Source organism: Variovorax boronicumulans (assembly GCF_009811375.1).
Taxonomy (GTDB): domain Bacteria; phylum Pseudomonadota; class Gammaproteobacteria; order Burkholderiales; family Burkholderiaceae_C; genus Variovorax; species Variovorax boronicumulans.
On sequence record NZ_BKDH01000001.1, the window covers coordinates 3,420,642 to 3,475,156 of the forward strand.

The following is a 54,515-nucleotide window of genomic DNA, read 5'->3' on the forward strand; positions in this document are numbered from 1 at the left end:
TTCATGCGCGAACGGCTCGACGCGTTGCTGTCGCTCGAAGACGTGGCACAGGCCGCGGGCGTCACGCGCCGCGGCCTCGCCCTGCTCTTCCGGCGCCACCGCGACCTGTCGCCCGGCGAGGTGCTGCGCAACATGCGGCTCGACGCCGCGCACGCACTGCTGACGCGGCACGACGGCGCCAGCGTCACCGAGGTGGCGCTGAACTGCGGCTTCTCGCACCTGAGCCGCTTTGCCGCCTGCTACCGCGAGCGCTTCGGGCAGCTGCCGCGCGACACCTCGCGCGACCCCGCGCGGCTGCCTGCCGCGCGGCACTGACAACGCCTCAGGACTTCATCGCGCACTGCGCGGCGGTGCGGTCCTGGTAGCGCTCCAGCACGGTGCCGATCACCTTGTTGGCGATGCGTCCGCTGCCGTCCTTGGCGACCACGCGCAGGTAGTAGTTCTGGATCGGGAAGTTGTTCGGCCCGTAGCGGAAATCGCCGCGCACCGACTTGTAGTTGGCCGCCTTGATCGCCTTGAGCAGCGCGGGCTTGTCGGCCACCTTGCCGCCGACGTCGCGCACGGCCGCATCCATCGCCATCAGCACGTCGTAGGCCTGGCCGGCATAGAACGACGGGTTGCGCCCGTTGTTCTGCTGGCGGAACGCGGCCACGAAGCGCTGGTTGGCCGGGTTGTCGAGGTCGAACGACCAGTGCGCGGTGTTGAAGAGGCCCAGCATCGGCTCGCCGACGGCAGGGATCATGTCCTCGTCGGCCGAGAAGGCGGTGGAGATCAGCGCCACGTCTTTCGACAGCCCCGCGCCGACGAACTGCTTGATGAAGCTCACGCCCATCGCGCCGGGCAAAAAGAAGTACAGCGCATCGGGCTTCGACGCACGAATCTGCGCCAGCTCGGCCGAGTAGTCGAGCTGACCGAGCTTGGTGTACAGCTCGTCGCCCACGGCGCCCTTGAAGGTGTGCTTGAAGCCGTTGATGGCGTCCTTGCCGCCGGGGTAGCTGGGCGCAATCATCGCGACCTTCTTGAAGCCCTTGTCGCTCGCGAACTTGCCGGCCGATTCGTAGTACGCGTCGTTCGGGTACGAGGCACCGAAGAAGTACGGGTTACAGCGCGCGCCCGAATAGTCGCTCGGGCCGGTGTTGCTCGACAGGTAGGGCACCTTGGCGGCAAAGAGCGGCGGGCCGACGGCCAGCGCGACCGACGAGCCGACGGGCCCGGTGAACAAATCGATCTTGTCGCGCAGCAGCATGCGCTCGACCACCTGGCGCGCCATCTCGGGGTTGCCGGCCGTGTCGGCCTCGACGAACTCCACCGGCACGCCGCCGAGCTTGCCGCCCAGCTGTTTCATCGCCACGGCGAAGCCGGCCTTGGCCTCGGCGCCACCGACGGCGAAGGGGCCGGACAGGTCCATCGCCAGGCCAACTTTCACGGTCTGCGCGGTCTGCGCCTGCGCGGGTAAAGCCAGCGCGCCCACCAGGACGGTGAGCGCGCACAAGACGGATCGGGGCGTGGCCTGCGACATGAAAGGTCTCCTCGGGGTGAGTTCGTTGAACGTGGGGGGCTGCAAATGCAGGGCGCAGTCTCTGTGCGGCGGCGGCGCCCCGCTATCCGTTTCGTGCGACCGAAACCGCTGCACGAAATGGACAGACAACAGGCCGGCGCGCTCCCCAGAATCGCCGCCGACCCCACCACTTCAAGAGACGAACCGATGAGCGACACCATCGACATCCCGGCCGGCGACGGCACCCAGACCTTTCGCGGCTACCTGGCCCTGCCGGCCTCGGGGCGCGGCCCCGGCATCGTGCTGTGCCAGGAGATCTTCGGCGTCAATGCCTACGTGCGCGAGGTCGCCGACCTCTACGCCGAAGAGGGCTACGTGGTGCTCGCGCCCGACCTGTTCTGGCGCATGGAGCCCGGCGTCGATCTGGGGTACTCGCCCGAAGACTGGCAGCGCGCCTTCGGCTTCTTCCAGAAGTTCGACATCGAAGCGGGCGTGGCCGACGTCACGGCGAGCGTGAAGGCGCTGCGCGCGCACCCGGCCTGCACCGGCAAGGTCGGCGCGCTGGGCTTCTGCCTCGGCGGCAAGCTGGCCTACCTGGCCGCCGCGCACTCGGGCGTGGACGCGGCCGTGGGCTACTACGGCGTGGGCATCGAGGGCGCACTCGACCTCGTGCCGCAAATCAAATGCCCGATCGCCCTGCACTTTGCGGAGCTCGACCAGTTCTGCCCGCCCGAGGCGCGTGCCCAGGTGCTCGAAGCCTTCGCCGGCCAGCCCGATGCGCAGATGTACGTGTACCCCGGCGTCGACCATGCGTTTGCACGCACCGGCGGCGACCACTTCGACAAGCCCTCCACGCTCATGGCGCACCAGCGCTCGATGGCGCTGTTCAAGGACGCGATCGGCCCTGTGTACGACCTCTCGGCGCTGTGGGACAAGCACTGCGAGTACGAGTTCGCCACGCGCGACGTGGTCGCCACCATGGCCACGATGGTGAGCGAGCCCTACGTGAACCACATCCCGACCATGACCGGCGGCGTGGGTGCAAGGGAGCTGTCGCGCTTCTACAAGCACCACTTCATTCCGAGCACGCCACCCGACACGCGGCTCACGCCCATCTCGCGCACCGTGGGCGCGACGCAGATCGTGGACGAGATGCTGTTCTGCTTCACCCACACGGTCGAGATCGACTGGCTGCTCCCGGGCATCGCGCCCACCGGCAAGCCGGTGGAGATTCCGCTCGTGGCCATCGTGAAGTTCCGCGGCGACAAGCTCTACCACGAACACATCTACTGGGACCAGGCCAGCGTGCTGGTGCAGATCGGCCTGCTCGATCCGAAGGGCCTGCCCGTGGCCGGCGCCGAGACGGCGCGCAAGCTGGTCGACGAAACGCAGCCGTCGAACACGCTGATGCCGCGCTGGGAAAAGTCGACCGGCCTCACCATCGCCGACCCGGCGCTGCCCCTGGGATGAGCCACGCCGCCGACATGCTGGCGCTGGTCGTGGACGCGGTCACGCCGCTCACGCCGGCCATCAAGGCCTTCGTGCTGCGCTCGGCCAGCGGCGAGCCGTTGCCGCCGTTCACGCCGGGCGCGCACCTGGGCGTGCAGGTGGTGCAGGCCAACGGCCACCCGGGCCAGCGCGCCTATTCGCTCGCCAAGCCGCACGACGGCTCGGACCGCTGCGAGATCGCGGTGCTGTGCGAGCCCCAAGGCGCAGGCGGCTCGACCTGGATGCACGCGCTGCAACCCGGCGCCGCGCTGGCCGCGCACGCGCCGCGCAACGACTTCGCCTTGCACGCAGGCAGCGCGCCGCCGCTGCTCATCGCGGGCGGCATCGGCATCACGCCGCTGCTGTGCATGGCACGGTCGCTCGCGGCCGAGGCCCGCCCCTTCGACTTCGTCTACGCCACGCGCAGCGAAGAAGCCACGGCCTACCTGCACGAGGTGCGCGCGCTCGGTGGCACGGTGGTGCACGACGGCGGCGACCCCGCACGCGGCCTCGACCTGCGCGCGCTGCTGGCCGCGCCCATGCCCGGTCGCCACCTGCATGTGTGCGGTCCGCGCGGCATGGTGCAGGCCGTGGTCGACACCGCCCGCGCGCTCGGCTGGCCCGACGACCACGTGCACTTCGAACTCTTCGCCGGCGCCATCGAGCAGGCGGGCGATGCGCCCTTCGAGGTGCGCACGCTGCGCTCGGGCAAGACGCTGACCGTGGCGCCCGACCAGAGCCTGCTCGACGTGCTCATCGCCGCCGGTCTGGACCCGCTGTACGACTGCCGCCAGGGCGACTGCGGCGTGTGCGTGGTGGACGTGGTCGAGGGCGTGCCCGACCACCGCGACCACAACCTCAGTCCGCGCGAGAAGGCGGACGGCAAGACCCTGTGCACCTGCGTGTCGCGCGCCAAGACGCCGCACCTGGTGCTCGATATCTGATGACGTTTCAGGAGACCCACCCGATGAATTCCGTGATCCCCATCATCCCCATCGCGGCGACAAAGCCGATCGACATCCAGTCGCTCGTGCAGCCCGACCGCGTGCACAAGCGCGTCTACACCGACCCCGCCATCTTCGAACTGGAGATGGACCGCGTGTTCGGCCAGGCCTGGATCTACATCGGCCACGAAAGCCAGGTGCCCAAGCCCGGCGACTACTTCACCACCCGCCTGGGCCGCGAGCCCGTGGTGATGGTGCGCCACACCGACGGCCAGGTGCACGTGATGTTCAACCGCTGCCCGCACAAGGGCGCCAAGCTCGTGCCCGACGGCAGCGGCAGCGCCGGCAAGTTCCTGCGCTGCCTGTACCACGGCTGGACCTTCAAGTGCGACGGCAGCCTGCTGTCGGTGCCGCTGCGCAGCGGCTACGAATGCACCGCGCTCGACCTGAAGGACCCGCAGTACGGCGTGCGCAAGGTGGCGCGCGTGGCCTCGCACCGCGGCTTCGTGTTCGCCAGCCTGTCGGAAGACGGGCCGGAATTGAAAGAATTCCTGGGCGGCGTGGCCACGTCGCTGGACAACTTCTGCGACCGCGCGCCCGAGGGCGAAGTGGAAGTGGCCGGTGGCGTGCAGCGCGTGATCCAGCGCAACAACTGGAAGATCTTCTTCGAGAACCTGCACGACACCATCCACGCCGTGGCCACGCACGAGTCGTCGTGGCGCGCGGCCAAGGAAGAGCACGAGGCCATGCCGGCCGGCACGCCCAAGCCCTTCGAGGTGGTGATCGTCGACGGCAACGGCGAGCCGCTGGAGTTCTGGGAGAAGCTGGAGCTCAAGGGCTACGACCACGGCCACGGCTTCATGGAAGGCATCTTCGTGCCGCCCACCGACCCGGTGAGCCTGGCCTACGTGGCCTCGCTCGAAGCCGCGAAGGGCGCCGAAGAGGCCGACGCGATCCTGCGCGTGAACCGGCACAACACCATCGTCTACCCGAGCTGCTCGCCGCACACCTCGTTCCAGCAGATCCGCGTGATCCGGCCGCTGTCGGTGGACCGCACGCTGGTCGAGATCTTCAGCTTCCGGCTCAAGGGCGCGCCGGAGGCCACCTTCCAGCGCACGCTCAAGTACACCAACATCGTCAACTCGCCCTCGTCGAACGTGATGCCCGACGACCTGGAGGCCTACAACCGCGTGCAGGAAGGCCTGGGCTCGGACGGCGGCGACTGGGTCAGCATGCACCGCGCCGCCGGGCGCGACCAGCCGCTGCCGGGCGGGCGCGCGTCCAACGGCAACAGCGAGATGCCCTCGCGCAACATGTTCGCGGCGTGGGCCGGGTACATGGGCGTCGACACGGGCGCACAGACCGGGAGCGCCGAATGAACTTCCGCGACTGGAACGAACAGCAGGACCTCACGCAGTTCCTGCACCACGAGGCACGCCTGCTCGACGAGCATCGCTGGGACGAATGGCAGAAGCTCTTCACGCCCGACGGCCTGTACTGGGTGCCGCTGGTGCACGGCCAGGCCGACCACCTCAACCACGCCTCGCTGTTCTGCGAGGACGCGCTGCTGCGCTCGATGCGCGCGCGGCGGCTCGAGCAGGCCCGCGCCTATTCGCAGCAGCCGCCCACGCGCACCGTGCACGTGCTGGGCAACATCGCGCTCGAAGCACGCGACGACGCGGGCTGCACCGTGCGCTCGACCTTCCTGCTGCTGGAGTGGCGCAAGACCGAGCAGCGCACCTTTGGCGGCAGCGTGCTGCACACGCTGCGCCGCGCCGACGACGGCTGGCGCATCCAGACCAAGCGCGTCGACCTCGTCAACTGCGACGCGCCGCACGAAGCCCTGCAGGTGTTCCTGTGAAGGCCGCGCTGTTGGCCATGCACTACCAGAACGACGTGCTGCACGTCGACGGCAAGGTGCGCGTGGGCGTGGCCGCCGACGACCCGGCGCGCCCGCGCCTCATCGCCTCGGCCGCGCGGCTCATCGCCGGGGCACGCGCGAACGGCGTGCCGGTGATCTTCGTGCGCATCGCCTTCGCACCGGATTACTCGGACTGCCTGCGCAACTGCACGCTGTTCCGCCGCGTGGCCGAGAGCGGCGCGGTGCAGGAAGGCAGCTGGGGCGCCGGCTTCTACGACGAACTCGCGCCGCGGCCGGGCGAAGCCGTCGTCACCCACAAGCGCAACAACCCCTTCTGGGCCAGCGGGCTCGAAGAGGCGGTGCGCGCCACCGGTGCCAGCCGCCTGTACGTGGCCGGCATCGCCACCAACCACGTCGTCGAACACGGCGCGCGCCATGCGAGCGACCTGGGCTACGACGTGGCGGTGGTCGCCGACGCCTGCAGCACCGCGCAGGCGCATCTGCAGGCAGCCAGCCTCGAAACACTGGCAATGCTCGCGGACGTGGTGCGCGTGGACGAGGCCGTGGCGCAGATGGGAGGCCGCACATGACCCCGCTGCAAGGCAAGGTCGCGATCGTGACCGGTGCCGCCGCGCTGCTGGGGAGCGCCATCGTGCGCGCCTTCGTGCAGGCCGGTGCGCGCGTGGTGGCGGTCGACATCGACACGGCGCGCGGCGCCGCCTTGGCGGCCGACGTGGGCGCGGGCTGCCGCTTCGTCGCCTGCGACATCGCGTCGGACGACGCGCTCGATGCGCTCGTGGCCGGCACGCTGCGCACCGAAGGCCGCATCGACTTCCTCATCAACAACGCCGTGGTCTACGGCGATGCAGGCTTGGATGCCGCGCGCGCCGACTGGCTGGGCGCGCTGAATGTCAACCTCGTCTCCGGCGCGATGCTGGTGCAGAAGACCGCCGACGCGCTGGCCGCGCACGGCGGCGCCATCGTGAACATGGGCAGCGTCGGCGGCAAGTTCGGCGCGGCGGGCCGGGCGCTGTACCCCGCGGCCAAGGCGGCCATCCTTCAGCTCACGCGCAACCAGGCCGCCACGCTGGCGCCGCGGGGCGTGCGGGTGAACTCGGTGTCGCCGGGCTGGACCTGGTCGGACGCGCTGTCGCGCATGACGAACGGCGACCGCGCACGGGCCGACCGCGTCGGCGCGCCGATGCACCCCCTGGGCCGCGTGGGCGATGGCGACGACGTGGCGCAGGTCGTGCTGTTCCTGTGCTCGGACGCGGCGCGCTTCGTGACCGGTGCGGACATCCCGGTCGACGGCGGCTTCTCGATGCTGGGCCCCGACCAGGGGCGGTCGGCGCGCGACTGGTTCGAGGCGTAGTTCAGCCGCGCGACTGCCGCAGCGCGCCCGGCGTGCCGCCCAGGTGGCGGCGGCACAGGCGCACGAAATGCGAGGCGTCGGCCAGCCCGACGCGCAGGCCGATCTGCGCCACGCTCAGGCGGTCGAAGCGCGCATCGGCCAGCATGCGCTGCGCCACCTGCATGCGACAGGCGGCCAGCGCGTTCGCAAAGGTGGTGGTGCCATCCCCTGCCCCTTCCGCGAGGCAGCGGTGCAGGCTGCGCTCCGAAATGCCGAGCCCCTGCGCCACGGCCGCGGCCGTGAGGCCCGGCTCGGCATGGCGTTGGCGCGTGGCGTCGAGCACGCGCTGGCGCAAGGCGGCGCGGCCACAGGCGTCGGGCGCCGCCACGCCGGGACCGAGCGCCAAGGCCAGCAGCCCGCCGAGCTGGTCGGCCAGCAGCGCCGCCGGCAGCGGCGGCCGCAGGGCCACCTCGGGCGACAGCGCCTGCGCGAAGCCGCTGAGCGCCGCGCCCCATCCGCTGTGGCCGTCGATGCGGCGCGCCACGTGGTCGCCGGCATCGGGCAGCCACGACTCGACCCAAGCGGTCGGCAGCTCGATCGACACCGTGTCGGCCGACTGCTGCAGGTGAAAGGCATAGCAGCGCCGCGAATCGACCAGCACCGCGTCGCCGGGCAGCAGGCGCGCCGAGCGCTCTTCCTGCACCGCGACCCAGGGCGAGTCGGCCTTGCACAGCAGGTAGTAGAAGTTGTGGCGGCTGTGGGCGATGGCGCGGCGCGTGCGGTACACGTCCTGCGCGCTGCCGCGCACCCGGTTCACATGCAGCGGCCCGAGCGGCGCGGATTCGAGCGAGGCGCCGAAGCGGCCGGCCAGCGGGCTGGTCACGTCCATCTCGAGAAAGCCTTCGCAGACCGCGCCGATCCAGTAGTCCAGCCGCTGCGGCGGCGGCACGGTGTCGGTCGACCAGGTGTGGATCGCAGCAGGGGCTGCGGGCATGGCGGCGGAAGTCATCCCGCCAACATAGCCAGCCCGGGCCCGTTTGCCAAGCGGGTATAGACGCCCTCCGACGCCGCACCGCGCGGGTGCCCGGCACAATGGCCCGCTTCATCCACCGCACACGCACGAAGGGCCCGACACACATGAGCAAGCAAAGCGATTTCGGATTGATCGGCCTGGCCGTGATGGGACAGAACCTGGTGCTGAACGTGGAAAGCCGCGGCTTCCAGGTCAGTGTCTACAACCGCACCGAGGCCACCACCGAGGCCTTCATTGCCGCCAACCCCGGCAAGAAGCTCGTGGGCACGAAGACGCTCGAGGAATTCGTCCAGAGCCTGGCCAAGCCCCGCAAGATCCAGATCATGGTGAAGGCCGGCGCGCCGGTCGACCAGGTGATCGAACAACTCATTCCGCTGCTGGACAAGGACGACATCGTCATCGACGGCGGCAACAGCCTGTACACCGACACCGAGCGCCGCGACGCCTACCTGAGCAGCAAGGGCCTGCGCTTCATCGGCGCGGGCGTGTCGGGCGGCGAGGAAGGTGCGCGCAAGGGGCCGTCGATCATGCCGGGCGGGCCGCTCTCCACGTGGGAGGTGATGAAGCCGATCTTCGAGAGCATCGCGGCCAAGGTGGACGGCGAGCCCTGCGTGATCCACATCGGCCCGGGCGGCGCGGGCCACTACGTGAAGATGGTGCACAACGGCATCGAGTACGGCGACATGCAGCTGATCTGCGAGGCCTACAGCCTGTTCAAGGCCGCCGGCTTCACGACCGACGAGATGGCCGCCATCTTCAACGAATGGAACGAGGGCGAGCTGCAGAGCTACCTGATCCAGATCACCGCCAAGGCGCTCGAACAGAAGGACCCGGAAACCGGCCAGCCGGTGGTCGACCTCATCCTCGACAAGGCCGGCCAGAAAGGCACGGGCCAGTGGACGCTGCTGAACGCGGCCGAGAACGCGGTGGTCATCAGCACCATCAACGCCGCGGTCGAGGCGCGCGTGCTGTCGTCGCAGAAGAAGCAGCGCGTGGCGGCGAGCCAGCTGCTGCAGGGGCCGGTGCCCGCGCTGTCGCTCGAGAAGCAGGCGCTGGTGGCCAAGGTGCATGACGCGCTCTATGCCTCGAAGGTCATCAGCTACACGCAGGGCTTCGACCTGATCCAGACGATGGGCGAAAAGAAGGGCTGGAAGCTCGACCTGGGCGGCATCGCGTCGATCTGGCGCGGTGGCTGCATCATCCGCGCGCGCTTCTTGAACCGCATCACCGACGCCTTCCGCCGCGACCCGGCGCTGGGCAACCTGATGCTCGACCCGTTCTTTCAAGACCTGCTGAACCGCACGCAGCAGAACTGGCGCGAGGTGGTGGCGCTGGCGGTGAGCAACGGCATCCCGGTGCCGGCCTTCAGCGCCTCGCTGGCCTACTACGACAGCTACCGCACGGCGCGCCTGAGCGCGAACCTGCTGCAGGCACAGCGCGACTTCTTCGGGGCCCACACATACGAACGCGTGGACAAGCCCGAAGGCCAGTTCTTCCACACGGACTGGCCCGAAGTCATCGAATAAATAAATTGGGCTCGCCCCCAGGCTTCGCGCACTTCGTGTCGCTTCGCCAACCCCCTACCGGGGGCAACACCAGCGGCCCGGCAAAGCCGGTTCCGCGGTGTTTCTGGTGAATGCCCGCTCGCCGCCTCTTCAGGTGATGCGACTCAGCCGGCGTCGGCCAGCCAGTCGCGCACCACGCCGACCGACTGCGCCAGCGGCGCCGTCGCATCCACCGCCAGCACGCCGGCCTCGCCCACCGGCGATTCGAGCGTGGCGAACTGGTTGTCCACGAGGCTGGCCGGGAACATGTGCAAGCCAGCGCCCGCGCGCGCGGCCACGCGGCGCTCGGCTTCGGCGCGGTCGATCTGCATGAACACGAAGCGCAGGCCCGGCGCGGCGGCGCGCAACTGGTCGCGGTAGCTGCGCTTGAGCGCGGAGCAGGTCATGACGGCGCCCTGCGGCGCGTCGGCCAGGGCGCGGCCCAGCGTGGCCAGCCAGCCGGCGCGGTCGGCGTCGGTGAGCGCGATGCCGCGGCTCATCTTGTCGACGTTGGCGGGCGGGTGGTGGTCGTCGCCCTCGATCAGCGGCAGCCCGAACGCGGTGGCCAGCGCCGCGCCCATGCTGGACTTGCCGCAGCCCGAAACCCCCATCACCACGAGCCAGACCCTGTTCATGCGCACCCTTGACCTTTGTTGAAGCTGACAGGCGCGTGCCGGAGCCGGCACGCGCGGTCACGAATCTACCGCGTCGGCGCCCGGGTGGGCGCAAAGCCGGTGCCGGCCACGGCTCAGACCAGGTGCCAGCGCCGGCTGTGCGGCCCCTGCTTCGCGAACACGTGCGCAAGGTGCTTCTTGACCGTGTTGACACTGATGCCGAGCCGCTCGGCGATCTGCTTGTTGGTCATGTCCCGGTGCATGAGCGACAGCACCTCGTCTTCCCGCGCGGTCAGCCGGAGGGCCGGCGTGGCGCCGCCGGACGCCGGCCGCCCGCCGCTGGCCTTCGCTCGCAGCACGCACAGGTACAGCGCCTGCACCACCGGCCCCGGAAAGCCCAGGGTACCCGCCAGCACGGCGTCCAGCGATTGCGCAAGCTGCTCGGCGCTCGCGGCCCACTCGACGCTGCCGCGCGCCTGGCTGCGGAGCGCGGCATCGAGGCCCTGCGGGGACGGCGCCTCCCAGCCGAGGAGCCAGTCGGTGGCGGGAAAGCGGCGGCGCAGACCGTCCAGGCTGGCGACGCTCTCCGGCGCCATCAGCGCGATGTCCACCAGCAGCAGACGAGGCGCCTGCGGCCGGCAGCGGGCTTCCAGCTCGAAGAGGCTGTTCACCTGCACGCACGCGACCTCGTACATGCGCCCTGCCCGCTGCCGCGAGGCCAGCAGGCCCTGCCCGAACCGCGGTGACGCGCGGCCGGTGCCGGTGGCGACAAGCACCGGCACGCGGAGGTCGGCCGCAGGGCCAGGGAGGTCGGGGAACGCCGGCTGAAATAACAGCGCGGGGGGCACGGGCGGTGCGGAGGGCGCGAACGGCGACAGGGGACGCAAGCCCTGCATGAACGGCAGCGGGTCTGCGTTCCACGCAGGTTCCAGCCCAGCAGACGGCAGTGGGACTTGTTCCATGGTTTCCCTCCGAGGTGCCTATTGGGAGGCAGCCGGAGCTTAATGATAAAGACCACAAATTTGCACCGACAGGTCTGCCGACCTCGCAAGGTATCAAAGGGTAAGGGCGCGCGATCGGCGCGGCGCATCACCCAGTGGGTGACAACTTTTATCCTATGGACAGGGCGCAGCCCGGCGGTTCAGCATTCCTCTCTGCTGATATGTGAACGTGGTTGATCGCCAGTGCATGCAGGTCAATCGGGAGCACTGATTCCAGTCGGCGCATCTTTTCAACCAAGGAGTTCCCATGGCTGCGCTCAACCTGACGGTCGGCTCGACCGTCACCCTGGATGAATCCGCCAATTTGCAGAACCTTGCCGCTACTCCCGCTGCCGCCGGCGACAGTAACGACAATGACATCTCCGCAAGTTCGCTGCCCACCGCCTTCAGCACCCGCCTGGCGGCCCAAGGCGTCGGCACCGCCATCAACGCGGCGTTGAGTGGCTACAACGGGAGCAACACCGGCACCAACGCCTTCACGTTCAGTGTGACGGGCACGGTCACCGACATGTCCTTCACGGACGCGAACGGCGCGCCGCTCAACGGCCTGGACAGCGGCCTCAATACGGCCGACGGCGAAGACATCTTTTTGTACACCGACGCGACCAACAACAACGTCGTCTACGGCAAGACCGCCCTCAATGCCGTCGTGTTCGCCGCCTACCTGGAAGAGACGGGCAGCCCGGTGAACGGCGCCAAGATCTGGACTGTCCAGTACGAAGCGATGTCGAACCCCGACGCGGCCAACGCCGACGATCCGATCGACCTGACGGACAAGGTCTTCGTCAGCGTCAGCCAGGACACGGAGTTCAACCTCGCCGACGCGCCCTCCGGCCAGAACCTGTTCCTGATGTTCACGACCGGCAGTCCGACCATCGTCGATGGCCGGATCTCCAACGTGTCGATCATCGCGACCGGCAAGGACCCGGCCAATCAGTCCGGTGCCAACCCCAACAGCACGGCCGACGACATCAACATCTCGACCGGCGACACGATCAACACCAGCAAGGCGGGCGGGCCGACCACGTTCGGCACCAACAGCCAGATGATCACCGAGCAGGAAGGCATCCGCTTCACGTTCGTGACGGGCGCCCGGGCGGACGTCACCATTCCGAACCAGGACCAGAACGAGGCCGACCTGGAGTCGAACATCGACTTCACCGGCATGTTCGGCGCGCGGACCGCCGACTTCGACGTGGTGCAGCTGCAAAGCGGCAAGAGTGCCCAGGTCAAGATCTCGGCCTTCAGCACGGCGGCGGAGTCCGGCAACAGTTTCATCGACGGCTATGCAGGCGACGCGACGGTGGCGATCACCAGCGTGCGCGTGCTCAATTCCGTCACCGGGGCCGTGCTCGAAACCTTCTCGGCCGGCGCCGAAGGCGGACTGAGTTCGAGCCTCGCCATCAGCATCACCGGCGGCGTCGCGACCATCACCGGCGTGGTGGCCGGCCAATCGATCGAATACACGACGTCGGCGGACCACAACCGCGTGCTCATCGAAAACGGGGCGGCCCTCAATGCCTCGGGCAACACGCACGCGGACTTCGACATCGGCGGCTTCCGGCTGCTGAGGTCGTCCACCGCCACGGCGCAGATCGGCTCGCAGATGATCTTCGAGGACGACGGGCCGAGCATCGCGGTGGCCGATACGGCGCCGCCTGACGCATTGACGGTGGACGAGAGCGCCCTGGCCACCAACGCGTCGGCCAGCTTCGCCGACAACTTCTCCAGCACGCCGAGCTACGGCGCGGACGGCGCAGGCACCGTCAGCAGCACCTACGCGCTGAGCCTGAAGACCAGCGGCGCGGACTCCGGGCTGGACGACGTGGCCACCGGCAACAGCGTGTTCCTGTTCCTCAATGCTTCGGGCGTCGTCGAGGGGCGCCAGGGCACGGACGCCGCGGCGGCCGCCACGGGCAACATCGTCTTCACGGTGAGCGTCAACGCCGCCGGCACGGTCACGCTCGACCAGGTGCGTGCGATCGTGCATCCGAACACCGCCAACCCGGATGATTCGAAGACGCTGGCCGCGGCCGACCTGATTGTGCTGACGCGCACCGACACCATCACCGACAGGGATGGCGACCCGAACACAGGTTCGGATTTCCTCAACATCGGCCAGGCCCTGAACTTCAAGGACGACGGCCCGAGCATCGCGGTGGCCGACACGGCACCGCCCGACGCATTGACGGTGGACGAAACCGCCCTGGCCACCAACGCGTCGGCCAGCTTTGCAGACAACTTCTCCGGCACGCCGACCTATGGCGCGGACGGTGCAGGTACGACCAGCAGCGCCTACGCGCTGAGCGTCAAGAGCGCGGGCGTCGCCTCGGGCCTCGTCGACACCCTGACGAACCAGAGCGTGGTGCTGACCGTCAACGCCGGCGTGGTCGAAGGACGTACCGCCATCAGCGGTGCGCTGGTCTTCACCGTCAGCGTGGACGCTGCGGGCCTCGTCACGCTCGACCAGCTGCGTGCCGTCGTGCATCCGGACGCCACCAACCCGGACGACTCGAAGACGCTGGCCACGGCCGATCTGGTCGTGCTGACCCGCACCGACACCATCACCGACAAGGATGGTGACCAGAACACGGGCTCGGACTTCCTCAACATCGGCCAGGCCCTGAACTTCAAGGACGACGGCCCCAGCATCGCGGTCGCCGACACGGCACCGCCCGACGCATTGACGGTGGACGAAACCGCCCTGGCCACCAACGCGTCGGCCAGCTTCGCCGACAACTTCTCCAGCACGCCGACCTATGGCGCGGACGGTGCAGGCACGACCAGCAGCGCCTACGCGCTCAGCGTCAAGAGCGCAGGGATCGCCTCGGGCCTCGTCGACACCCTGACGAATCAGAGCGTGGTGCTGACCGTCAACGCCGGCGTGGTGGAGGGGCGTACCGCCATCAGCGGTGCGCTGGTCTTCACCGTCAGCGTGGACGCTGCGGGCCTCGTCACGCTCGACCAGCAGCGCGCCGTCGTGCATCCGGACGCCACCAACCCGGACGACTCGAAGACGCTGGCCGCGGCCGACCTGATCGTGCTGACGCGCACCGACACCGTCACCGACAAGGACGGCGACCAGAACACGGGCTCGGACCTCCTGAACATCGGCCAGGCCTTGAACTTCGAGGATGACGGGCCGAGCATCACGGTGGCCGACACGGCGGCCGCCGATCCACTGACGGTGGACGAAACCATCCTGGCCACCAACGCATCGGCCAGCTTCGCCGACAACTTCACCAGCACGCCGACCTACGGCGCGGACGGCGCAGGCACGGTCACCAGCGCCTACGCGCTCAGCGTCAAGAGCGCGGGCGTTGCCTCGGGCCTGGTCGACACCCTCAGCAACCAGAGCGTGGTGTTGACCCTCACCGCCGGCGGCGTGGTCGAAGGGCGCACGGCCGGCAGCGGATTGCTGGTCTTCACCGTCAGCGTGAACGCCGCGGGCCTCGTCACGCTCGACCAGCAGCGCGCCATCGTTCACCCGGACGCCACCAACCCGGACGATTCGAAGACGCTTTCTGCGGCCGACCTGATCGTGCTGACGCGCACCGACACCATCACCGACAAGGACGGCGACCAGAACACGGGCTCGGACTTCCTCAACATCGGCCAGGCCCTGAACTTCGAGGACGACGGCCCGACCATCCTGGCCCGCAGCGACCTCATCTACGCGAACACCAGCAACCCGTCGCCTGGCGGCACCGGCACCTTCGACTACGAGATCGGCGCCGACGCGCGGTCGAGCTACAGCGTCTCCAACTCCGACTTTTCAGCGATCACGCTGACCGGCACGGTGGGCAATGCGGCGATCACCAGCCCGACGGTGACCTGGACCTCCGAGACGGCGACGGGCGCCTCGTTCGCCGTGAGCTTCAGCTACAAGCCGGACCCGGGCTCGGCGACCACCACCAACGCCACCGGCACGCTGAGCTTCGACAAGGTGAACGGCACCTACTCGCTCGCGCTGAATGCGCCCGTCGCGGGCTTCAACACCGTCTCGACCGGCCAGGCGCTGGGCTTCACCGGCTACACGGTGGGCACATCGACGGTCGACCAGACGCAGCCCGACGTGTCGGTGGCCCAGTTGAGCAGCAACTTCTTCGTGCAGTTCACCGGCTACAGCGAGCCGGGCGGCGGCACCGGTGCCAACAACATCCAGGCGATCGCTCCGGCAGCCCCGCTGGGCACGGCCAACGGAACCGCCTTCGTGAACGGTGAGCTGTTCAAGCAGGCCGGGACGTGGGTGAGCGTGTCCAACCTGGCCAACGGCGTGGCGGGCGACACCATCCAGCAGGGCGAGGTGCTGGACCTCGACTTCTTCGCCGCGAACCCGTTCGGCTTCACGACCGCGACGCCGACCACGCAGGCCGCCGGCATGTTCCTCAAGTTCGACGGCATCGGCAGCGAGGATCTGGTGCTCGTGCTCAAGCTGGTGGACCCGGACGACGGCAGCCGCACGACGAAGGCCATCATCATCGACAACGCCGACATCATCAAATCCGGCGGCACCATTCCGGCCCCGTACAGCATCTCGCTGGACAACAACGATGGCGCGGTCATCATCGAGTCGAACGACTTCAACACCGGCACCGAGAACTACGTCATCGAAGGTGCGCAGCTGCTGGTGTCGACCGAAGGCGTGACGGGCACGGCCATCAACCTCAATGCACTGACCGGGGCCGGCGGCAACAGCACCACGCTGCAGGAATTCTCGGGAACACCCGGCACCGCCAACCCCGAAGCGGCCACGTCCGACAACGACGTCATCAAGATCTCGGACATCGGCTTCGTCACGCTCAACAGCGGCCAGCTCGACGCCAACCTGCAGTTCTCGCTGGCGGTCAAGGACGCCGACGGCGACGCCACCCCCACACAGGTGCTGGACGTCGGCATCGTCGGCGGCACCGCCTTCACCGGCGGCGCGGACAACGAAGCGATCCAGGGCAGCACGGGCAACGACACGCTCAACGGCGGCGGCGGCAACGACACGCTGACCGGCGGCCTGGGCAAGGACACGCTCATCGGGGGCGATGGCAACGATATCTACGACTTCAATGCCGTGGCCGAGAGTGCGGCCGGTGCGAACAGGGACGTGGTCTCCGGATTCATGAGCGGTGCGGACACGCTCGACCTGTCGGGCATCGACGCCATTTCGGGCAACGCGAACGCGGACGATGCCTTCAGCTACCTCGGCGATGCGGCGTTCACCAACGTGGCCGGACAGCTGAGGTTCGACGTCGCCACCCAGACGCTTCAGGCCGATATCGACGGCAACGGCACCGCCGACTTCGAAGTGCAGCTGGTGGGCGTCGTGGCGCCGCCACCGCTGGACGACTTCTTCATGTAGGCCCGGGCATTGCGTGGAAGCGAGGGCGGCCCTAGCGACCGCCCTCGTCAGCCGCAGCGGCCGGGCCGGGGCGCGTCAGCGTTGATCGCACTCAGAACAGACTGCCCTGCCCTTGCGCGCCGGGCGGGCGGAACGCGCCGGTGTCGAGCGCAATCCGCTCGCGGTTGAAGCCCAGCCGGTGCGTCGCCTTCTGGAAGCGCTGGTGGATGAGGTCAGCCCACAGGCCGCTGCCCTTCATGCGCGTGGCGAAGTCGGCGTCGTAGTCCTTGCCGCCGCGCATCTCGTGGATGCGCGCCATGACGCGCTCGGCGCGCTGCGGGTAGTGCAGCTCGAGCCATTCCTTGAAGAGCGGCGCCACCTCCCACGGCAGCCGCACCACGGTGTAGAAGGCACTGCGCGCGCCGGCCTCCCAGGCGGCTTCGAGCACCTGCTCCATGTCTTCGGTGATGAACGGAATCTGCGGCGCCACGCTCACGCCGACCGGCACGCCGGCCTCGGCCAGGGTGCGGATGGTGCGCAGCCGGCGGTGCGGCGCGGCAGCGCGCGGCTCGAGCTTGCGCGCCAGCTCGCCGTCGAGCGTGGTCACGGTCACGTACACGGCCGCGAGCCGGTCGGCGGCCATGGGCGCGATCAGGTCGAGGTCGCGCTCGACCGCGCTCGACTTGGTGACCAGCGCGAACGGATGCCGCACCTCGCTCAGCAGCTCGATCACGCCGCGCGTGAGCCGCAGCTCGCGCTCGATGGGCTGGTAGCAGTCCGTGGCGGTGCCGATGGCGAGGTTGCTGGGGCGGTAGCCCTTGCGCCCGAGTTCGGCGCGCAACACCTCGACGAGGTTGCGCTTGGCGATGAGCTTGGTCTCGAAGTCGAGGCCGGGCGAGAGGTTGAGGTAGCTGTGCGTGGGCCGCGCAAAGCAGTAGATGCAGCCGTGCTCGCAGCCGCGGTACGGGTTGAGCGAGCGATCGAAGGGGATGTCGGGCGACTCGTTGCTGCTGAGCACCGACTTCACGTCTTCGAAGCGCACCTCGGTGGCCAGCGGCAGCAGCCCGGCGGCCTCGGCTTCGCCGTCTTCCAGCGTGCCCCAGCCGTCGTCGAAGGCGTCGCGCTCGTCTTTGGAGAACCGGTGCGCGAGCCGCGTGGCCGCGCCTCGGCCCTTGATGATGTGGATGGGAACCTGGGCGGCGGGCATGGCGAGTCCTTGGAAGGAAGCAGGAAACAAGTCGAACAACTGTTTATTCATACAGTATTTCACTTTTGATCCCGACATGCAGCGTTTTTTGTTTCTGTCTTGACAGAAATTCAGGAATTCCTAAACTCGGCGCCATGGAACTCACCGACATTCAACGCAAGTTCGTCCTGCACTGGGGCGAGATGGGCTCCATGTGGGGCGTGAACCGCACGGTCTCGCAGATCCACGCCCTGCTCTTCGCGCACGGCAAGCCGATGCACGCCGAAGAGCTGTCGGAAACGCTGGGCGTGGCCCGCTCCAACGTCAGCAACAGCCTGAAGGAACTGCAGGCCTGGAACCTCGTGCGCGTCACCCACACGCTGGGCGACCGGCGCGACTACTTCGAGACCAGCGTCGACGTGTGGGAGCTGTTCCGCACCGTGGTGCGCGAGCGCAAGGAGCGCGAGTTCGACCCCACCATCCGCGTGCTGCGCGAGATCGTTTCCAGCCCCGATTTCCAGAAGGAGCCGCCCGATGCGCAAGACCGCATCCGCTCCACCATGGACCTCATGACCAAGCTCGCCACCTGGGCCGACGAGATGCTGCGGCTGTCGCCCGGCACGCTCGACAAGGTGCTCACGCTCGGCGCCAGCGTGCAGAAGTTCGTGCGCGGCGACAGCCCACCGCCCCCCGCCCCTCCTGGCGCCGGCAAGGGCGACGACCCCGACGCGCACCATGCCAGCCTGCCCATGATTTGAGAAAGGCCGCGTCCTTTTTTTTGCCTTCTTATTTCTGTTTTGACTGAAATATCGAGAACCAAAAGCACCATGACCCGCTTCGCCCCCGCCACTTACCCGCTCACCGTCTACTTCGACGCCACCTGCCCGCTGTGCACGGCCGAGATGGGCGCCATGCAGGCGCGCGACGCTGCGAAGCGGCTGCGCCTGGTCGACTGCTCGCCCATCGGTTTCGCGGACGGCCCGGCGCCGCGCGAGGCGCTGATGCGTTCGCTGCACGCGGTCGATGCCGCAGGCCGGCTGCGCGTGGGCGTGGATGCGATCCGCGCCTGCCGCGCGGCGGTGGGCCTGCCGGCCGGCGGCGCCGTGCTCGACCTGCCGGTGGTCGGCCGGCTGGCCGACCGCGCGTATGCAGTGCTGGCGCGCAACCGCTACCGGCTGCCGCGCTGGCTGGTCCTGCGGCTCGCGGGGCACGGCGCGATCGCGCCGGCCACCTGCGCTGACGACCACTGCAAGCTCTAGAAAACCACTCACGCTGTCACACACCAACCGCCCACGTCCGAAGGAGTTTTCGATGCCCGACGTCTTCCAGCCCGACTTCCGCCTGCCCGGCACCGCGCGGCCTGCGCCGCCCGCCGTCGAAGGCCACGTGAGCCGCGAGGACACGCAGGACTATTTCACCGAGGTCGCCGATGACTACCGCGCCTGGAGCCCCAGCTACAACATGCACTTCGGCTTCTGGCGCCTGGGCCTGAACCCGCTGCGGCGCGAGGGCATGCTGATCGAGATGAACCGCACCGTCGGACGCGCACTGCGGCTCGACACCGCCGCCACCACCGGCCCGCGCTGCGTGCTCGACCTAGGCTGCGGCGCCGGCGCCACCTCGCGCACGCTGGTCGGCGACGACCCGGCGCTGCATGCGGTCACGGTGACCAACGTGCCGGTGCAGAACGGCATCGCCGCGCGGCTCGACGCCCGGGCCGGCGTGGCCGACCGCGTCGCGCACGTCGAGGCCGACTACACCCGCACCGGCCTGCCCGCCGCCCAGGCCGACGGCGCCTGGGCGCTCGAAAGCGCCTGCTACGCCGAGGGCACCGCCAAGGCCGACTTCGTGCGCGAGGCCGCGCGGCTGCTCAAGCCCGGCGCGCGGCTGGTGGTGGTCGACGGCTTCCTGCTGCGCCGCCGGCCGGGCCGGCTCTCGGGCTGGCTGCACCGCCTGTGGGCCGACAGCTGGGCCGTGCCCACCCTCGCTCAGCGCGAAGACTTCACGGCCGCGCTGCGCGCGCACGGCTTCGAGGACATCGCGTTCACCTCGCTGCGCTGGCGCGTGGCACCGAGCGCGCTGCACATCCCCGTGCTGGCCACGCGCTTCACGCTGGCCGAACTGTGGAAGGCGCGCGGCAGGCTCAGTCCCTGGCGCCGCAAGCACATCGTGGCCAGCTACTGCGCACTCGCGCTGGGCATGTTCTGGCGCGACTTCGACTACGCCATGGTGACGGCCCGGCGCAGCGCCAGCTGAGACATCACAAAAAGAGGAGAAGAGATTTCCATGCGCACCGAGCCCGAAGAAAGCAAACTCGCCGACCTGCCTGCCAACGACGAAGTGCCGGCCCCCAAGCCCGTGCGCGGCATGCCCTTCGGCTGGTTCTGGCCCATGTTCGCCGGCGCGGCGCTGGCGCTCGTGCTGCGCCTCGTCTTCAGCGGCGGCCCCGGCCAGCCCTTCTCGGCCATGCTGGGCTCCTTCGTCTATTTCGCGCCCGCGGCGTGCGGCGCGGTCACGGTGTTTATGGCCGAGCGCATCGAACGGCGCAGCTGGGGCTACTACCTCTGGGCGCCGTGGGTGGCCACTGCGCTGTTCGTCGGCGGCACGCTGATGGTCTTCATCGAGGGCATCATCTGCGCCGCCTTCATCGTGCCGCTGTTCGCGGTGATGGGCAGCGTCGGTGGGCTGGCCATGGGCATCGTGTGCCGCATCACCAACTGGCCCAAGCCCGCGCTGTACAGCGTCGCCCTGGTGCCGCTGCTGCTCGGCGGCATCGAGCCGCAATGGCCCAACCCGGACCAGTTCTCGAACACCTCGCGCACGCTCTTCATTGCCGCGCCGGCCGGGCGCGTGTGGCACGAGCTCAACGCCGCGCGCGACATCCGCCCCAGCGAAGTCGGCGACGCATGGGCCTACCGCGTCGGCGTGCCGATGCCGGTGTCGGGCGTGACCGTCGACACGCCCGAGGGCCGCGTGCGCCAGGTGCAGTGGCAGAAGAACGTGCATTTCGAAGAGGTCGTCACCGAGTGGCAGCCCGATCGCCTGCTGAAGTGGCGCTTCCGCTTCACGCCCGACTCCTTCCCCGCCGGCGCGCTCGACGACCACGTGATGATCGGCGGCCAGTATTTCGACCTGCGCGACGCCACCTACACACTGACCCCGCGCGACGGCGGCACCGAGCTGCGCGTCGCGGTGTCGTGGCGGCTGAGCACGCGCTTCAACTGGTATGCGGACCCGGTCATGCAGTTCCTGCTTGGCGACGCTTCCGAGAACATCCTGCGCTTCTACAAGGCGCGCAGCGAAGCCACCGGGGCGGTGGCGGGATGAGCGCGCCACCCGTCTTCCAGCAGGCGCTCGGCCCTGCGTGGGACCAGCTCGGCGACGTCATCCGCCGCCACTACACGATGGCGCCGTTCTCCGACGACTACGTGTGCGTGCGCGGCACCATGAGCGAGGTCTGGCACGCGCCTTGGGCCGTGCTGCTGATGCCCTTCGGTCGGCTGTTCGGCGCGCTGGTTCCGCACCAGGGTACCCACGTGCCGATCGAGGTGCACTACCGCTGCCGCCCCGACAACGCCCACCTCTACTGGGACCGCGTCTTCCACTTTCCGAACAGGCCGCCTTTTCATTTCCGATCGCACATGGAGCACGACGCGGCGCAAGGCAGCGAGGTGATCGAATACGTGCGCTTCGGCATCGGCATGCGCCTGGCGGTGAGCGCGGAAGACGGCGCGCTGGTGTTCCGCGACCGGGGCTACATCTGGCGCCTCGCGGGGCTGCGCATTCCGCTGCCGCTGGGCCTCTTTCTCGGCACCGCCTACGTCGAGGAGCGGCCCGATCCCTCCGCCCCCGACCACTTCACGATGAAGATGCTGCTGCGCCACCGCTGGTTCGGCGACGTGTTTCGCTACAGCGGACGCTTCCGCCTCGGTTCACAATGAGCCCACCATGCCGCGCCGCCCCGAAAACCTCTACGCCCAGTACCACGCCCACATCTACTTCGCCCCCGCCACGCTGGCGCAGGCGCGCGAGCTCAGCGAGCGCGCCGGCCGTGAGCTGATGGTGGTGGTGGGCCGGGTGCACGAACGCCTCGTCGGTCCGCACCCGCACTGGAGCTGCCAGCTGGCCTTCGACGCCGCTGAGTTCGACGAAGTCATCGGCTGGCTCGACGCCAACCGCAACGGCCTGGACGTGTTCGTGCACGGCGTGACCGGCGACGACTTCGCGGACCACACGGCCCATGCGATGTGGCTGGGCGAAGAGAGCGCGCTCGATCTGCGGATGTTCAGGCGCTAGGCCTGCGCCAGCAGCGTGCAGACCTCCTCATCCGTCGTCTGCGAGAAGTCTTCATACCAGGCACCGACCGCGCGAAACACCGTCGGGCAGCGCACGCACAGCACGTCGTCGGCTTCGCGCTGCAAGTCCTCGCAGGCCTCGGGCGACGCCACGGGCACGGCGGCGATGACGGTGCCGGCGCTCTGCCGCCGCAGCCCGCGAACGGCCGCGCGCATGGTGGCACCGGTGGCGAGCCCGTCGTCGATCACAAGCACCGTGCGACCTTGCACCTCGAACGCAGAGCGATCGCCGCGATAGACCTGCGTGCGGCGTGCCAACTCGGCGAGTTCGGCACGGACCACGGCATCGATCTCCGAAGGCCGCAGGTCCAGCGTGCGCACCAGGTGTTCGTCGATCTCGGGCACGCCATCGCCCGCGAGCGCGCCGAAGGCGTATTCGGGTTGTTCGGGCAGACCCAGCTTGCGCACCACCAGCACGTCGAGCGGCAAGCGCAGTGCACGGGCCACCTCGAAGGCCACCGGCACGCCGCCGCGCGGCAGCGCCAGCACCACGGCATCCGCAAAGCCGCCCCTTCGCCGCAGCAACGCAGCGAGCTGGCGGCCAGCGTGTGTGCGATCACGAAACTTCACGGCGTGTGCTCCCGACCTGGGATGTTCACACGCTGTTCGCGTCGAGGCGAGCCCCGGCGCAAAGACCCGCATCGCGGCGTGCGTTACGCGGCCTCTTGCGTTTCCACCTCGGTGTCCGACGCGCCGCCATGCACCTTGAAGAAACTCGCACCCTCGACCTTCTGCCCGATGGCCTGCTCATACGCCGCGCGCACGTCGTCAGGCTGCCCGGCCTGCCCGAAGAAGTCCTTCAGGTACGGGCCCAGCAGCGGATGCGCCGCCAGCTCCTCGCGCGGCAGGCCGTGCAGCATCTCGTCGCGGCAGGCCGAGGGCAGGAACACGTCGCGGTTCTTCCCGGGGTCGCGGATCAGGCCCTTGGGCTCGTGCGCCGGGTCGGACTGCATCGACTCGAGTTCTTCGAAGAAGCGCCGGCGCATCATCACGATGCCCTTGTCACTCTGGCCCAGCTTCTCGCGCGTGCGGTCGGTGACGGTGCCCTGCCCGACCCAGACCACGAAGTCCTGGTTGGCGACGTGGCTGGTGATCCAGCGGCCCGTGGCCGGGTCCTTGATGGGGCCGTGCCACGAGGGAATGCGTTCCTGCACATAGGGCTCCTGCTCGGTCGGCACGCGGCTGAGCACCCACAGCACGCTCAGCGTGTGGTGGTCGTCGATGGGCACGCGCCATTCGAAGTGGTGGCCCAGGAAGAAGCCGTTGGGCCACAGCGTGACACGGCCGGTGGTCCACATCACGTTGTCTTCGCGCTCGCCGCCGCGCAGGCGCTTGTAGACGAAGCCGTGCTCGAACTCCTCGAAGGCGAGCTTGAGGTGCGTGGGCACGTAGGGGCCTTCGTCGCCCTGCAGGCGCGTGGTCCAGTTGTTGTGCGTCCACTCGAAGTGCACGGGGTCGATGGAGTTTTCCTGGCACTGGAACCAGTTGCAGGGAATCTCGGCAAACACGGCCTGCGCAAAACCATTCTTGCAGTTGAAGAGTTCCCAGTCGGGCAGCAGCGGCGCGGGCTGCGGGCCCATGTAGGCCCACAGCAGGCCGGCCTTTTCCTGCACGGGATAGGCCTTGATCTTCGTGTTCTTGCGCATGCGCGCGTCGGGGTCCAGCGTTTCTTCAAACGGCTGGTGGATGCACTGGCCGCTGGTGTCGTACTGCCAGCCGTGGTAGCTGCAGCGCAGGCCGCACTTCTCGACGTAGCCGTACGACATGTCGGCGTTGCGGTGCGGGCAGCGCCGATCGACGAGGCCGTAGTTGCCGCTCAGGTCCTTGTAGAGCACGAGGTCCTCGCCGAGGATGCGCAGCGGCTTCACGGCCTTGTCGTCGAACTCGCTGGCGCCGGCGATCGGGTGCCAGTAGCGGCGCAGGTAATCGCCCATGGGCTTGCCCGGACCCACTTCGGTCAGCAGGCGGTTCTTTTCTTCGCTCAACATGCATCGTCTCCTTGTCTGCGGGTGTGTGTGTCGTCAGTCGGCGCGGATGCCAAACTCGCGCACCAGCTTGCCGAAGCGCTGGTCGTCGTCGGCGATCTGGCGGGCCAGCACGGCCGGCTCGCCGCCCACGGGCTCGATGCCCAGCGCGGCCATGCGGGCCTGCACGTCGGGCATCTTCAGAATCTCGTTGACGTGCCGGTTGAGCGTCTGCACGACCTCGGCCGGCAGGGCCTTCGGGCCGAGCAGGCCCATCCAGGCGCTCACGTCCATGTCGCGGTAGCCCAGCTCCAGGAAGGTGGGCACGTTGGGCATGAGCTTCGTGCGCTGGCGCTCGGCCACGGCCAGCGGCACCAGCTTGCCGGCGGCGATGTGGCCCGCCACCGCGCCGGGCGTGATCCAGCCCACGCTCACGTGGCCACCCAGCGTGTCGTTGACCACCGGCGCCACGCCGCGGTACGGCGCGTGTGCAATGGCCACGCCGGCGTCCTTGTTGAAGAGCTCGCCCGCGATGTGCATCGGCGAACCCGCGCCCGGCGTGCCGTAGGTGAAAGCCTTGCCGGCCTTGGCACCGGCCACCAGCTGCGCCACGGTCTGGATGCCGCTCGTGGGCGCCGTGACCATCAGCACCGGGATGTTGCCGGTCTTGACGATGGGGGTGAAGTCTTTCACCACGTCGTGCGCCACGCCGGGGCCGGCCTTGAGCACGTGTTGCGCGATGGGGAAGGTGCTGGGCGTGAAGAGCAGCGTGTAGCCGTCGGCCGGCGCCTTCGCGACCCAGGCGTTGCCGATCATGCCGCTCGCGCCGGGGCGGTTGTCGACCAGCACCGGCTGGCCCAGGCGCTGCGCGAGCTTCTCGGCGTAGGTGCGCGCGATGGCGTCGGTGTCGCCGCCGGCCGGGTAGGCGACGACCAGCGTGACCGGCTTCGCGGGCCACGATTGCGCCAGCGCCGCTGTCGCGGCGCACAGCAAAAGAATGGCTCCTGCAGCGGCACGGACCATGTTTCGTTGGTGGAACATCTTGCGTTTTCCTTCTCGGTGAGACGACGTGGGGGTGTCGTCGGACTGTAGGAATGGCGCCGCGCGGCCAGAAGATATAGTTTCACTGAGTGAACCTTTTTTCTTCGGAGGCGACATGTCGGACACCAGCGGCGCGCACAGCGTGAAGTCGATCGACGCCCTGCGCCGCGGGCTCGACGTGATGCTGGCCATCCAGCGTTCGTCGGCCGTCACGCTGCAGGAGCTGCACCGGCAGACCGGCCTGTCGAAGGCCACGCTGCTGCGCATCCTGAAGACGCTGCAGCAGGCCGGCTGGGTGGAGCGCAACGAGCTGGAGAAGCGCTACGTGCCCACCTCGGCCACCGGCCAGTCGGGCGCTGCGGCAGCATGGCGCACGCGGCTCACGGCCCTGGCCGCATCGCCGCGCGCCACGTTGCAGCGGCTGGTGCCGTGGCCGATCGACCTCGGCGTGCGCGACGGCACGGCGATGCTCATCCTCGACACCGACCGGCCGCGCAACGGCCTCGCGGTGAACTACCGCGCGCTGGGCTTTCGCCCGCCGATGCTGCTGTCGTCGCTCGGGCGCTGCTACCTCGCGTTCTGCCCCGAGGATGAGCGGCGAGAAATCGTTGCCGCACTGGCGCGTTCACCGAACGATTTCGACCGCGGCGCGCGACGCCCCGACAGCATCCGCCGCATGGTGGCGCATGCGCGCGACCAGGGCTACGCGGCGCGCGACCCCACGTCCACCAGCCTCGATTCGCCCGACCGCTTCGGCGCGGTGTCGGTGCCGGTGCGGCTGGGCGAGCAGGTGGTGGGTTGCCTCAGCTGCGCGTGGCTGCCGTCGGTGAAGAGCGAGCGCGAGATCGTGTCAGCGCACCTGGGCGACCTGCAGCAGGCCGCGCAAAGCATCGAACGCCGGCTGCGGCAGGACGGCCTCGGCCTGCCGCCCGCGAGCGCCTGAAGAAGCAGCGTCAGAACTCCGCGTCGAGCTCGTCGATCTCGTCGGGCTCCTGCAGCGCGGCGGCCACCCATTCCTTCATGGCGGGCAGCTCCATCACGCGCTTGCAGTACGTGGCGCACACGCTGTCGAGCGCCACGTCGTAGCTCAGGAAGCGCGTGACCACGGGCGCGTACATCGCGTCGGCCATGCCGGGCTGCTTGCCGAAGAGGAACGGGCCGCCGTAGGCCTTGAGGCACTCGCGCCAGATGGCGACGATGCGGTCGATGTCGCCCTGCGCGCGCGACCACACCTTGAAGTTCTTGAAGCGGGCCTTGATGTTCATCGGCAGCGCGCCGCGCATCGAGGCGAAGCCCGAGTGCATCTCGCCGCAGATGGCGCGGCAGTGCGCGCGTGCCGCGGCGTCAGCGGGCAGCAGGCCGGCCTTGGGCTTGATCTCGTTGAGGTACTCGCCGATGGCCAGCGTGTCCCACACCTTGATGCCGCCGTGCTGCAGCGAGGGCACCAGCATCGACGACGACAGCAGCAGCATCTCGGCCTTCATGGCCGGATCGTCGGGCGGGATGACCTTCTCGCTGAAGTCCAGCCCCGCGAGCCTGCACATCAGCCAGCCGCGCAGCGCCCAGGCGCCGTAGTTCTTGCTGCTGATCGTGAGAACGGGTTTGGCCATCGCGACACTCCTTGGACGATGCGGGCTGTGTGCAAGCGCCGTGCCACACGGTTGGCCCGCAACTTGCCTGCAGCGGGGACATGCTGTACCGCGCTTACCAGAACCAGGCCGACCTGCTCTCGCCATGGCGACTCACCGCGCAGTACCTACCTGGGCCGCGCCCTCTGGCAGGACGGCACCGAGCGCACCGCGCTGCGGCGCATGGCCGCGCGCTGCGAGGTCTTCTCGCGCATGCGGCTCACCCACACGCGGCCGGCCTACGGCATCGACAGCGTGGTGGTCGACGGCGCCGACGTGCCCGTGCACGAAGAGGCCGCGCTGGTCTCGCCTTTCGGGACGCTGTTGCACTTTCGCAAGGCACACACCGAAGCGGTGCACCCGCGCGTGCTGCTGGTCGCACCACTGTCGGGCCATTTCGCCACGCTGCTGCGCGAAACCGTGCGCACCTTGCTGCGCGACCACGACGTGTACCTGACCGACTGGCACAACGCGCGCGACGTGCCGCTGTGGCAGGGCCGCTTCGGGCTCGACGACTACACGCTGCAGCTGATGCGCTTCGTCGAGGCCGTGGGCCCGGGCGCGCACATGGTCGCCGTGTGCCAGCCCTGCGTGGCCGCACTGGCCGCGACCGCGCTCATGGCGGAAGACGACCACCCGGCCACGCCGCGCAGCCTCACGCTGATGGCGGGACCGGTCGATTGCCGCATCAACCCGACCGGCGTGAACGTGCTCGCGACCAGCAAGCCCATCGAGTGGTTCCGCCGCAACCTCATCAGCCACGTGCCGTGGCCGCATGCGGGCGCGATGCGGCGCGTGTACCCCGGCTTCCTGCAGCTCACGGCCTTCATGAGCATGAACCCCGAGCGCCACAAGAAGCAGTTCGAGGACATGGAGCGCCTGCTGGTCGAGGGCGAACTCGACAAGGCCCGCACCATCGCCGAGTTCTACGACGAGTACCTGGCGGTGAACGACCTGCCGGCCGAGTTCTACCTGGAGACCGTCGAGCGCGTGTTCCAGACCTACGACCTGCCGCGCGGCGTGCTCACCGTGGCCGGGCGCACCGTGAACCCCGCGGCCATCCGGCGCACCGCGCTGCTCACGGTGGAGGGCGAGCGCGACGACATCTGCGCGGTCGGCCAGACCGTGGCCGCGCAGGACCTGTGCAGCGGCATCCGCCCGTACCTCAAGACGCACCACCTGCAGGCCGGCGTGGGGCACTACGGCGTGTTCAGCGGCAGCAAATGGAACACGCAGATCTATCCGCGCGTGCGCGAGACGATCCACGCGGCCGACGAACTGCACTGAGCGCAACCCGCGTTCAATCTGGCAGAGACCGCGGGGGCTTTGGTTGCCCGAACACCCCCGGCTTCCTACAATCGACCCTATGAACGTCATGGTTTTCATCCCCGGTTTCGATCGCGCGGCGGCCTCTGCGGCCCCGGGCGACGCGCGCGTGCGCGCACCCGCGGCGATGACGGCGAGGTCGCAGCAGACCCTCGCACATCCCTGAGCCCGGCGGTCAGCCTCCTTTTCTCTTCAGCGCACATCGACCGTCGGGCACCCGCCCCGCGCGGTCGCGCGTCCTGGCTTTGATCCGCCCGGGCGACGCACCACTTCCCCCAGCGTCCGACCTTCTTCCCGCCTCCGGCCCCGTGCCGCGCGGAAGGACCTCGCCCGCTTCGCCGTCGTGTTTCGTCGTGAGGATTTCCCCGTGGTGGCTCTTGCCTGCTCCCCTTCCGTCTCTTTTTCGCCTTTGCCTGCCCTGCCGCCCTGGCCCGCGTGGCTGTCGCTCGACGCGCTGCGCCGCCGCCTGCTGCGGCCGGCCGAGCTGCGCATCGACGTCGATCCGAAGAAGGGCCGCCCAAGCGAGCCGCTGACGCCCGTGTACGAGCGCATGCGCGCCATGGGCGAGCGCGTGCAGGACCTGCCCGCGCTGCGCCTGGACGACCCCGACCTGCGCGCGCGCTTTCGCGAGGCCGACGGCGAGACCTATGTGTACATCGAGGACGTGCGCCACCAGCGCCTGGTCGGCTACACCGTGTTCAACCGCCTGATCGAACTCGACCGCCGCGCCGACCGCCACATCCGCGCGCCGCACTCGCAGTACGACCCCGCCTACCAGCGGCGCGGGCTGGCCACGGCCGTGTACCGCTGGGCACTGGGCAGCGGCATGTGCCTGATGAGCGGCGCGCGCCAGTCGCCGGGCGCGCATGCGCTGTGGCTGCGCCTGGGGCGCGACTACACGACGGGCTTTGTCGACTTGCGCGAGAAACGGCTGAGCTACCTGGGCGACGAAGTGGACGGCGACACGCTGTCGCAGTTGCACACGCGCATGTTCATGCTCGGCGAAGGCTGGACGCTGGAGCGCTTCGGCAGCGAAACGCGCATGGCAATGTTCGAGACTGCCTAGGCCTGCGGCAACCGCTCGCGCAAAAACCCGATGAGTTCCTGCGCCGCCACATTGCGCATCGGCCCCGGCAGGTAGGCCAGCACCACGCGCCGCTCGATGCGCGGCGCCGACAGCGGCACCACGGCCAGCTCGGGGTCGCGCAGCGACGAGGTGTACAGCTGCGGCATCAGCCCCAGCGCCTGCCCGCTGCGCACCAATGCATAGAGCGTTTCGGAATAGCTCACGCGGTACGGCTGCGCGCCCTGCGCGAACTGCGCGCGCGCCGGGTCGCCCAGCGCCGGCATGCTGCCGCTTTCGAACAGCACGAGGCGCTCGCTGCCGATGGCCTCCCAGCGCGCCTCGCCGGCCGCCGCCAGCGCGTGGTCGCTGCGCACCACCAGCACCAGCGGATCACGGAACAGGTCGATGCATGCCAGGCCGCCCGGTGGCTCGGTGATCGCGGCCACGGCCATGTCGAGCTGGCCGCTGCGCAGCTCGGCCAGCAGCACCGTGGAGGGCGCGTCGCGCCAGGCCAGCTCCACCTCGGCGCGCTGCTGCAGGAAGCCGGCCGCCGCCGCCGCGACGCGCGCGCTGGCCGAGGGGATCACGCCCACGCGCACGTAGGCCCGGCCGCGCTGCACCGTGCTCTCGATGTCGCGCAGCGCCACCTCGAAGGTGTGGACCAGGAAATCGGTGCGCGCCAGCACCTCGGCCCCGACCGGCGTGAGTTCGAGCCGGTGGGTGGAGCGGGTCAGCAGCTCGGCGCCGAGCAGCTTTTCCATCTGCTTGATCGCGTTGCTCAGCGCGGGCTGCGTGATGGCGAGCCGGCGCGCCGCGCGGCCGAAGTGCCCTTCCTCGACCAGCACCGAGAAACACTGCAGCTGGCGCAGCGTGAGTGCACGCAGGGGCAAGGCGGCCATGGGCGTCCTGGTTATCGATTCAATGAATCAAATTATAGAAATTCAAAATTTTCCTTATGAGCATGCACTGCCTAGACTGCGCCGCATGACCCTTGCCGCGCCTGCGCCCGCCGCCGCTCCTTTCACGCTCGAAGCGATCCTGCGCGCCATTCCCAAGGTGGAGCTGCACTGCCACCTTTTCGGCACCGTGCGCCACGAGACCTTCCGCCAGCTCAACCGGCGCGCCGGTGCGCCGCTGGCCGACGCGGAAATCGACGGCTTTTACACGCGCGGCGAAAAGCCCGTGGGCGTGCTGCGTGTGCTGCGCGCGCTCGACGCCCAGCTGGTGCGCAGCGCCGACGACCTGTACCAGCTCACCCTCGAATACCTGCAGGACGCGGCCTCGCACCAGGTGCGCTACGCCGAGTTCTTCTGGAACCCGACCGGCACGGTGCACGGCTCGGGCATTGCGTACCCGCTGGCGCAGGGCGCCATCGTCCGCGCGATCCACGATGCGCAGAAGGCGTTCGGCATCACCGGCCGGCTCATTGCCGCCATCGACCGCGAGGCCAGCGCCGAGGCGGCGGTGGAGATGGTCGAGTGGGTCCAGGCCCACCGCTGCGACGAGGTGATCGGCATCGGCATCGACTACCGCGAGAACGACCGGCCGCCCGAGCTCTTCGCCCGCGCGTACGCCGAGGCGAAGAAGGCCGGCCTCAAGACCACCGCGCACGCCGGCGAATTCGGCATGCCCTGGACCAACGTGCGCACCGCGCTCGAGCTGCTGCAGGTCGACCGCATCGACCACGGCTACACGGTGGTCGACCAGCCCGACTTCGCGCGCCAGTGTGCCGAGCGCGGCGTGATCTTCACCGTGGTGCCGACCAACTCCTACTACCTGCGCACGCTGCCGCCCGAGCGCTGGGCGCTGGACCACCCGATCCGCCGCATGCCCGGCCTGGGCCTGCGCATCCACCCGAACACCGACGATCCGACGCTGCACCAGGTCACGCCCACGGGCGCCTGGCTGATGATGGTGCGCGACTTCGGCTTCGGCCTGGACGACCTGCGCGGCTTCATGCACAACGGTCTGGACGGCGCCTGGATCGACGACACGCAGCGCCGCCAGTGGCGCGCCGAATGGAGCGCCGACTTCGACGCGCTGCGCGCCCGCCTGCCTTCCGAACCCACGCCTTCCGCCACCCCCTTCCCCGGATGACCCCCGCCATGACCACGAACCGCCGCCTGATCCTTGCTGCCGCCGCACTCTGCGCCGCCCTGCCCACCGGTGCCCTCGCGCAGCCCGCCTGGCCCGCCGCCAAGCCCCTCACGCTGATCGTGCCCTTCACGGCCGGCGGCAGCGTGGACGTCAACGCCCGCCTCGTGGCGCAGCGCCTGGGCGAGCGGCTCAAGCAGTCGGTGGTGATCGAGAACGTGAGCGGCGCGGGCGGCGCCATCGGCGTGGCCAAGGCCGTGAGCGCGGCGCCCGACGGCTACACGCTGGTGGTCGGCCCCGACAGCGCCATCGCCATCGGCCGGCTGGTCAACCCCTCGGCCTTCCGCTTCGATCCGCTCAAAGACCTGGCGCCCGTCGGCCTGCTCAACACCGCGCCGATGGTGCTGGTGGCGCGCCCCGGCCTGGACGTGCGCAGCTATGCCGATTTCGTGAAGCTCGCCAAGGCCCAGCCGGGCCACTACAACTACGCCACCTCGGGCGTGGGCACCGTGCTGCAGCTGGCGATGGAACTGCTCAAGGAGCGCAGCGGCATCTTCGTGACGCACGTGCCCTACCGCGGCGGTGCGCAGATCGCCACCGACGTGATCGGCGACCAGGTCGACCTCGCGATGCTGGTGAGCACCAGCGCCATCCCACATGTGAACGGCAAGCGCCTGAAGGCCCTGGGCATCACCGGCAGCCAGCGCCTGCCGGCGCTCGCGCAGGTGCCCACCTTCAACGAGATGCCCAGCCTCAAGGGCTACGACATGGTGAGCTGGACCGGCATCTTCGCGCCCGCGAAGACGCCGCCGGCCGTGGTGGCGCGGCTCAACCAGGAACTGAATGCGGTGCTGCAGGAAGAAGGCGTGCGCGCCAAGCTGGCGGAGCAAGGCGCGTTGCCGGGCAGCGGAACGCCGGAGGCGTTCGGGAAGTTCGTGCAGTCGGAGTACGCACGCAACAAGAAGATCGTCGAAACCGCCAACATCAAAGAGTAGGCGGTCCGGCCGGCCGGGCTCAGCCGGCCTTTTCGTTGCTCTCGTCTTCCGGCCAGTCGCGGATGTAGGCCTTGAGCATCTTGTTCTCGAAGTTCTGCGCGTCGACCACGGCCTTGGCCACGTCGTAGAAGCTGATCACGCCCATGAGCATGCGCTTGTCCATCACGGGCATGTAGCGCGCGTGGCGCTCCAGCATGATGCGGCGGATTTCGTCGAGGTCGGTTTCGAGCGTGCAGGTGACGGGCGCGTCGTCCATGGCCTTGCGCACCAGCGTGGTCCCGACCTGGCCGCCGTTGTTGACGACCGCCACGATCACTTCACGGAAGGTGAGCATGCCGACCAGGTCGCCGTGCTCCATGACCACCAGCGAACCGATGTCCTTGTCCGCCATGGTCTTGGCGGCTTCCGCCAGCGGGTCGTCCGGCGTGGTGGTGAAGAGCGTGTTGCCCTTGACGCGAAGAATGTCGCTGACTTTCATGGTGGTGCTCCTCTCGGGGATTCGTCGTTCTCGGCGTCGTGCCGATTTGAATATAGCCCACAATCGACGCCGACCCGAACGCCCCTGTCGCCTGTGCAAGCATTGCCGGTGTCACGGGGCATTGCGAAGAGACAACAGAAAGGCCTTCATGCCCGGTTATTCCGACCCCGGTTTCGACACCCTCGCGCTGCACGCCGGCGCCGCCCCCGACCCCACCACCGGCGCGCGGGCCGTTCCCATCCATCTGACGACCTCCTTCGTCTTCGAATCCAGCGACCACGCCGCCGCGCTCTTCAACCTGGAGCGTGCAGGCCACGTCTACTCGCGCATCAGCAACCCGACCAACGCGGTGCTGGAGCAGCGCGTGTCCGCGCTCGAAGGCGGCATCGGCGCCATCGCCACGGCCAGCGGCCAGGCGGCGCTGCACCTGTCGGTGGCCACGCTGATGGGCGCGGGCTCGCACATCGTCGCCAGCACCGCGCTGTACGGCGGCTCGCAGAACCTGCTGCACTACACGATGCGCCGCTTCGGCATCGAGACCACCTTCGTGAAGCCCGGCGACCTCGACGCCTGGCGCGCCGCGGTGCGCCCCGAGACCAAGCTCTTCTTCGGCGAGACCGTGGGCAACCCGGGCCTGGATGTGCTCGACATTCCCGCCGTGAGCGACATCGCCCACGAAGCCGGCGTGCCGCTGCTGGTCGACTCCACGCTCACCTCGCCCTACCTCATCAAGCCCTTCGACTGGGGCGCCGACCTGGTCTACCACTCGGCCACCAAGTTCCTGTCGGGCCACGGCACCGTCATTGGCGGCGTGGTGGTCGACGGCGGCAGCTTCGACTGGGAGAAGTCGGGCAAGTTCGCCGAGCTCACGCAGGCCTACGACGGCTTCCACAACATGGTGTTCAGCGAGGAAAGCACCGTCGGCGCCTTCCTGCTGCGAGCACGCCGCGAAGGCCTGCGCGACTTCGGCGCCTCAATGAGCCCGCACACGGCCTGGCTGATCCTGCAGGGCATCGAGACGCTGCCGCTGCGCATGGAGCGCCACATCGACAACACGCAGAAGGTGGTCGAATTCCTGGCCAGCCATCCGTTCGTGTCGCGCGTGGGACATCCGCTGATCGAGTCGCACCCGAGTCACGCGCTCGCGCAGAAGCTGCTGCGCCACGGCGCGCGCGGTGCCGGCGCGGTGTTCAGCTTCGACATCAAGGGCAGCCGCGCGCAGGGCAAGGCCTTCATCGAGGCGCTCAAGCTGTTCAGCCACCTGGCCAACGTGGGCGATTGCCGCAGCCTGGTGATCCACCCGGCCAGCACCACGCACTTCCGCATGACCGACGAGGCGCTGGCGGGCGCGGGCATTTCGCAAGGCACGATCCGTCTGTCGATCGGCCTGGAAGACCCGGCCGACCTGATCGACGACCTCAAGCGCGCGCTGAAGGCCGCGGAAAAGGCGGGTGCCTGAGATGAACTACACCGTCAACGGCCACGACACCTACTGCTACACCGCCGGCAAGCCCTTCGATGCGGCCAAGCCCACGGTGGTGTTCATCCACGGCGTGCTCAACGACCACAGCGTGTGGATTTTGCAAAGCCGCTGGTTCGCCAACCACGGCTGGAACGTGCTGGCGGTCGACCTGCCGGGCCACTGCAAGAGCGCCGGCGCACCGCCGGCCAGCGTGGAAGAGGCGGCGCAGTTCGTCATCGCGCTGCTCGACGCGGCCGGCGTGCAGAAGGCTGCGCTGGTCGGCCACAGCTTCGGCTCGCTGATCGCGCTCGAAACCGCGGCGCGCGCGCCCGAGCGCATCACGCAGCTGGCGATGGTCGGCACGGCCTACCCGATGGTGGTGTCGCCCGCGCTGCTCGAAAGCTCGGTGAGCGATCCGCAGCGCGCCATCGCGATGGTCAACACCTTCTCGCACTCGCTGCTGGCACCGCCGCCTTCGTCGCTCGGCCCGGGCACCTGGCTGTACGGCAGCTCGCGCGCGCTGATGCGCCGCGTGCTCGCGAGCAACCGCGAGGCCAATGTGTTCCACATCGGTTTCAAGGCCTGCAACGACTACGCCAACGGCGAAGCCGCGATGGAGAAGGTGCAGTGCCCCGTGCTGTTCCTCCTGGGCGACGCCGACCAGATGACGCCGCCGCGCGCCACCAAAGCGCTGGTGGGCAAGGCGCGCAACGCCAAGGTGGTGACGGTGCATGCCGGCCACGCGCTGATGAGCGAGGCGCCGGACGAGGTGCTGTTCGCGCTGCGCGACTTCGTCGCAGGCTGAAAAGCTGCGACGAACGCTGGGCGGCCTAGCTGCCCAGCGCGTTGATGTCCGCCGGATCGAGCAGCACCTTGCGTGCACCCCGGCGCGCCACTGCAAGCATCGCGCGGCCCACCTTCTCGGTGGTGGTCACGCGGTCGGGCCACCAGCGGTGGGCCAGCCCGAGCACGGGCTTGAGCACCACGATCGCGGCGTCGTACAGCGGCGTCTTCGAACGCACGCCGTGCAGCGGCTGGATCATGCCGGGCCGGAACATGTAGGACGCGCGAAACGGCAGGCGCATCAACGCGTTCTCGGTCGCGCCCTTCACGCGCGCCCACATGCGTTCGCCGCGCTCGCTGCTGTCGGTGCCGGCGCCCGTCACGTAGGTGAAGGTCATGCCCGGGTTGAGCCGCGCCAGCACGGTGGCGGCTGCGATCGTCAGGTCGTAGGTGATGCGCTTGTACTCGGGCTCCTTCATACCGACGGACGACACGCCCAGGCAGAAGAAGCAGGCGTCGAAGCCCGTCAGCTGCGACTCGATGGCGCGGTAGTCGAACATGTCTTTGTGCACCAGGTCCTGCAGCTTGGGATGCTGCTGCCCGGTGGCGCTGCGTCCCACGGCCACCACGCGTTCCACGTCGGGTGCCAGCAGGCACTCGCGCAGCACGCCCTGCCCCACCATGCCGGTGGCGCCAAAGATCAGGATGTTCATGGGAAGGAAGCTCCGAAGACGTCAGACCGCGAAGGCCGCGGGCTTTTTCTCGAGCACGGCCAGCAGCAGGTCGACGTCGAGGCTGGAAGGCTGCGGCGGCTGCAGCGCGCCGAGCAGCCGCGACAGCGTTTCGATGTGCGGCAGCAGCGGACCGAGAAAGCGCGTGCCGTCGGCACCCGCCACCAGCAGGGTCGGGAAGGTCTCGACGTCGAAGGCGTCGGCGATCTCGGCGTGGTCCTCGATGTCGACCCAGGCGAAGCGGAACTGCGGGTGCGCCTTTGCCAGCTCGACCAGCAGCGGCCGGTAGTCGCGGCAGGTGCCGCACCATTCGGCGCACAGGCACACGACCCACAGCGCGTTGGCATCGGCGGAAGAATCGACGGGGACGACGGGAACAGCGCTCAAGGTGGATACGGCGAAGGTGGGATGGCGAACCCGGGTGGTGCGTCCGCGGGGTCGTGGCTATTATCAACAAAGCCCCTGCGGGGCGCAGGAGACCCACGATGAACACCTCCACCCCTGCCGCACCGGACGCGCCGGCCCCGGTCGATCCGCGCCGCTTCACCAGCTTTGCCGAGTTCTATCCCTTCTATCTGACCGAGCACGCCAACGTCACCTGCCGGCGTCTGCATTTCGCGGGCTCGACGATCTCGCTGCTGTGCCTCGTGGCCCTGGTGGTCACGCTCAATCCGTGGTGGCTGCTGGCCGGGCTGGTGGCGGGCTACGGCTTCGCCTGGGTCGGGCACTTCGGCTTCGAGAAGAACAAGCCGGCCTCGTTCAAGCGCCCGCTGTATTCCTTCATGGGCGACTGGACGATGTACCGCGACATCTGGGCCGGCCGCGTCAAGATCTGACGACCCGAACGCCAGAGCGCTACTAGATCAATAGCACGTCGCCCAGCCGCAGCGTGCGCAGCGGGCCCTTCTGCCACAGGTCTTCCAGCGGCTCGGCGCGCGGCATCAGCAGCTCGCGCAGCAGCGGCTCGATGGGTGTCGACGGGTCGGCCAGCAGCACGTAGCGCGGGTCCTGGTTGGCGGGCTCCTCGGCCAGCGGCGCGATCCAGTCGAGCCGCACCAGCGTCTCGAGCACCGGCGCCAGTTGCAGCCCGTCGACCCGCATGCGCGTCAGCAGTTCGCTCGCGCCCATGCCCTTGGCCGGCGTGGCCTGTGCGCGCGCCAGGTGCTGCAGCACTTCCATCGCGAGCTGCATCGGCCAGCCCGCCGCGCCGCCCCGGCGCGCCACGCCGGTCAGCAGGCTCGGCAGGTAGGCCGCGATGACGGCGCCCAGCAGCACGATTACCCAGGCCACGTAGATCCACACCAGCAGGATCGGGAAGGTGGCGAAGGCGCCGTACAGCACCGAATAGGTCGGCACCAGGCTCAGGTAGTAGCCCAGCACACGCTTGGCGATCTCGATGGCGGCCGCCACGAAGATTCCACCGGCCCAGGCGTGCGACCAGCGCACCGTGGTGTTCGGCACGTAGTGGTACAGCCCGGCCATGCCGGCGGCGAGCAGCAGGAATTCCAGGGTGTCGAAGGCCAGCTTGACGATGCCTCCACCCACCACGTCGCGCGAAGCGGCGAACACGTACGAGGTGGTCGACAGGCTCACCGCAAGGATCAGCGGCCCCAGCGTGATGGTGGCCCAGTAGATCAGCACCCGCTGCGCCAAAGGCCGCGGCGTGCGCACGCGCCAGATGTTGTTCAGCGTCTTGTCGATGGTGAGGATCAGTGCGATGGCGGTGATCAGCAGCACCACCAGGCCCGCGATACCGAGCCCGCTGGCCTTGCTCGCGAACTGGTTCAGGTAGCCCAGCACCTGGCGCGCGATGTTGTCGGGAATCAGGCTCTCGATCAGCCAGCGCTGCAGGCGGCCCTGCATGGTGGCGAACATCGGGAACACGGTGAACAGCGCGAGCGCCACCGTGAAGAACGGCACCATGGCGATGGTGGTGGTGAAGGTCAGGCTGCTGGCCGTGAGGCCGAGGCGGTCTTCGCGGAAACGCTCGCCCAATACCGCTGCGGTGTTGCGCCAAGGAAAGCGCGAAAGATCCCTCCAAAGCTGCCTGCGATTCATGGCCGGTATCATGCCATCCGCTCTTTCCCTAGACGCGCCACACCCAGTGCGCCTCCCCCTCTCTCTTTCGCCGCCACCGTGTCCGACACCCCACTCCCGCCCTCTTCCGTCCGTGCCACCCGATGGGCCGCCGTGGGCAGCCTCGTCGGCCTGATCGTGCTGGGCCTGGCCTGGGAGCTGTGGCTGGCGCCGCTGCGCCCGGGCGGCTCGCTGCTCGCGCTGAAGGTGCTGCCGCTGGTCATTCCGCTCGCGGGGCTCTACAAGAACCGCATGTACACCTACCGCTGGGTCAGCCTGATGATCTGGCTCTACTTCACCGAGGGCGTGGTGCGCGCCTGGAGCGACACCAACGGCGTGGGGCAAGTCCTCGCGCTCGTCGAGGTGCTGCTGTGCCTCGTGCTCTTCGCGGCCTGCGCGTGGCATGTGCGCCTTCGCCTGCGCCACGCCAAGGCCGCCGCTGCTGCTGCCCATCCCCTGGAGGCTTCCGCCCAATGACCACCTCTTCTTCCCTCATCGACCAACTGCGCGCCATCGTCGGCGCCACGCACGTGCTGACCGAGGGCGACCTCGCGGCCTACGAGCAGGACTGGCGCAAGCGCGCGCGCGGCAAGTCGCTGGCCGTGGTGCGCCCGGCCAATGCGCAGCAGGTGGCCGACGTGGTCAAGGCCTGCGCCGCGGCCGGCACGGCCGTCATTCCGCAGGGCGGCAACACCGGCCTGGCGGTCGGCTCCATTCCCGACGACAGCGGCACGCAGGTGGTGCTGAGCCTGCAGCGCCTGAACGCCATCCGCAACATCGACGCCGCCAACCTCACGATGACCGTCGAGGCCGGCTGCATCCTGCAGACGCTGCAAGAAACCGCCGAGAAGGCCGGCTACCTGTTCCCGCTGAGCCTGGCGGCCGAGGGCAGCTGCACCATCGGCGGCAACCTCGCGACCAACGCGGGCGGCACGCAGGTCGTGCGCTACGGCAACACGCGCGACCTGTGCCTGGGCCTGGAAGTGGTCACGCCGCAAGGCGAGATCTGGGAAGGCACGAGCGGCCTGCGCAAGGACAACACGGGCTACGACCTGCGCGACCTGATCGTCGGCAGCGAAGGCACGCTGGGCGTCATCACCGCCGCCACCATGAAGCTGTACCCGCTGCCCGCCGCGCAGCTCACGGCCTGGGCGGCCGTGCCTTCACTCGACCACGCGGTCACGCTGCTGGGCCTGGCTCACAAGCACCTGGGCTCGGGCCTCACGGGCTTCGAGGTGATGGGCAAGTTCGCGCTGAGCCTGGTCGACAAGCACATGCCGCAGCTGCGCGTGCCCTTCATCCACGACGAGACGGTGCCCTACTGCGTGCTGCTCGAGAACTCCGACAGCGAGTCCGAGGACCACGCCCGCGCGCGCTTCGAGGCGCTGCTCGAAACCGCCTTCGAAGACGGCTGCGTGAGCGACGCGGTGGTGGCCGAGAACCTCACGCAGGCGCACCAGCTCTGGCACATCCGCGAGAGCATTCCGCTCGCGCAGGCCGAAGAGGGGCTGAACATCAAGCACGACATCTCGATCCCCGTGTCGCGCATTCCCGCCTTCGTGGAAGCCACCGACGCTCTGCTGAAACGCGAGATCGCCGGCGTGCGGCTGGTGAACTTCGGCCACCTGGGCGACGGCAACCTGCACTACAACGTGCAGGCGCCCGAGAACATCGACACCAAGGCGTTTTTGAAGAACGAGGAAGAGCGCATCAACACGCTGGTCTACGACGCGGTCGAGCAGTTCGGCGGCTCGTTCTCGGCCGAGCATGGCGTGGGCTCGCTCAAGGTCGACAAGCTCGAGAAGCACAAGTCGCCGGTGGCGCTGGAGATGATGCGGGCGATCAAGCGCGGGCTCGATCCGAAGAACATCCTGAACCCGGGGCGCGTGATCCGCGTCTAGCCCGGAAAGTCTTCGCCCCGCAGCTCGATCGGCTGGCCGTGCGGCGTGCGCTCCGCCGCATGGTCCCAGGCGTGGCGGTAGCGGGCCAGCTCGTCGCCGGAACTCGCACCCTTGCGGGCCACGAGGTTTTCGAGCGCGGCGAGCCAGTGGCGATAGTAGGTGTCGCCCGTGTCCGGGTCGCCCGCGGCCTGCGCGGCGCTGATCTGCGTGGCCAGCGCCTCGGCCCACTCGACCCAGCTGAACAGCCCGCGCTCGTGCAACGCCAGCGTCATCGCGAAGGCCTGCGCCTCCCACGGTTCCCTGAACACCGGCCCGTCGGCGTCGCGCGGCATGCCCGGAGCGAGTGCGAGCGGCGGCATGTCGTTCGCCTTCATGCCGCGGGCTCCAGGTAGCTTTCCCACGCATCGACCGATACCGCGAGGTTCTGGCGCGGCGCGGCGTCGCCCCACAGCTCGGCTTCGGCGAAGACCACGGTGTAGAGCCATTGCGGCTGCTCGCCCAGGCCCTGCGCATTCGCATCGGCGAACACGTGCGCGCCGTGGATGTGCTCGATCGTGCCGCGCTTGCCCTGCACGTAGCCCGGCAGGCGCGTGTGGTGGTCGACGCGCCCGAGGTGCATGCGCACGGCCTGGCCGACCGCAAAGCGCGCGGGCGCCGATGCGGGGCGCTCGGTGCCCGAGCCCTTGGCGAGCACGGCGGGCACGTTCGCGGCCTGCAGCACGCGGGCCACCGGCGCGGCCGGATGGTGCATCTGCCCGGACGCGATCTCGTCCGCGAAGACCTGGCCGCGTTGCAGCATCAGCTGCTCCAGCGCGCCGAGCCAGATCTGGTAATAGCTCAGGTCGCGGTAATCGGGCAGCGTCTCGCGCGCGGCGCGGCTGGTGTCGATGTTCCAGGAGCCGGTGGCGCCCATGGCCAGCGTGAGGGCCAGCGCGCGCGGCTCCCAGGCGCCGTGGAACAGCTCGCCTTCGGGCTCGGGCGTGACGGGGCCGAAGCCGGGTTGTCCGCCGAGGTCGGCATGCGTCGTGTAGGTCATGTCGTGCTCCTTGCCGACGGCGCCTCGACCACGCGCGTGCCGATCATCGAATCGCGCGAGACCAGCGCGGCGAGTTCGTCTTCGCTCCAGCCCTCGGTGCCGGCCGGGCGCTGCGGGATCACGAGGTAACGCACCTCGGCGGTCGAGTCCCAGACGCGGATGCGCGTGGTCTCGGGCAAGGTGGTGCCGAAGTCGGCCAGCACGCCGCGCGGGTCTTTCACGGCGCGCGAGCGGTAGGGCGCGCTCTTGTACCAGGTGGGCGGCAGGCCGAGCACGGGCCAGGGGTAGCAGCTGCACAGGGTGCAGACGACCATGTGGTGCTGCTCGTCGGTGTTGGCCACCGCGACCATGTGTTCGCCCTGGCGGCCGGTGTAGCCCAGCGAGGCGATGGCCGCCGTGGCGTCGGCCATCAGCCAGTCATGGAATGTCCGGTCGACCCAGGCCCGCGCCACCACCCGTGCGCCGTTGCGCGGGCCGATGCGGGTCTGGTAGGTGTCGATCAGCGCATCGAGCGCGGCGGGGTCGATGTAGCCTTTTTGCGTGAGCACGCTTTCGAGGGCGCGCACGCGCAGGTCCATCTCGCCGAGTTCGCTGCTGTGGTCGTGGGAATGGTCGTGGGAGTGGTCATGGCCGGTCATCGGCCGATGCTAGCGCCGCCCCGTAAAATTCCCAACATGACCCTCCCTGCCCGCCCCGTCCGCTCCCAGTACGAAGATTTCATGCGCCACGTCGACACGCACGGCGTGTTCAAGAGCGACCGCACGGGCACGGGCACCAAGAGCGTGTTCGGCCACCAGATGCGCTTCGACCTGAACGAGGGCTTTCCGCTGGTGACCACGAAGAAGGTGCACCTCAAGTCCATCATCCAGGAACTGCTGTGGTTCCTGACCGGCTCGAGCAACAACAACTGGCTCAAGGAGCGCGGCGTCACCATCTGGGACGAATGGGCGCGCGAAGACGGCGACCTGGGCCCGGTGTACGGCGTGCAGTGGCGCAGCTGGCCCACGCCCGACGGCGGCCACATCGACCAGATTTCCGACGTCATCAAGACGCTGAAGAGCAACCCCGACTCGCGCCGCATCATCGTGAGCGCCTGGAACGTGGCCGAGCTGTCGAAGATGGCGCTCATGCCCTGCCATGCCTTCTTCCAGTTCTACGTGGCGCCGCCGCAGGCCGAAGGCGAGCGCGGCAAGCTCAGCTGCCAGCTCTACCAGCGCAGCGCCGACATCTTCCTGGGCGTGCCCTTCAACATCGCCAGCTACGCGCTGCTCACGCACATGGTGGCGCAGCAGTGCGACCTCGACGTGGGCGACTTCATCTGGACCGGCGGCGACTGCCACATCTACAGCAACCACGCCGAGCAGGTGAAGCTGCAGCTCAGCCGCACGCCCTTCCCCTATCCCACGCTGAACATCAAGCGCAAGCCCGACTCGATCTTCGACTACCAGTATGAAGACTTCGAGGTGCTCGACTACAGGCACGGCGATCCGATCAAGGCGCCGGTGGCGGTGTGAGCGCCATGAGTGCCACCACGCCCCGCATCAACCTGATCTTCGCGCGCGCCGCCAATGGCGTGATCGGCGTGAACAACACCATCCCCTGGCACCTGCCCGAGGACATGGCGCACTTCAAGCAGCAGACCGCGGGCGCGCCCGTGGTGATGGGCCGCAAGACCTGGGACTCGCTGCCCCCGCGCTTTCGTCCGCTGCCGGGCCGCCGGAACATCGTGGTCACGCGGCAGGCCGACTGGCAAGCCGAAGGCGCGCAAGCGGTCGGCAGCCTGCCCGATGCGCTGTCGCTGTGCACGCCGGCGGACTCGCCCGAAGTCTGGGTGATCGGTGGCGCACAGATCTACGCCGAAGCCGAACCACTGGCCCAACGCGCCGTGGTCACCGAGATCGCACGCGACTACGAAGGCGACGCGCACGCCCCCGTGCTCGACGCCGCCATATGGCGCGAGACGCAGCGCGAGTCGCACGTCTCGGCCAAGGACGGTCTGCCCTTCAGCTTCGTGACCTACGAACGCATCGCGGCATGACGGCACCGCACCGCACGCCCGGTCTCCCTCCGCGGCTGTCGCGGCGCACCGTGCTGGCCGGTGCCGCCCTGCTCGCCGGCCTCGCGCCGCTGCAGGCCCTGCAGGCCGCCGGGCCGCTGGAATCGGACGAAGAGGCGCTGTTCATGCCCGGCACCGCGCGCCCCACGGCCGACGGCCGGCTCGAGGTCGACGTGCATGCCTGGGTGTTCGAGCGCGAGCACCGCTGGGGCCTGGACGCCGCGCTCGCGCGCTACCTCGGCATGAACCTGAAGAAGCTCACGCCGGCTGCGCGGCTGCGCTTCAGCCAGCGCACCGCGCTGTTCCATGCCGAGTCGGAAGAAGACAAGGTGATCGACGTCGTCTTCGACGGCTCGGCCACGCGCCTCACGATGCCGCCCACGGGCGCCGACGGCCGCAGCAACCTGCGCGCGGTCGTCGAGGCCTCGCACATCCCGGCGTCGCAGGAGTGGCTGTCGTTCCACGGCGTGACCGGCCCGGGCGAGCTGCTGCCGCGCTTTCGCGGCCGTGCGCAGATCGTGCCGGCGCAGGGCGTGTCGGTCATCTCGGACATCGACGACACCATCAAGCGCACGCAGGTGCGCGACCGTCGCGAGATGCTGCTGAACACCTTCGCGCGCCGCTTCGAGGCCGCGCCGGGCATGGCGGCGCACTACCGCGCGCTGGCGCAGGCGCCCGGCACGCGCTTTCACTACCTCTCGGGCAGCCCGATCCAGCTGTACCCCGCGCTCACCGATTTCATTCGCGACGCCGACTTTCCCGCCGGCAGCATGCACCTGCGCGAAAGCACGACGTGGCGCACGCTGATCCCCAGCGCCGAAGACTCGCGCGCGCACAAACTCGGCGTGATCGAGCGGTTGCTGGCCGAATTTCCGCAACGCCGCTTCCTGCTCGTGGGCGATTCGGGCGAGGCCGACCCCGAGATCTACGCGCAGGTGTTCCGTGCGCATCCGCAGCGCATCGACGGCATCGTGATCCGCGACGTGACCGACGAGAACCGGCTGTCCGATCGCTACCGCGCCACCTTCGAAGGCATCGCGCCCGTGGTCTGGCACCTGCTGCGGCCCGACACCACCGCCTGGCCGATTCAACCGGCCAATCGATAGCGGCGGCTCACGCCGTGCGCGCTCCCAACCAGCGTCGGTAGCGCTTCGTCAGCCGCTTCGTGCGCAGCTGGTCGAGCACCAGGGTCAGGAACGGCGAGTGCGCGGGCGCGCTGTTGCGGCCCGGACGCAGCGTGCGCAGCCGGCGCTTCACCAGCGCCATGCGCGCCAGCGCGGCCATGACCTGGTCCTTCCAGTCGACCTGCGGGCTCTGCGCCGCCGCGTCTTCGCCCGCGCGCCAGCGTGCGGGCAGGTCGGGCGCCACGGCCAATGCGGTGGCCATGCCCACCACCGCGACGCCCTCCCCCAGCACCCGTTCGGCGACGGCGCGGCGCACGATGCCGCCCGTGGTCATGACCGGCATGCGCGCCTCGGCGGCCAGCTCCCGGGCGAACTCCAGGAAGTAGGCCTCGCGCGCCAGCGTGCGGCCGTCGGCGGTGCGGCCCTGCATCGCCGGGCTCTCGTAGCTGCCGCCCGACAGTTCGACCAGGTCCACGGCCTCGTCGTTGAGCCAGCGGATGACCTGCTTCGCATCGTTCTCCGAGAAGCCGCCGCGCTGGAAGTCGGCGGAGTTGAGCTTCACGGCCACGGCGAAGCCGCTCGCCACGCGGGCCCGCACGGCACGCACCACGTCGAGCAGAAAGCGCGCGCGGTTCTCCAGGCTGCCGCCCCAGGCATCGGTGCGCTGGTTGGTCAGCGGCGACAAGAACTGCGAGAGCAGGTAGCCGTGCGCCGCATGCACCTGCACGCCGGTGAAGCCCGCGCGCTCGGCGGCCTGCGCCGTGGCGGCGAAGCGGTCGACGGTCTCGGCGATCTCCGCCTCGCTCATGGCCTTGGGTTGCACGAAAAGCTTGCTGTGCTTGCCCAGGTCGAGCGCCACCGACGACGGCGCCCAGGCCGTGCCGCCCATGTTGCTCTGCACCTGGCGGCCCGGATGGTTGATCTGCATCCACACCTGCGCGCCGCCGCTGCGCGCGGCCGCGGCCCATTCGCTGAAGCGCTCGAGCGGCGTGTCGACTTCGAGCACGACGCCGCCCGGGCCGGTGAGCGCGCGGCCGTCGATCATCACGTTGCCCGTGAGGATCAGGCCCGCCCCGCCCTGCGCCCAGACACGGTAGAGGTCGTGCAGTGCCGCGCCCGGCAACTGCCCGGCGTCGGCCATGTTTTCCTCCATGGCGGCCTTGGCCAGGCGGTTGGGCAGGACGCTCCCGTTGGGCAGGGTCAGCGGCAGGAAAAGCGGCGAGGAGTTCACGATGAGGACCGGGTGGTGGAGTGGAAAAACCCGATGCTAAGATTCAAGCCAACTTGAAGGTCAAGCGATATGAAAATCGGTGAACTGGCAGACAAGACCGGCATGGCGCCCTCGGCCATCCGCTTCTACGAGCAAAGCGGCCTGCTGCCCGCGCCCGAGCGCGGCGCCAATGGGTACCGCGTCTACACCGAGGCCGCGCTCAAGCGGCTGCAGCTGATCCAGATCGCGCAGAACCTCGGCTTCTCGCTGGACAGCCTGCGCAGCGCCTTCGCAGGCTGCGAGGTCTTTTCGGGGGACGACCTGCTCGAACGTCTCGACGGCCGCGTGCGCGAAATCGACCAGCTCATGGCCGGCCTGCGCGCGCAGCGGCGCGACCTGACCGACCTGCGCACCACCTTGCGCCAGACCTGGGCCGCCGGCGAATGCATGGACCCCGCCACGCTGGCCGAAAGCATGGCTACGACCAGAAACAAAGTGGCACGTCCCTCGCGCCCGCAGAAAGAACTGGAAACTTCGGTACACGCCTCGAAAGGCATGCGCGGCGCAGGGTTTAGACAGCGCTAATTGTTTGTGCGCACAATGTCCGGACCGCCCTCCCCTCAACACAAGGAGACGACCCATGTCCATGGAATTTCTTCGGACCCTCGCCGAGCAGAAATTGCCATACGTCCTCCACACGCCCGCAGACATCGACAGGCTGCGCGTGCTGCGTGCCGCCGATCTCGTGACTGCCTTCATTCCGCCGTCGGAGCACGCGCCCGACGAGCGCGCGATCCGTCAGCTGGCCCAGGTGGAATCGATCACCGCGAAGGGCCGCCTGGCCCTGAACAAGGCGACCTCTTCGTTCATCGAACTCTGAGGCGCCACGTTCGCTCGGGCAACGCTCAGACCACGCCCTGCGCCAGCATCGCATCGGCCACGCGCACGAAGCCGGCGATGTTCGCGCCATCCACGTAGCTCACGCTGCCGTCGGCGCGCGAACCGTAGTGCAGGCACGACTCGTGGATGCCCTGCATGATCTGCAGCAGGCGCGCATCGACCTCGTCGCGCGTCCATGACAGCCGGGCCGCGTTCTGGCTCATCTCCAGGCCCGACGTGGCCACGCCGCCCGCGTTGCTGGCCTTGCCCGGTGCGTACAGCACGCCGTGGCCTTCGAGCACCTTCACGGCCTCCATGGTCGAGGGCATGTTGGCGCCTTCGGCCACGCACACCACGCCGTTCTTCACCAGCGTGCGCGCGTCTTCCTCGTTGAGCTCGTTCTGCGTGGCGCTGGGCAGCGCCACGTCGACCGGCACGTGCCACGGCGTGGCGCCGGCCACGAAGCGGGTACCGGTGCGTTCGGCGTAGTCGCTCACGCGGCCGTAGAGGTGGTTCTTCACGTCCATCAGCACGGCCAGCTTCTCGGGCGTGAAGCCTTCCTCGTCGACCACGGTGCCGCTCGAGTCGGACACCGTGACCACCTTGGCGCCCAGCGCCATGGCCTTCTCGATGGTGTACTGCGCCACGTTGCCCGCGCCCGAGACGCTCACGCGCAGGCCGTCGAAGCTGCGGCCCTTGCGCTTGAGCATTTCCTGCGCGAAGTAGACGTTGCCGTAGCCGGTGGCTTCAGGGCGGATGAGCGAGCCGCCGAAGCTCAGGCCCTTGCCGGTGAACACGCAGTCGGCGCGGTTGGTGAGCTTCTTGACCATGCCGGCCATGAAGCCGACCTCGCGCCCGCCCACGCCCACGTCGCCCGCCGGCACGTCGGTGTCGGAGCCCACGTGGCGGAACAGCTCGGTCACGAGGGCCTGGCAGAAGCGCATCACCTCGCCCTGGCTCTTGCCCTTGGGGTCGAAGTCGGCGCCGCCCTTGCCGCCGCCCATGGGCAGCGTGGTCAGCGCGTTCTTGAAGGTCTGCTCGAAGGCCAGGAACTTGAGGATCGACAGGTTCACCGAGGGGTGGAAGCGCATGCCGCCCTTGTAGGGGCCGATGGCCAGGCTGTGCTGGATGCGGAAACCGCGGTTGACCTGCACCTCGCCGTGGTCGTCCACCCAGGACACGCGGAACATGATCACGCGCTCGGGCTCGACCAGCCGCTCCAGCAGGCTGTGGCTCGTGTACTTGGGGTGCTTCTCGATGTAGGGCCACAGGCTCTCCATCACTTCGGTCACGGCCTGCAGGTACTCGGGCTGTCCGGGGTTGCGTTGTGCGACGTGTGCGAGGAACCCCCCGACGGATGCGTGCTTCATTCCAATCAATCCTCTGTTTTCCAAAACGGTGCATAACCTTATGCGAATCCTGCATTTTGCCGGATCGGAGAACCAGATTGAGGCGCAAAGCCCTAACAAGGTGCGTTGTTTGGGGCGCGCAGCGTGGTGAGGCCCCAACTTGGAACATCGCCGGGGGCGCACCACGGCGCCCGCAAAAGCGGTCAGAATCCCGCCCCGCGTGCCCTCCCGCACGGCCCGCTTCGGAATTCAAAGATGCAGATCAGCTACCGCCTCCAGTTCTCGCAGGCGCATGTGCTCACCGGCTTCCTGCGCAACCTGCAGCAGGTCTGGTGGGTCCGGTTCAAGTGGCCGTTGGCGCTCCTGTTCGCCATGGCCCTGGCCCTGTGCGCCTACGAAGGGTTTCCCGTCCTGGCGGCCGTATTCGCGGTCGGCATCGCGCTGCTGCTGAGCGCGCCAGCCATCGCCCGGCTGGCCCTCCATCGCTTCAGGCAGAGCCCCTTCTACAACGACGAGATCGACTTCTCGCTGTCGGAGAGCGGCTCCCACGCACGGGGCCGCCACAGCGAGGTGCGCCACGGCTGGGAGGCCTACACCAAGGCCCGCCGCTTCAAGGACGGCCTGCTGCTGTGCCACGGCCTGGACGCCTTCCACTGGCTGCCCGATGCGGCCGCGGCCGATCCGGCGGCCATTGCAGCGGCGCAGCAGCTCGCACGCGCGCGCATCCGGGACTACCGCGAGCTCTGACCGGGAACCGGGGACGATGAAGGCAAGGCGCCCCGGATCAAGGGCGCGCCCGCCTGCTACTTGCGCGCCTTCTCGATCTCCGCCATCAGTTCCTTGACGGTGGCCTCGCCGACCGAGGCCGTGTACTTGTCGATCACCGGCTTCACCTTGGCGCGCAGCTTCGCCATTTCTTCGGGCGGCAGTTCGGAGACCGTCATGCCGGCCTTCTTGAGCGCGTCGAGCGCGCTGTCGGCGGCGCCGCGCGAGGCCTGGCGCTGGAACACGGTCGCCTCGGCGGCGGCCTCGTTGACGATCTTCTTTTCGTCGGCACTCATGCCGTCCCAGGTCTTGCGGCTGATCAGCAGCGCCTGCGGGTTGTAGATGTGGCGGGTCTGGGTGATGTACTTCTGCACTTCCGCGAACTTGGACGACAGGATGGTCGTGTTCGGGTTCTCCTGGCCGTCGACCGCCTTCTGGTCGAGCGCGGGGTACAGCTCAGGGAACGGCAGCGGCGTGGCGTTGGCGCCCAGCGCGCTGAACATGTCGATGTAGATCGGCGACTGGATCACGCGGATCTTCAGGCCCGCGATGTCGTCGGCCTTGACGATCGGACGCTTGCTGTTCGTCAGGTTGCGAAAGCCCAGGTCCCAGTAGCCCAGGCCGTGCAGCGCCTTGTCCTCCAGCTTGGCCATCAGCTTCTGGCCGAAGGGGCCGTCGGTGACGACGTCGGCTTCCTTGCCGCTGTTGAAGAGGAACGGGAAGTCGTAGGCCGCGAACTCCTTCACCTGCGCCGACAGGATGCCGGCGTTGAGCACGGTCATCTCCACCGTGCCGCCCTGCAGTGCCGACACGGTCTGCAGGTCGCCGCCGAGCGTGCCGCCCGGGAACAGCTTCACGGTGATCTTGCCGCCCGACTTCGCGGCCACGAGGTCGGCGAACTTCTGCGCGCCCTGCGCCTGCGGATGGCCGGCCTGGTTCTGGAACGCGAACTTGATGGTGCGCTCCTTGAGCTGCGCGAACGCACCAGGGGCCGCGAACGCGAGGGCCGCCGCCACAGCGGCCATCAACAGAGTGCGCTTCGAATGCTTCGTCTTCATGGTGATGTCTCCTTCTCTTTTTGGGGGTGGTGAAACCGGCAGGGCCTACGCCCTCTTCTTGAACAACGCCGAGGCCCCGCTGGCGCGCGCCACCTCTTCGGCGGCCTGGCACAGCGCCGGCCCCAGCGCTTCCATGCGCTGCGGCGTGAGCCGCACCGACGGGCCCGCGATGGTGACGACCCCGATCGCCGTGCCGTCGGCGCCGAACACGGGCGCGGCCATGGCGGTCATCGCGGGGGCGAACACCTCGTTGATCATGCTGAAGCCGCGCTGGCGCGCCGCCTTCACGAAAGCCATCACGGCCTTGAGCGACGTGGGGGCCTTGGGGCCGTAGTCCTCGGGCTTGCCCAGTCCCTTCTTGGCGACGAGCGCCATCGCGTCGTCCTCGCCCATGGTCGACAACCACGCGTGCCCGGCGGCGCTGCACGAGAGCGCCACCGACAGGCCCATGTCGGGGTCGTAGCGCAGGCCATGCGTGGCGCCTTGGGCCTTGGCGACGAAGGTCAGGTCTTCGCCGTCGACCACCGCCAGGCGCACGAGCTCGCCCGAGGTCGAAGCCAGCTGGTCGAGCAGCGGCTGCGCGATGTCGACGATGCCCGAGCGGCTGAGGAACGACAGGCTGATCGAGACCAGCTTGATGGTCAGCACGTAGTGGCCGTCGCGTGCCTCCTGCCGCACGTAGCCGCAGCGGATGAGCTCCGCGAGCAATCGGTGCGATGCACTCAATGGAATCTGCAATTCGCTGGCCAACGCCGACAGCGCGCACCCCTCGGGATGCTCCGCCAGATGTTCCAGCACCTTGAAGCTGCGTTCCAGTATTCCGCTCATTTCGTCCTCCAGATGTCGTCTCGTCAACGCGGGCGATGCGGCCCGCCACTCAGGGTCCGCCAGCGTAGCAGAACTCGGGGAAGGGATTTCCATTATGGAAATTCTTTCCAACAAAAATACGATCGCCTCCGTCCGGCATTTTTTCCTTCCCCCTTTCTTCCTTCCCGCCTGAGGACCCTTCGTGAAACTTCTTCGTATGCTTGCCGTGGCCGGTCTGTGCGCCGGCCTCACCGCCCCGTCGTGGGCGCAGCAGGAGCGCGTGATCCGCTTCGGCCACCTGAACAACGCCGACCATCCCGTGAGCTTCGGCGTCAAGCGCTTTGCCGAGCTGCTCTCGGCCAAGAGCGGCGGCAAGATGAAGGTCCAGGAGTTCCCCGCCTCCCAGTTGGGCAATGAGATGCAGCAGCAGTCGGCGCTGCAAGGTGGCGTGCAGCAGATGTCGGCGCCGGCCACCACGTCGCTGGCCGGCATCGTCAAGGAGTTCGGCCTCGTCGACTTTCCCTTCTCGGTGAACAACTTCGCGCAGGCCGATGCGCTGCTCGACGGGCCCCTGGGCCAGGCGCTCATCGCCAAGCTCCCCGAGAAGGGCCTCGTCGCCCTGGGCTACTGGGACCTGGGCTTTCGCAACGTCACCAACAGCAAGCGCCCGATCACCAAGCCTGAAGACTTGGAAGGTCTGAAGATCCGCGTGATCCCCAACCCCGTGTTCCTCGAAACCTTCAAGGCCTTCAAGGCCAACCCGGTGCCGATGCCTTTCGCCGAGCTGTACGGTGCGCTGGAAGCCAAGGCGGTCGACGGCCAGGAGAACCCGTACGCGGTGATCCTCTCGAACAAGTTCTACGAAGTGCAGAAGTTCGTGAGCGCGACGAACCATGTCTACGCCGCCAACATCGTGCTGGTGAGCAAGAAGTTCTGGGACTCGCTCACGCCCGCCGAGCAGAAGATGATGAACGACGCGGCCAACGAGGCGCGCGGCTACCAACGCCAGGTCAGCCGCGCCGCCGCGCAGAAGGCCGTGGGCGACCTGCAGGCCAAGGGCGCGCAGTTCAACGAACTCAGTGCGCCCGAGCAAAAGCGCATGCGCGACATCGCCAAGCCCGTCGTCGACAAGTTCGCCGCCCAGTACGACCCCGCCATCGTCAAGCTCTACAACGACGAGCTCGCACGCATCCGCAAGTAAGTCAGCAAGCCAGCCCGTCCCTCACCGAAGCTCCCCATGAAGATCCTCGTTCTCCACGGCCCCAACCTCAACCTGTTCGGTCGCCGCGAACCGCACATCTACGGCAAGACCACGCTCGCCGAAATCAACGCGCAGCTGCAGGCGCTCGCCGGCGAACTCGGCGTGACGCTGGACACCATCCAGTCGAACCACGAAGGCGACCTGATCGACTTCCTGCACACCCACATCGACGATGCGCAGGGCGCGCTGGTGAACCCCGCCGGCCTCACGCAGCACGGCGTGCCGCTGCACGACGCGATCAAGGCCATGCCGTTCCCGACCATCGAGGTCCACATGTCCAACATCGCCGCGCGCGAGGCATGGCGTGCGCATTCGATCATTTCGCCGGCGGTGAAGGGCACGGTCCAGGGCCTGGGCCCGCTGTCGTACCTGGCTGCGCTGCGCGCGCTGGTCGACATGCAGCGCCAGGCGCAGGCTCAAGTGCAGGCGCAGGCCGCCGCATGAACCGCTGGCTCGACCGGTGCTGCACCGGCATCGAGGCGCTGATCGCGGCCGCGCTCGCGGTCATGGTCGTGCTCGTGTTCGGCAACGTGGTGCTGCGCTACGGCTTCAACTCGGGCATCACGGTGTCCGAGGAAATCTCGCGCTGGCTCTTCATCTGGATGACCTTCCTGGGCGCCGTGGTGGCACTGAAAGAGCACGGCCACCTGGGTGTCGACATGGTGGTGCAGAAGCTGCCCCCCATCGGCAAGAAGATCTGCCTGGCCGTCGGCCATGCAGTCATGCTCTACATCGTCTGGCTGCTGCTGCAAGGCAGCATCGCGCAGGCGCGCATCAACTGGGACGTGACGGCGCCCGTCACCGGCGCGTCGATGGCCATCGTCTACGCGGCGGGCATCGTGTTCTCGGTGCTGGCCGGGCTCATCCTCGCGCTCGACCTGCTGCGTCTGCTCACGGGGCGCATCGCCGACCACGAGCTGGTGATGGTGCAGGAGTCGGAAGAAGCGGTGCAGCTGCAGCAGATCCTGGGTTCGCAAGACGCCAAGGAACCGGGGGCACGGCCATGACCATCGCTGTTTTCGTCGGCTCGCTGTTGCTCGCCATGGCGATGGGCATTCCCATCGCCTTCTCGCTGCTGGCCAGCGGCGTGGCGCTGATGTGGCACCTCGACCTGTTCGACGCGCAGATCCTCACGCAGAACGTGATCGGCGGCGCCGACAGCTTTCCGCTGCTGGCCGTGCCCTTCTTCATGCTCGCGGGCGAGATCATGAACGTGGGCGGGCTGTCCAAGCGCATCGTCGACTTCGCACTCGCGCTCGTGGGCCACGTGAAGGGCGGCCTGGGCTACGTGACCATCATGGCCGGCTGCCTGCTGTCGGCGCTCTCGGGCTCGGCCGTGGCCGACGCCGCCGCGCTCACCGCGCTGCTGCTGCCGATGATGGTGCGCGCGGGCCACGACAAGCCGCGCGCGGCTGGTCTCATTGCGGCCACCGGCGTGATCGGCCCCGTGATCCCGCCGAGCATCGGCCTGGTGATCTTCGGCGTGGCGGCGAACGTGTCGATCTCCAAGCTGTTTCTCGCGGCCATCGTGCCCGGGCTGCTGATCGGCGGCGCGCTGTGGATCACCTGGGCCTGGCTGGTGCGGCGCGAAAAGATCGTGCCGCCGCCGCGCAAGTCGTCGACCGAGATTGCCGCTGCCTTCCGCAACGCGCTGTGGGCGCTGATGCTGCCGGTGATCATCCTCGTGGGCCTGCGCATGGGCGTGTTCACGCCCACCGAGGCCGCGGTGGTGGCCGCCGTGTATGCGCTCTTCGTGTCGACGGTGGTGTACCGCGAGATCACCTGGAAGGACCTGTACGCCATCTTCGTGAGCGCAGCCAAGACCAGCGCCATCGTGATGTTCCTGATCGCCGCGGCGATGGTGAGCGCCTGGCTCATCACCGTGGCCGACCTGCCCTCCAAGATCGTGGGCATGCTGCAGCCGTTCATGGGCAACCAGATGCTGCTCATGATCGCGATCATGGTGCTCGTGATGGTGGTGGGCACGGCGATGGACATGACGCCCACCATCCTCATCCTCACGCCGGTACTCATGCCCGTGGTGAAGGCGGCCGGCATCGATCCCGTGTACTTCGGCGTGCTGTTCATCATCAACAACTCGATCGGGCTCGTCACGCCGCCGGTGGGCACGGTGCTCAACGTGGTGGCCGGCGTCGGCAAGATCTCGATGGACGACGTCACGCGCGGCGTGGTGCCGTTCATGCTGGCCGAGTTCGCGATCCTGTTCGTGATGGTGGCGTTTCCGCAGCTGGTGATCGTGCCGGCGCGGTGGTTCGGGGGCTGAGCCGATGCGCGCCGTTTTCCTCACCGCGCTCGCCCTGCTCACCGCCCTGCCCGCCGCTGCACAAGACCCCGAGCGCGAGGTATTGCCCGAGCAGCGCCAGCGGCTGGCCTTCATCGCGCCCTCCGGCCTCGCGCCGCTGGGCAGCGGCAAGATGGTGTTCAGCGCCTTCCACGTCGCGACCGGCCAGGAGCTGTGGGTCACCGACGGCAGCAATGCCGGCACCTCCTTGCTGAAGGACATCCGGCCGGGCTTCCGGGGCTCATTCCCCGCCGGGCAGGTCGCATTCAAGGGCCACGTCTACACCACGGCCACCGACGGCGCGAGCGGGCTCGAGCTCTGGCGCACCGACGGCACCGCCGCCGGCACGACGCAGGTGATCGACCTGCGCCCGGGCGAGGAAGGCGCGATGCCCAACGAGCTGACCGTGTTCCGCGACGCGCTCTACTTCGTGGCCGACGACGGCCAGACCGGCTTCCAGGTGTGGAAGACCACGGGCGACGCGAAGAGCACCACGCGCGTGTCCGCCATCGATGCCGGGCCGCGCGCCCTCACCCGCCAGCTCACCGTGGCCGGTCCGCGCCTGTTCTTCACCGCGACCACGCGCACGCACGGCCACGAGCTCTGGGTGACCGACGGCACGCCCGAGCACACGCGCCTCGTGAAGGACATCCGCCCGGGCCTCGAGGACGCGGGCATTCAGAACCTCACGGCCGTGGGCAACGACATTTACTTCACCGCGCACGACGGCGAACACGGCACCGAACTGTGGAAGAGCGACGGCACCGCACACGGCACGCAGCTGGTGAAGGACCTGCGCCCGGGCGCCGCACCCTCGCGGCCGACGCACCTGGCGGTGCTGGGCCGCACGCTGTACTTCTCGGCCGACGACGGCGTGCACGGCATCGAGCTGTGGAAGACCGACGGCACCGCGAAG

At 68.8% G+C, this 54,515-nt stretch carries 56 protein-coding genes and 1 pseudogene (2 of these 57 cut by a window edge); 36 read left to right on the plus strand and 21 right to left on the minus strand.

Going from position 1 to position 54,515, the window contains the following annotated elements:
• Positions 1–315 carry the end of an AraC family transcriptional regulator gene (locus VHAB30_RS15775; RefSeq protein WP_159277625.1) on the plus strand. It extends 711 nt beyond the left edge of the window, so 315 of the gene's 1,026 nt are visible here — the last part of the coding sequence; its start codon lies off the left edge, out of view; it ends in the stop codon at positions 313–315.
• Between the two features lie 7 nt (positions 316–322).
• Here VHAB30_RS15775 and VHAB30_RS15780 read toward each other — a convergent pair whose 3' ends face one another.
• Complete coding sequence (locus tag VHAB30_RS15780; protein ID WP_159277626.1) at positions 323–1,519, minus strand: ABC transporter substrate-binding protein; 1,197 nt, start codon at positions 1,517–1,519, stop codon at positions 323–325.
• Positions 1,520–1,705: 186 nt separating this feature from the next.
• On the opposite strand from VHAB30_RS15780, the gene VHAB30_RS15785 reads away from it, so the two are divergent.
• The 6 genes from VHAB30_RS15785 to VHAB30_RS15810 are packed head-to-tail and all read left to right on the plus strand — an operon-like array spanning position 1,706 to position 7,163.
• Positions 1,706–2,968, plus strand: coding sequence for a dienelactone hydrolase family protein (locus tag VHAB30_RS15785; protein ID WP_159277627.1), 1,263 nt, complete (start codon positions 1,706–1,708; stop codon positions 2,966–2,968).
• A complete protein-coding gene (locus VHAB30_RS15790) occupies positions 2,965–3,930 on the plus strand; it encodes a PDR/VanB family oxidoreductase (RefSeq protein ID WP_159277628.1) in 966 nt (321 codons plus the stop codon). Before VHAB30_RS15785 ends, VHAB30_RS15790 begins: the two co-directional genes overlap by 4 nt.
• Before the next feature lie 23 nt (positions 3,931–3,953).
• Complete coding sequence (locus VHAB30_RS15795) at positions 3,954–5,309, plus strand: aromatic ring-hydroxylating dioxygenase subunit alpha (RefSeq protein WP_159277629.1); 1,356 nt, start codon at positions 3,954–3,956, stop codon at positions 5,307–5,309.
• A complete protein-coding gene (locus VHAB30_RS15800; protein WP_159277630.1) occupies positions 5,306–5,791 on the plus strand; it encodes an aromatic-ring-hydroxylating dioxygenase subunit beta in 486 nt (161 codons plus the stop codon). The genes VHAB30_RS15795 and VHAB30_RS15800 overlap by 4 nt, the downstream gene beginning before the upstream one ends.
• Positions 5,788–6,381 (plus strand): cysteine hydrolase family protein, encoded by a 594-nt coding sequence (locus VHAB30_RS15805; RefSeq protein ID WP_159277631.1) that lies wholly within the window; start codon positions 5,788–5,790, stop codon positions 6,379–6,381. The genes VHAB30_RS15800 and VHAB30_RS15805 overlap by 4 nt, the downstream gene beginning before the upstream one ends.
• On the plus strand, positions 6,378–7,163 hold the full coding sequence (locus tag VHAB30_RS15810) for an SDR family oxidoreductase (RefSeq protein WP_159277632.1): 786 nt from the start codon (positions 6,378–6,380) through the stop codon (positions 7,161–7,163). The genes VHAB30_RS15805 and VHAB30_RS15810 overlap by 4 nt, the downstream gene beginning before the upstream one ends.
• A gap of 1 nt (position 7,164) precedes the next feature.
• On the opposite strand, the gene VHAB30_RS15815 is transcribed toward VHAB30_RS15810, so the two are convergent.
• Entirely contained in the window at positions 7,165–8,151 is a 987-nt protein-coding gene (locus VHAB30_RS15815; protein ID WP_235926679.1) for an AraC-like ligand-binding domain-containing protein, read from the minus strand.
• A gap of 128 nt (positions 8,152–8,279) precedes the next feature.
• Here VHAB30_RS15815 and gnd point away from each other — a divergent pair, with 128 nt between their 5' ends.
• Positions 8,280–9,701, plus strand: coding sequence for a decarboxylating NADP(+)-dependent phosphogluconate dehydrogenase (gnd, locus tag VHAB30_RS15820; RefSeq protein WP_159277633.1), 1,422 nt, complete (start codon positions 8,280–8,282; stop codon positions 9,699–9,701).
• A 143-nt stretch (positions 9,702–9,844) separates the two neighbouring features.
• Here the strand turns inward: gnd and VHAB30_RS15825 are convergent, their stop codons facing one another.
• Together VHAB30_RS15825 and VHAB30_RS15830 are read right to left on the minus strand one after the other, a co-directional pair.
• The gene (locus VHAB30_RS15825; RefSeq protein WP_235926681.1) at positions 9,845–10,354 is read right to left on the minus strand and encodes a gluconokinase; all 510 of its coding nucleotides are present in this window, start codon (positions 10,352–10,354) and stop codon (positions 9,845–9,847) included.
• Positions 10,355–10,467: 113 nt separating this feature from the next.
• Positions 10,468–11,295, minus strand: coding sequence for a helix-turn-helix transcriptional regulator (locus VHAB30_RS15830; RefSeq protein WP_159277634.1), 828 nt, complete (start codon positions 11,293–11,295; stop codon positions 10,468–10,470).
• A gap of 286 nt (positions 11,296–11,581) precedes the next feature.
• Between VHAB30_RS15830 and VHAB30_RS31055 the strand changes: the two genes are divergently transcribed.
• Entirely contained in the window at positions 11,582–16,687 is a 5,106-nt protein-coding gene (locus VHAB30_RS31055; RefSeq protein WP_216850719.1) for a DUF5801 repeats-in-toxin domain-containing protein, read from the plus strand.
• A gap of 91 nt (positions 16,688–16,778) precedes the next feature.
• On the opposite strand, the gene VHAB30_RS15840 is transcribed toward VHAB30_RS31055, so the two are convergent.
• Positions 16,779–17,873 carry a PA0069 family radical SAM protein gene (locus VHAB30_RS15840; RefSeq protein ID WP_159277635.1) on the minus strand — a complete coding sequence of 365 codons (1,095 nt, stop codon included), beginning with the start codon at positions 17,871–17,873 and terminating at the stop codon, positions 16,779–16,781.
• Between the two features lie 134 nt (positions 17,874–18,007).
• On the opposite strand from VHAB30_RS15840, the gene VHAB30_RS15845 reads away from it, so the two are divergent.
• The 6 genes from VHAB30_RS15845 to VHAB30_RS15870 all read left to right on the plus strand — a co-directional run bounded on the left by VHAB30_RS15845 (position 18,008) and on the right by VHAB30_RS15870 (position 22,148).
• Complete coding sequence (locus VHAB30_RS15845; RefSeq protein ID WP_159277636.1) at positions 18,008–18,610, plus strand: GbsR/MarR family transcriptional regulator; 603 nt, start codon at positions 18,008–18,010, stop codon at positions 18,608–18,610.
• A gap of 69 nt (positions 18,611–18,679) precedes the next feature.
• Complete coding sequence (locus VHAB30_RS15850; protein ID WP_159277637.1) at positions 18,680–19,111, plus strand: thiol-disulfide oxidoreductase DCC family protein; 432 nt, start codon at positions 18,680–18,682, stop codon at positions 19,109–19,111.
• Between the two features lie 52 nt (positions 19,112–19,163).
• Positions 19,164–20,108: an SAM-dependent methyltransferase gene (locus tag VHAB30_RS15855; protein ID WP_159277638.1), complete on the plus strand. Its 945-nt coding sequence runs from the start codon at positions 19,164–19,166 to the stop codon at positions 20,106–20,108.
• A 30-nt stretch (positions 20,109–20,138) separates the two neighbouring features.
• On the plus strand, positions 20,139–21,179 hold the full coding sequence (locus VHAB30_RS15860) for an SRPBCC family protein (RefSeq protein ID WP_159277639.1): 1,041 nt from the start codon (positions 20,139–20,141) through the stop codon (positions 21,177–21,179).
• Complete coding sequence (locus VHAB30_RS15865; RefSeq protein ID WP_159277640.1) at positions 21,176–21,793, plus strand: DUF4166 domain-containing protein; 618 nt, start codon at positions 21,176–21,178, stop codon at positions 21,791–21,793. The genes VHAB30_RS15860 and VHAB30_RS15865 overlap by 4 nt, the downstream gene beginning before the upstream one ends.
• Before the next feature lie 7 nt (positions 21,794–21,800).
• The gene (locus tag VHAB30_RS15870) at positions 21,801–22,148 is read left to right on the plus strand and encodes a DOPA 4,5-dioxygenase family protein (protein ID WP_095744544.1); all 348 of its coding nucleotides are present in this window, start codon (positions 21,801–21,803) and stop codon (positions 22,146–22,148) included.
• Here the strand turns inward: VHAB30_RS15870 and VHAB30_RS15875 are convergent.
• The 3 genes from VHAB30_RS15875 to VHAB30_RS15885 form a co-directional block, all read right to left on the minus strand.
• Complete coding sequence (locus VHAB30_RS15875) at positions 22,145–22,777, minus strand: phosphoribosyltransferase (protein WP_235926684.1); 633 nt, start codon at positions 22,775–22,777, stop codon at positions 22,145–22,147. The two genes, VHAB30_RS15870 and VHAB30_RS15875, sit on opposite strands and share 4 nt — an antisense overlap.
• An 83-nt stretch (positions 22,778–22,860) precedes the next feature.
• Positions 22,861–24,195 carry an aromatic ring-hydroxylating dioxygenase subunit alpha gene (locus VHAB30_RS15880; RefSeq protein ID WP_159277642.1) on the minus strand — a complete coding sequence of 445 codons (1,335 nt, stop codon included), beginning with the start codon at positions 24,193–24,195 and terminating at the stop codon, positions 22,861–22,863.
• Between the two features lie 33 nt (positions 24,196–24,228).
• Positions 24,229–25,212 (minus strand): tripartite tricarboxylate transporter substrate binding protein, encoded by a 984-nt coding sequence (locus VHAB30_RS15885; RefSeq protein ID WP_159277643.1) that lies wholly within the window; start codon positions 25,210–25,212, stop codon positions 24,229–24,231.
• Between the two features lie 115 nt (positions 25,213–25,327).
• Between VHAB30_RS15885 and VHAB30_RS15890 the strand changes: the two genes are divergently transcribed.
• Positions 25,328–26,155 carry a helix-turn-helix domain-containing protein gene (locus VHAB30_RS15890; RefSeq protein WP_095950607.1) on the plus strand — a complete coding sequence of 276 codons (828 nt, stop codon included), beginning with the start codon at positions 25,328–25,330 and terminating at the stop codon, positions 26,153–26,155.
• Positions 26,156–26,165: 10 nt separating this feature from the next.
• Here VHAB30_RS15890 and VHAB30_RS15895 read toward each other — a convergent pair whose 3' ends face one another.
• Positions 26,166–26,822, minus strand: a complete 657-nt coding sequence (locus VHAB30_RS15895) for a glutathione S-transferase (protein ID WP_159277644.1) — start codon at positions 26,820–26,822, stop codon at positions 26,166–26,168.
• Between the two features lie 80 nt (positions 26,823–26,902).
• On the opposite strand from VHAB30_RS15895, the pseudogene VHAB30_RS15900 reads away from it, so the two are divergent.
• Both VHAB30_RS15900 and VHAB30_RS15905 read left to right on the plus strand, forming a co-directional pair.
• Positions 26,903–28,127: pseudogene (locus VHAB30_RS15900) on the plus strand (polyhydroxyalkanoate depolymerase).
• A 448-nt stretch (positions 28,128–28,575) separates the two neighbouring features.
• A complete protein-coding gene (locus VHAB30_RS15905; protein ID WP_235926686.1) occupies positions 28,576–29,232 on the plus strand; it encodes a GNAT family N-acetyltransferase in 657 nt (218 codons plus the stop codon).
• On the opposite strand, the gene VHAB30_RS15910 is transcribed toward VHAB30_RS15905, so the two are convergent.
• Positions 29,229–30,131, minus strand: coding sequence for a LysR family transcriptional regulator (locus tag VHAB30_RS15910; RefSeq protein ID WP_095744539.1), 903 nt, complete (start codon positions 30,129–30,131; stop codon positions 29,229–29,231). The two genes, VHAB30_RS15905 and VHAB30_RS15910, sit on opposite strands and share 4 nt — an antisense overlap.
• A gap of 85 nt (positions 30,132–30,216) precedes the next feature.
• On the opposite strand from VHAB30_RS15910, the gene VHAB30_RS15915 reads away from it, so the two are divergent.
• On the plus strand, positions 30,217–31,329 hold the full coding sequence (locus VHAB30_RS15915) for an adenosine deaminase family protein (protein WP_235926688.1): 1,113 nt from the start codon (positions 30,217–30,219) through the stop codon (positions 31,327–31,329).
• An 8-nt stretch (positions 31,330–31,337) separates the two neighbouring features.
• A complete protein-coding gene (locus VHAB30_RS15920) occupies positions 31,338–32,321 on the plus strand; it encodes a Bug family tripartite tricarboxylate transporter substrate binding protein (protein WP_159277646.1) in 984 nt (327 codons plus the stop codon).
• A gap of 19 nt (positions 32,322–32,340) precedes the next feature.
• Here the strand turns inward: VHAB30_RS15920 and VHAB30_RS15925 are convergent, their stop codons facing one another.
• Complete coding sequence (locus tag VHAB30_RS15925) at positions 32,341–32,799, minus strand: CBS domain-containing protein (protein ID WP_062476634.1); 459 nt, start codon at positions 32,797–32,799, stop codon at positions 32,341–32,343.
• Positions 32,800–32,947: 148 nt separating this feature from the next.
• Here VHAB30_RS15925 and VHAB30_RS15930 point away from each other — a divergent pair, with 148 nt between their 5' ends.
• Together VHAB30_RS15930 and VHAB30_RS15935 are read left to right on the plus strand one after the other, a co-directional pair.
• Positions 32,948–34,258, plus strand: a complete 1,311-nt coding sequence (locus VHAB30_RS15930) for an O-acetylhomoserine aminocarboxypropyltransferase (RefSeq protein ID WP_062476631.1) — start codon at positions 32,948–32,950, stop codon at positions 34,256–34,258.
• Position 34,259: 1 nt separating this feature from the next.
• Positions 34,260–35,066, plus strand: coding sequence for an alpha/beta fold hydrolase (locus VHAB30_RS15935; protein WP_070059720.1), 807 nt, complete (start codon positions 34,260–34,262; stop codon positions 35,064–35,066).
• A 25-nt stretch (positions 35,067–35,091) separates the two neighbouring features.
• Here the strand turns inward: VHAB30_RS15935 and VHAB30_RS15940 are convergent, their stop codons facing one another.
• Together VHAB30_RS15940 and VHAB30_RS15945 are read right to left on the minus strand one after the other, a co-directional pair.
• The gene (locus tag VHAB30_RS15940; protein WP_070059721.1) at positions 35,092–35,757 is read right to left on the minus strand and encodes an NAD-dependent epimerase/dehydratase family protein; all 666 of its coding nucleotides are present in this window, start codon (positions 35,755–35,757) and stop codon (positions 35,092–35,094) included.
• Between the two features lie 21 nt (positions 35,758–35,778).
• Positions 35,779–36,162 (minus strand): thioredoxin family protein, encoded by a 384-nt coding sequence (locus VHAB30_RS15945; protein ID WP_139705773.1) that lies wholly within the window; start codon positions 36,160–36,162, stop codon positions 35,779–35,781.
• A gap of 98 nt (positions 36,163–36,260) precedes the next feature.
• On the opposite strand from VHAB30_RS15945, the gene VHAB30_RS15950 reads away from it, so the two are divergent.
• Positions 36,261–36,611: an Mpo1-like protein gene (locus VHAB30_RS15950; RefSeq protein WP_095744532.1), complete on the plus strand. Its 351-nt coding sequence runs from the start codon at positions 36,261–36,263 to the stop codon at positions 36,609–36,611.
• Between the two features lie 22 nt (positions 36,612–36,633).
• On the opposite strand, the gene VHAB30_RS15955 is transcribed toward VHAB30_RS15950, so the two are convergent.
• Entirely contained in the window at positions 36,634–37,845 is a 1,212-nt protein-coding gene (locus VHAB30_RS15955; RefSeq protein ID WP_159277647.1) for a YihY family inner membrane protein, read from the minus strand.
• 66 nt (positions 37,846–37,911) lie between these two features.
• On the opposite strand from VHAB30_RS15955, the gene VHAB30_RS15960 reads away from it, so the two are divergent.
• Together VHAB30_RS15960 and VHAB30_RS15965 are read left to right on the plus strand one after the other, a co-directional pair.
• Entirely contained in the window at positions 37,912–38,328 is a 417-nt protein-coding gene (locus VHAB30_RS15960) for a DUF2069 domain-containing protein (RefSeq protein ID WP_159277648.1), read from the plus strand.
• Positions 38,325–39,752: an FAD-binding oxidoreductase gene (locus VHAB30_RS15965; RefSeq protein ID WP_159277649.1), complete on the plus strand. Its 1,428-nt coding sequence runs from the start codon at positions 38,325–38,327 to the stop codon at positions 39,750–39,752. Before VHAB30_RS15960 ends, VHAB30_RS15965 begins: the two co-directional genes overlap by 4 nt.
• Here the strand turns inward: VHAB30_RS15965 and VHAB30_RS15970 are convergent.
• The 3 genes from VHAB30_RS15970 to nthA are packed head-to-tail and all read right to left on the minus strand — an operon-like array spanning position 39,749 to position 41,426.
• The gene (locus tag VHAB30_RS15970; RefSeq protein ID WP_070059726.1) at positions 39,749–40,126 is read right to left on the minus strand and encodes a nitrile hydratase accessory protein; all 378 of its coding nucleotides are present in this window, start codon (positions 40,124–40,126) and stop codon (positions 39,749–39,751) included. The two genes, VHAB30_RS15965 and VHAB30_RS15970, sit on opposite strands and share 4 nt — an antisense overlap.
• Positions 40,123–40,788 carry a nitrile hydratase subunit beta gene (gene nthB, locus VHAB30_RS15975; RefSeq protein ID WP_159277650.1) on the minus strand — a complete coding sequence of 222 codons (666 nt, stop codon included), beginning with the start codon at positions 40,786–40,788 and terminating at the stop codon, positions 40,123–40,125. Before nthB ends, VHAB30_RS15970 begins: the two co-directional genes overlap by 4 nt.
• The gene (gene nthA, locus VHAB30_RS15980) at positions 40,785–41,426 is read right to left on the minus strand and encodes a nitrile hydratase subunit alpha (protein WP_159277651.1); all 642 of its coding nucleotides are present in this window, start codon (positions 41,424–41,426) and stop codon (positions 40,785–40,787) included. The genes nthB and nthA overlap by 4 nt, the downstream gene beginning before the upstream one ends.
• 36 nt (positions 41,427–41,462) lie before the next feature.
• Between nthA and VHAB30_RS15985 the strand changes: the two genes are divergently transcribed.
• The 3 genes from VHAB30_RS15985 to VHAB30_RS15995 are packed head-to-tail and all read left to right on the plus strand — an operon-like array spanning position 41,463 to position 43,950.
• Positions 41,463–42,302, plus strand: a complete 840-nt coding sequence (locus VHAB30_RS15985; RefSeq protein WP_159277652.1) for a thymidylate synthase — start codon at positions 41,463–41,465, stop codon at positions 42,300–42,302.
• A gap of 5 nt (positions 42,303–42,307) precedes the next feature.
• Positions 42,308–42,826: a dihydrofolate reductase gene (locus tag VHAB30_RS15990; protein WP_159277653.1), complete on the plus strand. Its 519-nt coding sequence runs from the start codon at positions 42,308–42,310 to the stop codon at positions 42,824–42,826.
• The gene (locus VHAB30_RS15995; protein WP_159277654.1) at positions 42,823–43,950 is read left to right on the plus strand and encodes a phosphatidate phosphatase App1 family protein; all 1,128 of its coding nucleotides are present in this window, start codon (positions 42,823–42,825) and stop codon (positions 43,948–43,950) included. The genes VHAB30_RS15990 and VHAB30_RS15995 overlap by 4 nt, the downstream gene beginning before the upstream one ends.
• A gap of 7 nt (positions 43,951–43,957) precedes the next feature.
• On the opposite strand, the gene VHAB30_RS16000 is transcribed toward VHAB30_RS15995, so the two are convergent.
• Complete coding sequence (locus VHAB30_RS16000) at positions 43,958–45,199, minus strand: NADH:flavin oxidoreductase/NADH oxidase family protein (protein WP_159277655.1); 1,242 nt, start codon at positions 45,197–45,199, stop codon at positions 43,958–43,960.
• Between the two features lie 69 nt (positions 45,200–45,268).
• Here VHAB30_RS16000 and VHAB30_RS16005 point away from each other — a divergent pair, with 69 nt between their 5' ends.
• A complete protein-coding gene (locus tag VHAB30_RS16005; protein ID WP_095744521.1) occupies positions 45,269–45,763 on the plus strand; it encodes a MerR family transcriptional regulator in 495 nt (164 codons plus the stop codon).
• Positions 45,764–45,818: 55 nt separating this feature from the next.
• Positions 45,819–46,058 (plus strand): hypothetical protein, encoded by a 240-nt coding sequence (locus VHAB30_RS16010; protein WP_062476589.1) that lies wholly within the window; start codon positions 45,819–45,821, stop codon positions 46,056–46,058.
• Positions 46,059–46,083: 25 nt separating this feature from the next.
• Here the strand turns inward: VHAB30_RS16010 and gdhA are convergent, their stop codons facing one another.
• A complete protein-coding gene (gene gdhA / locus VHAB30_RS16015; protein ID WP_095744520.1) occupies positions 46,084–47,427 on the minus strand; it encodes an NADP-specific glutamate dehydrogenase in 1,344 nt (447 codons plus the stop codon).
• 234 nt (positions 47,428–47,661) lie between these two features.
• Here gdhA and VHAB30_RS16020 point away from each other — a divergent pair, with 234 nt between their 5' ends.
• Positions 47,662–48,153 carry a hypothetical protein gene (locus VHAB30_RS16020; protein WP_159277656.1) on the plus strand — a complete coding sequence of 164 codons (492 nt, stop codon included), beginning with the start codon at positions 47,662–47,664 and terminating at the stop codon, positions 48,151–48,153.
• Positions 48,154–48,209: 56 nt separating this feature from the next.
• Here the strand turns inward: VHAB30_RS16020 and VHAB30_RS16025 are convergent, their stop codons facing one another.
• Positions 48,210–49,229 (minus strand): TRAP transporter substrate-binding protein, encoded by a 1,020-nt coding sequence (locus VHAB30_RS16025; protein WP_159277657.1) that lies wholly within the window; start codon positions 49,227–49,229, stop codon positions 48,210–48,212.
• A 45-nt stretch (positions 49,230–49,274) separates the two neighbouring features.
• The gene (locus VHAB30_RS16030) at positions 49,275–50,057 is read right to left on the minus strand and encodes an IclR family transcriptional regulator (protein ID WP_062476577.1); all 783 of its coding nucleotides are present in this window, start codon (positions 50,055–50,057) and stop codon (positions 49,275–49,277) included.
• A 196-nt stretch (positions 50,058–50,253) separates the two neighbouring features.
• On the opposite strand from VHAB30_RS16030, the gene VHAB30_RS16035 reads away from it, so the two are divergent.
• The 5 genes in view from VHAB30_RS16035 to VHAB30_RS16055 are tightly spaced (at most 36 nt apart) and all read left to right on the plus strand, a layout consistent with a single transcriptional unit that may run on beyond the window.
• Positions 50,254–51,237, plus strand: coding sequence for a TRAP transporter substrate-binding protein (locus VHAB30_RS16035; RefSeq protein WP_159278364.1), 984 nt, complete (start codon positions 50,254–50,256; stop codon positions 51,235–51,237).
• A gap of 36 nt (positions 51,238–51,273) precedes the next feature.
• Positions 51,274–51,741, plus strand: a complete 468-nt coding sequence (locus VHAB30_RS16040; RefSeq protein WP_159277658.1) for a type II 3-dehydroquinate dehydratase — start codon at positions 51,274–51,276, stop codon at positions 51,739–51,741.
• Complete coding sequence (locus tag VHAB30_RS16045; RefSeq protein WP_159277659.1) at positions 51,738–52,304, plus strand: TRAP transporter small permease; 567 nt, start codon at positions 51,738–51,740, stop codon at positions 52,302–52,304. Before VHAB30_RS16040 ends, VHAB30_RS16045 begins: the two co-directional genes overlap by 4 nt.
• The gene (locus VHAB30_RS16050) at positions 52,301–53,581 is read left to right on the plus strand and encodes a TRAP transporter large permease (protein WP_159277660.1); all 1,281 of its coding nucleotides are present in this window, start codon (positions 52,301–52,303) and stop codon (positions 53,579–53,581) included. The genes VHAB30_RS16045 and VHAB30_RS16050 overlap by 4 nt, the downstream gene beginning before the upstream one ends.
• A gap of 4 nt (positions 53,582–53,585) precedes the next feature.
• Positions 53,586–54,515, plus strand: the 5' portion of a protein-coding gene (locus VHAB30_RS16055) for an ELWxxDGT repeat protein (RefSeq protein ID WP_159277661.1). It continues 477 nt past the right edge of the window; the window shows 930 of its 1,407 coding nt (coding positions 1–930); the start codon lies at positions 53,586–53,588; the stop codon falls past the right edge of the window.

Coding starts and splice junctions, on each gene's coding strand:
- VHAB30_RS15780 (WP_159277626.1), bottom strand. CDS start 1,519: ATGTCGCAGGCCACGCCCCGATCCGTCTTGTGCGCGCTCACCGTCCTG.
- VHAB30_RS15785 (WP_159277627.1), top strand. CDS start 1,706: ATGAGCGACACCATCGACATCCCGGCCGGCGACGGCACCCAGACCTTT.
- VHAB30_RS15790 (WP_159277628.1), top strand. CDS start 2,965: ATGAGCCACGCCGCCGACATGCTGGCGCTGGTCGTGGACGCGGTCACG.
- VHAB30_RS15795 (WP_159277629.1), top strand. CDS start 3,954: ATGAATTCCGTGATCCCCATCATCCCCATCGCGGCGACAAAGCCGATC.
- VHAB30_RS15800 (WP_159277630.1), top strand. CDS start 5,306: ATGAACTTCCGCGACTGGAACGAACAGCAGGACCTCACGCAGTTCCTG.
- VHAB30_RS15810 (WP_159277632.1), top strand. CDS start 6,378: ATGACCCCGCTGCAAGGCAAGGTCGCGATCGTGACCGGTGCCGCCGCG.
- VHAB30_RS15815 (WP_235926679.1), bottom strand. CDS start 8,151: ATGACTTCCGCCGCCATGCCCGCAGCCCCTGCTGCGATCCACACCTGG.
- gnd (WP_159277633.1), top strand. CDS start 8,280: ATGAGCAAGCAAAGCGATTTCGGATTGATCGGCCTGGCCGTGATGGGA.
- VHAB30_RS15825 (WP_235926681.1), bottom strand. CDS start 10,354: ATGAACAGGGTCTGGCTCGTGGTGATGGGGGTTTCGGGCTGCGGCAAG.
- VHAB30_RS15830 (WP_159277634.1), bottom strand. CDS start 11,295: ATGGAACAAGTCCCACTGCCGTCTGCTGGGCTGGAACCTGCGTGGAAC.
- VHAB30_RS31055 (WP_216850719.1), top strand. CDS start 11,582: ATGGCTGCGCTCAACCTGACGGTCGGCTCGACCGTCACCCTGGATGAA.
- VHAB30_RS15840 (WP_159277635.1), bottom strand. CDS start 17,873: ATGCCCGCCGCCCAGGTTCCCATCCACATCATCAAGGGCCGAGGCGCG.
- VHAB30_RS15845 (WP_159277636.1), top strand. CDS start 18,008: ATGGAACTCACCGACATTCAACGCAAGTTCGTCCTGCACTGGGGCGAG.
- VHAB30_RS15850 (WP_159277637.1), top strand. CDS start 18,680: ATGACCCGCTTCGCCCCCGCCACTTACCCGCTCACCGTCTACTTCGAC.
- VHAB30_RS15855 (WP_159277638.1), top strand. CDS start 19,164: ATGCCCGACGTCTTCCAGCCCGACTTCCGCCTGCCCGGCACCGCGCGG.
- VHAB30_RS15860 (WP_159277639.1), top strand. CDS start 20,139: ATGCGCACCGAGCCCGAAGAAAGCAAACTCGCCGACCTGCCTGCCAAC.
- VHAB30_RS15865 (WP_159277640.1), top strand. CDS start 21,176: ATGAGCGCGCCACCCGTCTTCCAGCAGGCGCTCGGCCCTGCGTGGGAC.
- VHAB30_RS15870 (WP_095744544.1), top strand. CDS start 21,801: ATGCCGCGCCGCCCCGAAAACCTCTACGCCCAGTACCACGCCCACATC.
- VHAB30_RS15880 (WP_159277642.1), bottom strand. CDS start 24,195: ATGTTGAGCGAAGAAAAGAACCGCCTGCTGACCGAAGTGGGTCCGGGC.
- VHAB30_RS15885 (WP_159277643.1), bottom strand. CDS start 25,212: ATGTTCCACCAACGAAACATGGTCCGTGCCGCTGCAGGAGCCATTCTT.
- VHAB30_RS15890 (WP_095950607.1), top strand. CDS start 25,328: ATGTCGGACACCAGCGGCGCGCACAGCGTGAAGTCGATCGACGCCCTG.
- VHAB30_RS15895 (WP_159277644.1), bottom strand. CDS start 26,822: ATGGCCAAACCCGTTCTCACGATCAGCAGCAAGAACTACGGCGCCTGG.
- VHAB30_RS15910 (WP_095744539.1), bottom strand. CDS start 30,131: ATGGCCGCCTTGCCCCTGCGTGCACTCACGCTGCGCCAGCTGCAGTGT.
- VHAB30_RS15915 (WP_235926688.1), top strand. CDS start 30,217: ATGACCCTTGCCGCGCCTGCGCCCGCCGCCGCTCCTTTCACGCTCGAA.
- VHAB30_RS15920 (WP_159277646.1), top strand. CDS start 31,338: ATGACCACGAACCGCCGCCTGATCCTTGCTGCCGCCGCACTCTGCGCC.
- VHAB30_RS15925 (WP_062476634.1), bottom strand. CDS start 32,799: ATGAAAGTCAGCGACATTCTTCGCGTCAAGGGCAACACGCTCTTCACC.
- VHAB30_RS15930 (WP_062476631.1), top strand. CDS start 32,948: ATGCCCGGTTATTCCGACCCCGGTTTCGACACCCTCGCGCTGCACGCC.
- VHAB30_RS15935 (WP_070059720.1), top strand. CDS start 34,260: ATGAACTACACCGTCAACGGCCACGACACCTACTGCTACACCGCCGGC.
- VHAB30_RS15940 (WP_070059721.1), bottom strand. CDS start 35,757: ATGAACATCCTGATCTTTGGCGCCACCGGCATGGTGGGGCAGGGCGTG.
- VHAB30_RS15950 (WP_095744532.1), top strand. CDS start 36,261: ATGAACACCTCCACCCCTGCCGCACCGGACGCGCCGGCCCCGGTCGAT.
- VHAB30_RS15955 (WP_159277647.1), bottom strand. CDS start 37,845: ATGATACCGGCCATGAATCGCAGGCAGCTTTGGAGGGATCTTTCGCGC.
- VHAB30_RS15965 (WP_159277649.1), top strand. CDS start 38,325: ATGACCACCTCTTCTTCCCTCATCGACCAACTGCGCGCCATCGTCGGC.
- VHAB30_RS15970 (WP_070059726.1), bottom strand. CDS start 40,126: ATGAAGGCGAACGACATGCCGCCGCTCGCACTCGCTCCGGGCATGCCG.
- nthB (WP_159277650.1), bottom strand. CDS start 40,788: ATGACCTACACGACGCATGCCGACCTCGGCGGACAACCCGGCTTCGGC.
- nthA (WP_159277651.1), bottom strand. CDS start 41,426: ATGACCGGCCATGACCACTCCCACGACCATTCCCACGACCACAGCAGC.
- VHAB30_RS15985 (WP_159277652.1), top strand. CDS start 41,463: ATGACCCTCCCTGCCCGCCCCGTCCGCTCCCAGTACGAAGATTTCATG.
- VHAB30_RS15990 (WP_159277653.1), top strand. CDS start 42,308: ATGAGTGCCACCACGCCCCGCATCAACCTGATCTTCGCGCGCGCCGCC.
- VHAB30_RS15995 (WP_159277654.1), top strand. CDS start 42,823: ATGACGGCACCGCACCGCACGCCCGGTCTCCCTCCGCGGCTGTCGCGG.
- VHAB30_RS16005 (WP_095744521.1), top strand. CDS start 45,269: ATGAAAATCGGTGAACTGGCAGACAAGACCGGCATGGCGCCCTCGGCC.
- VHAB30_RS16010 (WP_062476589.1), top strand. CDS start 45,819: ATGTCCATGGAATTTCTTCGGACCCTCGCCGAGCAGAAATTGCCATAC.
- gdhA (WP_095744520.1), bottom strand. CDS start 47,427: ATGAAGCACGCATCCGTCGGGGGGTTCCTCGCACACGTCGCACAACGC.
- VHAB30_RS16020 (WP_159277656.1), top strand. CDS start 47,662: ATGCAGATCAGCTACCGCCTCCAGTTCTCGCAGGCGCATGTGCTCACC.
- VHAB30_RS16025 (WP_159277657.1), bottom strand. CDS start 49,229: ATGAAGACGAAGCATTCGAAGCGCACTCTGTTGATGGCCGCTGTGGCG.
- VHAB30_RS16030 (WP_062476577.1), bottom strand. CDS start 50,057: ATGAGCGGAATACTGGAACGCAGCTTCAAGGTGCTGGAACATCTGGCG.
- VHAB30_RS16035 (WP_159278364.1), top strand. CDS start 50,254: ATGCTTGCCGTGGCCGGTCTGTGCGCCGGCCTCACCGCCCCGTCGTGG.
- VHAB30_RS16040 (WP_159277658.1), top strand. CDS start 51,274: ATGAAGATCCTCGTTCTCCACGGCCCCAACCTCAACCTGTTCGGTCGC.
- VHAB30_RS16045 (WP_159277659.1), top strand. CDS start 51,738: ATGAACCGCTGGCTCGACCGGTGCTGCACCGGCATCGAGGCGCTGATC.
- VHAB30_RS16050 (WP_159277660.1), top strand. CDS start 52,301: ATGACCATCGCTGTTTTCGTCGGCTCGCTGTTGCTCGCCATGGCGATG.